Origin of the sequence: Streptomyces sp. NBC_01689 (genome assembly GCF_036250675.1) — a bacterium.
Classification (GTDB): domain Bacteria; phylum Actinomycetota; class Actinomycetes; order Streptomycetales; family Streptomycetaceae; genus Streptomyces.
This window is the reverse complement of sequence record NZ_CP109592.1, coordinates 6,952,018-7,009,688: the sequence shown is the minus strand read 5'-3', so window position 1 is coordinate 7,009,688 and position 57,671 is coordinate 6,952,018. Positions and strand designations below refer to the sequence as shown.

The 57,671-nt window shown below is 71.9% G+C and carries 51 protein-coding genes and 1 riboswitch (1 of these 52 running past the window's edge); of the genes, 19 read left to right on the top strand and 32 right to left on the bottom strand.

Features of this window, described 5'->3' with window-relative positions:
• Positions 1-111: 111 nt before the first annotated feature.
• On the bottom strand, positions 112-774 hold the full coding sequence (lspA, locus tag OG776_RS29915) for a signal peptidase II (protein WP_148013561.1): 663 nt from the start codon (positions 772-774) through the stop codon (positions 112-114).
• Between the two features lie 92 nt (positions 775-866).
• A complete protein-coding gene (locus OG776_RS29910) occupies positions 867-1,811 on the bottom strand; it encodes a TraR/DksA family transcriptional regulator (protein WP_187285987.1) in 945 nt (314 codons plus the stop codon).
• A 629-nt stretch (positions 1,812-2,440) separates the two neighbouring features.
• On the opposite strand from OG776_RS29910, the gene ileS reads away from it, so the two are divergent.
• The gene (gene ileS / locus OG776_RS29905; RefSeq protein ID WP_329322818.1) at positions 2,441-5,578 is read left to right on the top strand and encodes an isoleucine--tRNA ligase; all 3,138 of its coding nucleotides are present in this window, start codon (positions 2,441-2,443) and stop codon (positions 5,576-5,578) included.
• A gap of 324 nt (positions 5,579-5,902) precedes the next feature.
• Here the strand turns inward: ileS and OG776_RS29900 are convergent, their stop codons facing one another.
• From OG776_RS29900 to rsmH, 16 genes are all read right to left on the bottom strand, one after another.
• Positions 5,903-7,132 carry a DivIVA domain-containing protein gene (locus OG776_RS29900; RefSeq protein ID WP_329322817.1) on the bottom strand — a complete coding sequence of 410 codons (1,230 nt, stop codon included), beginning with the start codon at positions 7,130-7,132 and terminating at the stop codon, positions 5,903-5,905.
• Positions 7,133-7,178: 46 nt separating this feature from the next.
• Positions 7,179-7,463 (bottom strand): YggT family protein, encoded by a 285-nt coding sequence (locus OG776_RS29895; protein ID WP_028803186.1) that lies wholly within the window; start codon positions 7,461-7,463, stop codon positions 7,179-7,181.
• Positions 7,464-7,513: 50 nt separating this feature from the next.
• Complete coding sequence (locus OG776_RS29890; protein WP_148014095.1) at positions 7,514-8,155, bottom strand: cell division protein SepF; 642 nt, start codon at positions 8,153-8,155, stop codon at positions 7,514-7,516.
• 129 nt (positions 8,156-8,284) lie between these two features.
• On the bottom strand, positions 8,285-9,004 hold the full coding sequence (locus OG776_RS29885; RefSeq protein WP_148013564.1) for a YggS family pyridoxal phosphate-dependent enzyme: 720 nt from the start codon (positions 9,002-9,004) through the stop codon (positions 8,285-8,287).
• 6 nt (positions 9,005-9,010) lie between these two features.
• Positions 9,011-9,748, bottom strand: a complete 738-nt coding sequence (gene pgeF, locus OG776_RS29880) for a peptidoglycan editing factor PgeF (protein WP_148013565.1) — start codon at positions 9,746-9,748, stop codon at positions 9,011-9,013.
• Positions 9,745-10,938 (bottom strand): cell division protein FtsZ, encoded by a 1,194-nt coding sequence (ftsZ, locus tag OG776_RS29875; RefSeq protein WP_148013566.1) that lies wholly within the window; start codon positions 10,936-10,938, stop codon positions 9,745-9,747. Before ftsZ ends, pgeF begins: the two co-directional genes overlap by 4 nt.
• Before the next feature lie 275 nt (positions 10,939-11,213).
• A complete protein-coding gene (locus OG776_RS29870; RefSeq protein ID WP_329322816.1) occupies positions 11,214-12,017 on the bottom strand; it encodes a cell division protein FtsQ/DivIB in 804 nt (267 codons plus the stop codon).
• Between the two features lie 25 nt (positions 12,018-12,042).
• On the bottom strand, positions 12,043-13,134 hold the full coding sequence (gene murG / locus OG776_RS29865) for an undecaprenyldiphospho-muramoylpentapeptide beta-N-acetylglucosaminyltransferase (RefSeq protein WP_148013568.1): 1,092 nt from the start codon (positions 13,132-13,134) through the stop codon (positions 12,043-12,045).
• A gap of 6 nt (positions 13,135-13,140) precedes the next feature.
• Positions 13,141-14,502 carry a putative lipid II flippase FtsW gene (gene ftsW / locus OG776_RS29860; protein WP_148013569.1) on the bottom strand — a complete coding sequence of 454 codons (1,362 nt, stop codon included), beginning with the start codon at positions 14,500-14,502 and terminating at the stop codon, positions 13,141-13,143.
• Between the two features lie 185 nt (positions 14,503-14,687).
• Positions 14,688-16,148 carry a UDP-N-acetylmuramoyl-L-alanine--D-glutamate ligase gene (murD, locus tag OG776_RS29855; protein ID WP_329322815.1) on the bottom strand — a complete coding sequence of 487 codons (1,461 nt, stop codon included), beginning with the start codon at positions 16,146-16,148 and terminating at the stop codon, positions 14,688-14,690.
• Positions 16,130-17,200, bottom strand: coding sequence for a phospho-N-acetylmuramoyl-pentapeptide-transferase (gene mraY, locus OG776_RS29850; protein ID WP_148014096.1), 1,071 nt, complete (start codon positions 17,198-17,200; stop codon positions 16,130-16,132). Before mraY ends, murD begins: the two co-directional genes overlap by 19 nt.
• A complete protein-coding gene (locus OG776_RS29845) occupies positions 17,200-18,606 on the bottom strand; it encodes a UDP-N-acetylmuramoyl-tripeptide--D-alanyl-D-alanine ligase (RefSeq protein ID WP_148013571.1) in 1,407 nt (468 codons plus the stop codon). Before OG776_RS29845 ends, mraY begins: the two co-directional genes overlap by 1 nt.
• Before the next feature lie 4 nt (positions 18,607-18,610).
• Positions 18,611-20,131 carry a UDP-N-acetylmuramoyl-L-alanyl-D-glutamate--2,6-diaminopimelate ligase gene (locus tag OG776_RS29840; protein WP_148013572.1) on the bottom strand — a complete coding sequence of 507 codons (1,521 nt, stop codon included), beginning with the start codon at positions 20,129-20,131 and terminating at the stop codon, positions 18,611-18,613.
• 211 nt (positions 20,132-20,342) lie between these two features.
• The gene (locus OG776_RS29835) at positions 20,343-22,295 is read right to left on the bottom strand and encodes a peptidoglycan D,D-transpeptidase FtsI family protein (RefSeq protein WP_329322814.1); all 1,953 of its coding nucleotides are present in this window, start codon (positions 22,293-22,295) and stop codon (positions 20,343-20,345) included.
• A gap of 5 nt (positions 22,296-22,300) precedes the next feature.
• Entirely contained in the window at positions 22,301-22,978 is a 678-nt protein-coding gene (locus tag OG776_RS29830) for a septum formation initiator family protein (RefSeq protein ID WP_329322813.1), read from the bottom strand.
• 120 nt (positions 22,979-23,098) lie between these two features.
• Positions 23,099-24,058 (bottom strand): 16S rRNA (cytosine(1402)-N(4))-methyltransferase RsmH, encoded by a 960-nt coding sequence (gene rsmH / locus OG776_RS29825; RefSeq protein ID WP_329322811.1) that lies wholly within the window; start codon positions 24,056-24,058, stop codon positions 23,099-23,101.
• A gap of 433 nt (positions 24,059-24,491) precedes the next feature.
• Here rsmH and OG776_RS29820 point away from each other — a divergent pair, with 433 nt between their 5' ends.
• The 4 genes from OG776_RS29820 (at position 24,492) to OG776_RS29805 (ending at position 30,106) form a co-directional block, all read left to right on the top strand.
• Entirely contained in the window at positions 24,492-25,055 is a 564-nt protein-coding gene (locus OG776_RS29820) for a beta-class carbonic anhydrase (protein ID WP_148013573.1), read from the top strand.
• A gap of 262 nt (positions 25,056-25,317) precedes the next feature.
• Positions 25,318-26,361 carry an AAA family ATPase gene (locus tag OG776_RS29815; protein ID WP_148013574.1) on the top strand — a complete coding sequence of 348 codons (1,044 nt, stop codon included), beginning with the start codon at positions 25,318-25,320 and terminating at the stop codon, positions 26,359-26,361.
• Entirely contained in the window at positions 26,361-27,719 is a 1,359-nt protein-coding gene (locus OG776_RS29810) for a DUF58 domain-containing protein (RefSeq protein ID WP_329322809.1), read from the top strand. Before OG776_RS29815 ends, OG776_RS29810 begins: the two co-directional genes overlap by 1 nt.
• Positions 27,716-30,106: a transglutaminase TgpA family protein gene (locus tag OG776_RS29805; RefSeq protein WP_329322808.1), complete on the top strand. Its 2,391-nt coding sequence runs from the start codon at positions 27,716-27,718 to the stop codon at positions 30,104-30,106. Before OG776_RS29810 ends, OG776_RS29805 begins: the two co-directional genes overlap by 4 nt.
• Positions 30,107-30,586: 480 nt before the next feature.
• On the opposite strand, the gene OG776_RS29800 is transcribed toward OG776_RS29805, so the two are convergent.
• The 3 genes from OG776_RS29800 to OG776_RS29790 all read right to left on the bottom strand — a co-directional run bounded on the left by OG776_RS29800 (position 30,587) and on the right by OG776_RS29790 (position 32,875).
• Positions 30,587-30,982 carry a DUF3040 domain-containing protein gene (locus OG776_RS29800; protein ID WP_329322807.1) on the bottom strand — a complete coding sequence of 132 codons (396 nt, stop codon included), beginning with the start codon at positions 30,980-30,982 and terminating at the stop codon, positions 30,587-30,589.
• Between the two features lie 276 nt (positions 30,983-31,258).
• A complete protein-coding gene (locus tag OG776_RS29795) occupies positions 31,259-32,029 on the bottom strand; it encodes a methyltransferase (protein WP_148013578.1) in 771 nt (256 codons plus the stop codon).
• Positions 32,030-32,335: 306 nt separating this feature from the next.
• A complete protein-coding gene (locus OG776_RS29790; RefSeq protein WP_148013579.1) occupies positions 32,336-32,875 on the bottom strand; it encodes an SAV_6107 family HEPN domain-containing protein in 540 nt (179 codons plus the stop codon).
• Between the two features lie 164 nt (positions 32,876-33,039).
• On the opposite strand from OG776_RS29790, the gene OG776_RS29785 reads away from it, so the two are divergent.
• From OG776_RS29785 to OG776_RS29765, 5 genes are all read left to right on the top strand, one after another.
• Entirely contained in the window at positions 33,040-33,921 is an 882-nt protein-coding gene (locus tag OG776_RS29785; RefSeq protein WP_148013580.1) for an ATP-binding cassette domain-containing protein, read from the top strand.
• A complete protein-coding gene (locus tag OG776_RS29780; RefSeq protein ID WP_329322806.1) occupies positions 33,893-35,977 on the top strand; it encodes a YhgE/Pip domain-containing protein in 2,085 nt (694 codons plus the stop codon). The genes OG776_RS29785 and OG776_RS29780 overlap by 29 nt, the downstream gene beginning before the upstream one ends.
• 11 nt (positions 35,978-35,988) lie before the next feature.
• Entirely contained in the window at positions 35,989-36,612 is a 624-nt protein-coding gene (locus OG776_RS29775) for a TetR/AcrR family transcriptional regulator (RefSeq protein ID WP_329322805.1), read from the top strand.
• Between the two features lie 395 nt (positions 36,613-37,007).
• Positions 37,008-37,622, top strand: coding sequence for a DUF4126 domain-containing protein (locus OG776_RS29770; protein ID WP_187285989.1), 615 nt, complete (start codon positions 37,008-37,010; stop codon positions 37,620-37,622).
• Between the two features lie 54 nt (positions 37,623-37,676).
• Positions 37,677-39,200: a phytoene desaturase family protein gene (locus OG776_RS29765; protein ID WP_329326559.1), complete on the top strand. Its 1,524-nt coding sequence runs from the start codon at positions 37,677-37,679 to the stop codon at positions 39,198-39,200.
• Between the two features lie 91 nt (positions 39,201-39,291).
• Here OG776_RS29765 and OG776_RS29760 read toward each other — a convergent pair whose 3' ends face one another.
• The 6 genes from OG776_RS29760 to OG776_RS29735 form a co-directional block, all read right to left on the bottom strand.
• The gene (locus OG776_RS29760) at positions 39,292-40,305 is read right to left on the bottom strand and encodes an SCO2102 family sporulation regulator (protein ID WP_148013585.1); all 1,014 of its coding nucleotides are present in this window, start codon (positions 40,303-40,305) and stop codon (positions 39,292-39,294) included.
• Between the two features lie 56 nt (positions 40,306-40,361).
• A complete protein-coding gene (metF, locus tag OG776_RS29755) occupies positions 40,362-41,285 on the bottom strand; it encodes a methylenetetrahydrofolate reductase [NAD(P)H] (protein WP_329322803.1) in 924 nt (307 codons plus the stop codon).
• Between the two features lie 97 nt (positions 41,286-41,382).
• Positions 41,383-42,027 (bottom strand): thiamine phosphate synthase, encoded by a 645-nt coding sequence (thiE, locus tag OG776_RS29750; protein WP_148013587.1) that lies wholly within the window; start codon positions 42,025-42,027, stop codon positions 41,383-41,385.
• A 97-nt stretch (positions 42,028-42,124) separates the two neighbouring features.
• The gene (locus OG776_RS29745) at positions 42,125-42,490 is read right to left on the bottom strand and encodes a helix-turn-helix domain-containing protein (RefSeq protein ID WP_148013588.1); all 366 of its coding nucleotides are present in this window, start codon (positions 42,488-42,490) and stop codon (positions 42,125-42,127) included.
• Positions 42,491-42,831: 341 nt separating this feature from the next.
• Positions 42,832-44,064, bottom strand: a complete 1,233-nt coding sequence (locus OG776_RS29740; protein WP_329322802.1) for an NAD(P)/FAD-dependent oxidoreductase — start codon at positions 44,062-44,064, stop codon at positions 42,832-42,834.
• Between the two features lie 76 nt (positions 44,065-44,140).
• Positions 44,141-44,515 (bottom strand): hypothetical protein, encoded by a 375-nt coding sequence (locus tag OG776_RS29735; RefSeq protein WP_148013589.1) that lies wholly within the window; start codon positions 44,513-44,515, stop codon positions 44,141-44,143.
• 52 nt (positions 44,516-44,567) lie between these two features.
• Positions 44,568-44,679: riboswitch (TPP riboswitch) on the top strand.
• Here OG776_RS29735 and thiO point away from each other — a divergent pair.
• From thiO to OG776_RS29705, 6 genes are all read left to right on the top strand, one after another.
• Complete coding sequence (thiO, locus tag OG776_RS29730) at positions 44,677-45,855, top strand: glycine oxidase ThiO (protein ID WP_329322801.1); 1,179 nt, start codon at positions 44,677-44,679, stop codon at positions 45,853-45,855. It overlaps the preceding riboswitch by 3 nt.
• Positions 45,852-46,052, top strand: a complete 201-nt coding sequence (thiS, locus tag OG776_RS29725; RefSeq protein WP_148013591.1) for a sulfur carrier protein ThiS — start codon at positions 45,852-45,854, stop codon at positions 46,050-46,052. The genes thiO and thiS overlap by 4 nt, the downstream gene beginning before the upstream one ends.
• Positions 46,053-46,055: 3 nt before the next feature.
• Entirely contained in the window at positions 46,056-46,850 is a 795-nt protein-coding gene (locus OG776_RS29720; protein WP_148013592.1) for a thiazole synthase, read from the top strand.
• A 218-nt stretch (positions 46,851-47,068) separates the two neighbouring features.
• Positions 47,069-49,030, top strand: coding sequence for a Stk1 family PASTA domain-containing Ser/Thr kinase (gene pknB, locus OG776_RS29715; protein WP_187285990.1), 1,962 nt, complete (start codon positions 47,069-47,071; stop codon positions 49,028-49,030).
• A gap of 185 nt (positions 49,031-49,215) precedes the next feature.
• Positions 49,216-50,085, top strand: coding sequence for a deoxyribonuclease IV (locus OG776_RS29710; RefSeq protein WP_187285991.1), 870 nt, complete (start codon positions 49,216-49,218; stop codon positions 50,083-50,085).
• A 120-nt stretch (positions 50,086-50,205) separates the two neighbouring features.
• On the top strand, positions 50,206-50,718 hold the full coding sequence (locus OG776_RS29705) for a DUF4396 domain-containing protein (RefSeq protein ID WP_329322800.1): 513 nt from the start codon (positions 50,206-50,208) through the stop codon (positions 50,716-50,718).
• A 23-nt stretch (positions 50,719-50,741) separates the two neighbouring features.
• On the opposite strand, the gene OG776_RS29700 is transcribed toward OG776_RS29705, so the two are convergent.
• Positions 50,742-51,374, bottom strand: coding sequence for a sulfite oxidase-like oxidoreductase (locus OG776_RS29700; protein WP_148013595.1), 633 nt, complete (start codon positions 51,372-51,374; stop codon positions 50,742-50,744).
• Positions 51,375-51,530: 156 nt separating this feature from the next.
• Here OG776_RS29700 and bfr point away from each other — a divergent pair, with 156 nt between their 5' ends.
• Positions 51,531-52,010, top strand: a complete 480-nt coding sequence (gene bfr, locus OG776_RS29695; RefSeq protein WP_148013596.1) for a bacterioferritin — start codon at positions 51,531-51,533, stop codon at positions 52,008-52,010.
• Between the two features lie 24 nt (positions 52,011-52,034).
• On the opposite strand, the gene OG776_RS29690 is transcribed toward bfr, so the two are convergent.
• On the bottom strand, positions 52,035-52,328 hold the full coding sequence (locus OG776_RS29690; RefSeq protein ID WP_148013597.1) for a (2Fe-2S)-binding protein: 294 nt from the start codon (positions 52,326-52,328) through the stop codon (positions 52,035-52,037).
• A 146-nt stretch (positions 52,329-52,474) separates the two neighbouring features.
• Positions 52,475-53,827 carry a class II 3-deoxy-7-phosphoheptulonate synthase gene (locus OG776_RS29685; RefSeq protein WP_148013598.1) on the bottom strand — a complete coding sequence of 451 codons (1,353 nt, stop codon included), beginning with the start codon at positions 53,825-53,827 and terminating at the stop codon, positions 52,475-52,477.
• Between the two features lie 291 nt (positions 53,828-54,118).
• Here OG776_RS29685 and OG776_RS42480 point away from each other — a divergent pair, with 291 nt between their 5' ends.
• Together OG776_RS42480 and OG776_RS29680 are read left to right on the top strand one after the other, a co-directional pair.
• Positions 54,119-54,175 (top strand): trp operon leader peptide, encoded by a 57-nt coding sequence (locus tag OG776_RS42480; RefSeq protein ID WP_148014101.1) that lies wholly within the window; start codon positions 54,119-54,121, stop codon positions 54,173-54,175.
• Positions 54,176-54,270: 95 nt separating this feature from the next.
• Complete coding sequence (locus OG776_RS29680; RefSeq protein WP_329322799.1) at positions 54,271-56,175, top strand: anthranilate synthase family protein; 1,905 nt, start codon at positions 54,271-54,273, stop codon at positions 56,173-56,175.
• A 213-nt stretch (positions 56,176-56,388) separates the two neighbouring features.
• Here the strand turns inward: OG776_RS29680 and OG776_RS29675 are convergent, their stop codons facing one another.
• On the bottom strand, positions 56,389-57,417 hold the full coding sequence (locus tag OG776_RS29675; RefSeq protein WP_148013600.1) for a 6-phosphofructokinase: 1,029 nt from the start codon (positions 57,415-57,417) through the stop codon (positions 56,389-56,391).
• A gap of 145 nt (positions 57,418-57,562) precedes the next feature.
• On the bottom strand, positions 57,563-57,671 hold the 3' end of the coding sequence (locus OG776_RS29670) for a response regulator (RefSeq protein WP_148013601.1). Its footprint extends 584 nt past the window's final position; the window shows 109 of its 693 coding nt (coding positions 585-693); the start codon falls outside the window, past its right edge — the gene reads right to left on this strand; it ends in the stop codon at positions 57,563-57,565.

Below are 57,671 nucleotides of genomic sequence, written 5' to 3'. Positions count from 1 at the left end.
AGGACCAGTGACCGAACACCAGTGCCTACGAGCGGGTCCCGGAGGCCGGTCCTGTCCGGCGCCGACCGGTACTGTCCGGCTCTGACCGGCCCTCGTCGGGTGAGGCCCCGGTCAGTCCTTGTGGACGGTCCCGTCGGGGTCGAGTCCGCGGAAGGACAGCAGCACGATGAGGATGCCGCCGCACACGATCGCCGAGTCGGCGAGGTTGAAGACGGCGAAGTGCTTGGGCGCGATGAAGTCGACGACCGCGCCCTCGAAGACGCCGGGCGAGCGGAAGATCCGGTCGGTGAGATTGCCCAGCGCGCCGCCCAGCAGCAGTCCGAGCGCGATCGCCCAGGGCAGGCTGTAGAGCTTGCGCGCGAGCCGGGCGATCACGACGATCACCGCGGCGGCGATCACCGTGAAGATGATCGTGAACGCCTCACCGAAGCCGAAGGCCGCGCCCGCGTTGCGGATGGCCTCGAACTGCAGCCAGTCCCCGACGATCTCGATCGGCGCGTGGTGCTCCAGCTTCGCCACCACGAGCAGCTTGCTGACGAGATCCAGGGCGTACGCCAGCACGGCGACGGTGAACAGGACCGCGATCCTGCGCCTGCCCTTGGGCGGCTGGGCCGGGGCCGCCGCCCCGTCGTCCGTCCCGGGCCCCCCGGCCGCGGACGACTCGCCGGAGCCGGAGCGGTCGCCCGGCGTCGTGTTCGCGTCGGACTGCTCCGGCTCGGACCCCGTCGTTCCTGGGGAATCCGGCGTACCGATGATGCGCTCCGCCTCTGCCACGTGAGTGAGTCCCTCGACCTAGGTGCCTGACTGAGGACGAGGGTACGTCACACCTCCCGGCATTCACGTGCGCAGGAGCCCTCCCACGCCGGTCAGTACCGACGTTCCTGCTTCTGCTTGCATTCGACGCACAGAGTGGCGCGCGGGAAGGCCTGCATCCGGGCCTTGCCGATGGGCTCCCCGCAGTTCTCGCAGAGCCCGTACGTACCCGCGTCGAGCTTCTCCAGAGCGCGCTCGGTCTGGACGAGCATCTCGCGCGCGTTGGCCGCCAGCGCCATCTCCGACTCGCGGGTGATGTTCTTCGTGCCGGTGTCCGCCTGGTCGTCGCCCGCGCCGTCCCCGGAGTCGCGCATCAGGCCCGCGAGCGACTCCTCCGACGACGTGATCTCGGTGCTCAGCCGCAGCGCCTCGGACTGCAGCTCCGCGCGGGCGTCCGCGACCTCCTCCGGGGTCCAGGGGTCTTCGCCCGGGCGGACGGCGAGCTCGCCCGGCTCCACCGCGGAGATCCGCGCCTTGGGGAGCGCGGTGGGCTTCCCGGCCGCCGTGGCCGTGCCTGGGGTCTTCTTCGCAACCACCGTCGGGGCTCCCGTCGTCTTCGCGGCCCGGGCCGCGTCCTCGGCCGCGGAAGCGGCCGTCTTCTTCGCCCTGCTCGCGGGCTTCCTCGCGGTGCCCGTGCTCTTCTTCACCGCGCCGACGGCGGTCCTCCCGGACCTGCCACCGCTCTTCCCGGCCGCGCTCCCGGCGGCCTGTTCCGACGCGGCGGCCTTCGCGGCGGCTCCCGCCTCCGGCCCCGGCTCCGACGCCGTGCCCGCATCCTCCGACACGGACTTCTCGGCCACCGTCCTCTTGGTGGCCGTCTTCTCGGCGACGGTCTTCCTGGCGGCCTTCTTCCCGGCACCGCCGCCCGCCGGCGCCGCGCCGTTCCCGTGCTCCGCCGACGCCCCCCGCGCACTCTTCTTGCCGCTCACGTCCTTGGCCGCCGGACCCGTGGACCTTCCGGACGCCGACTGCTGTACGGCGGTCTTCTTCGCCACCATGGCCGCGGCCCCTTCACATATTGTGATCTTGCGCGCAAATCGCTCTGGGACGATAAATCGACTTCCGGCCCGCGGCAACGGGGCACGCCCACCTTCCGACGCCACGCAGGTCCCGCCTGACGAGCCTGCATGCGTTGTGCCCAGCTCCCCGCCGGGTAATCCGCCGGGACCGGCGTCCCGGAACGCGGGACGCGGCGCCCCGGCATTCGGGTCAGCCCGACCGCCGCCGCGACACCCCGGTCCGCGGCGCCCGAGGACACCGGAAAACCGGTCGGCCGCCGTGCGTGCGGCGCCGTACACTGGGCCCAGCGAGAAGCGTGGATGGGGACGAGTAGCGGCGTACGCGGCCAGGAGCGACCCGGGGACGGTGGAAGCCCGGGGGCCAGCGCGACGCGAAGATCACCCCGGAGCCGCCGGAAGAAAGCCGCAGCCGACAGGCCGCGGCGAGTAGACCCGGCATCGCGACCCCAATGAGGGGGCCCGCCGGCGCACAGCACGTGCCGGCGAGCCAAGGAGGGTGGTACCGCGGGAGCACGCCGCACACGGCGTCCGCAGCAGCTACTGGGCAGCGGCAAGGGCTCTCGTCCCTCCGGACGGAAGGCAGAAAGTCCGCCGGAGGAAGCTCGCTGATGACAACGCCGACGTACCGCCAGGTGCCCGCCCAGGTCGACCTGCCCGCCCTCGAGCACGCCGTGCTCGATTTCTGGCGCGAGCAGAAGATCTTCGCCAAGAGCCTGGAGCAGTCCGAGGGGCGCCCCGAGTGGGTGTTCTACGAGGGCCCGCCCACCGCGAACGGCATGCCGGGAGCGCACCACATCGAGGCGCGCGTCTTCAAGGACGTCTTCCCGCGCTTCCGCACCATGCGCGGCTACCACGTCGCCCGCAAGGCCGGCTGGGACTGCCACGGCCTGCCGGTGGAGCTCGCCGTGGAGAAGGAGCTCGGCTTCACGGGCAAGCAGGACATCGAGGCGTACGGCATCGCCGAGTTCAACGCCAGGTGCCGCGAGTCCGTGACCCGTCACACCGACGCCTTCACCGACCTCACCAACCGCATGGGCTACTGGGTCGACCTGGACGACGCGTACCGCACGATGGACCCCGAGTACGTGGAGTCCGTGTGGTGGTCGCTGAAGGAGATCTTCAACAAGGGCCTGCTGGTCCAGGACTACCGCGTCGCGCCGTGGTGCCCCCGCGACGAGACAGGCCTGTCGGACCACGAGCTGGCACAGGGCTACGAGACCATCGTCGACCCGTCCGTCTACGTCCGTTTCCCCCTCACCTCCGGTCCGCTGGCCGGCGAGGCCGCCCTCCTGGTGTGGACGACGACGCCGTGGACGCTGGTCTCCAACACCGCGGTCGCCGTGCACCCCGCCGTCACCTACGTGGTCGCCACGAACGGCGAGGAGAAGCTCGTCGTCGCCGAGCCGCTCGTCGGGAAGGCGCTCGGCGAGGGCTGGGAGACCACCGGTGAGACCTTCACCGGCGCCGAGATGGAGCGCTGGACCTATCAGCGGCCCTTCGAGCTGGTCGAGTTCCCCGAGCCCGCGCACTACGTGGTGAACGCCGAGTACGTGACGACCGAGGACGGTACGGGCCTCGTCCACCAGTCCCCCGCCTTCGGTGAGGACGACCTGAAGGTCTGCCGCTCGTACGGACTGCCGGTGGTGAACCCGGTCCGCCCGAACGGCACCTTCCAGGAGGACGTCCCGCTCGTCGGCGGCGTCTTCTTCAAGAAGGCGGACGAGAAGCTCACCGAGGACCTCCAGGACCGCGGACTGCTCTTCAAGCACGTCCCGTACGAGCACAGCTACCCGCACTGCTGGCGCTGCCACACCGCGCTCCTCTACTACGCGCAGCCGTCCTGGTACATCCGCACCACCGCCGTCAAGGACCGTCTCCTCCAGGAGAACGAGAAGACCAACTGGTTTCCGGAGTCGGTCAAGCACGGCCGCTTCGGCGACTGGCTGAACAACAACATCGACTGGGCCCTGTCCCGCAGCCGCTACTGGGGCACCCCGCTCCCGCTGTGGCGCTGCGAGAACGACCACCTCACCTGTGTCGGCTCCCGCGCGGAGCTGACCGAGCTGACCGGCACCGACCAGTCGGAGCTGGACCCGCACCGCCCGTACATCGACGCCGTCACCTTCACCTGCCCGCAGTGCGAGGCGACGGCCACCCGCGTCCCGGAGGTCATCGACGCCTGGTACGACTCGGGTTCGATGCCGTTCGCGCAGTGGGGCTACCCGTACAAGAACAAGGAGATCTTCGAGAGCCGTTACCCGGCGCAGTTCATCTCGGAGGCCATCGACCAGACGCGCGGCTGGTTCTACACGATGATGGCGGTCGGCACGCTCGTCTTCGACAAGTCGTCCTACGAGAACGTGGTCTGCCTGGGCCACATCCTCGCCGAGGACGGCCGCAAGATGTCCAAGCACCTGGGCAACATCCTGCAGCCGATCCCGCTGATGGACCAGCACGGCGCGGACGCGGTGCGCTGGTTCATGGCGGCCGGCGGTTCCCCCTGGGCGGCCCGCCGGGTCGGCCACGGCACCATCCAGGAGGTCGTCCGCAAGACGCTCCTGACGTACTGGAACACGGTCGCCTTCCAGGCCCTGTACGCCCGCACCTCCGGCTGGGCGCCCAGCGAGGCGGACCCGGCCCCGGCCGACCGTCCGGTCCTGGACCGCTGGCTCCTGTCCGAACTGCACGCCCTCACCGACCAGGTGACCCAGGCGCTGGAGGCCTACGACACCCAGCGCGCCGGGAAGCTTCTCTCGGCGTTCGTCGACGACCTCTCCAACTGGTACGTGCGCCGCTCTCGCCGTCGCTTCTGGCAGGGGGACAAGGCCGCGCTGCGCACCCTGCACGAGGTCGTCGAGACGGTGACGCGGCTGATGGCCCCGCTCACCCCGTTCATCACCGAGCGGGTCTGGCAGGACCTGATCGCGCCGGTCACGCCGGGCGCCCCGGAGTCCGTGCACCTGTCGTCGTGGCCGGAGCCGGACCTGTCCGCGATCGACCCCGGGCTGTCACGGCAGATGGTGCTGGTCCGCCGGCTCGTCGAGCTCGGCCGCGCCACCCGCGCGGAGTCCGGCGTCAAGACCCGCCAGCCGCTCTCCCGGGCGCTGATCGCGGCGACCGGTTTCGACTCGCTCGACCCCGAACTGCACGCGCAGATCACGGAGGAGCTGAACGTCAGCGGTCTCGCCTCGCTCTCCGAAGTGGGCGGCTCGCTGGTCGACACCACGGCCAAGGCGAACTTCCGCGCGCTCGGCAAGCGCTTCGGCAAGGGCGTCCAGGCCGTCGCCATGGCCATCGCCGAGACGGACGCGGCGGCCCTCTCCCTCGCCCTGCGCGAGGGCACGGCCGCGGTGCTGGTCGAGGGCGAGACGGTCACCCTGGCTCCCGACGAGGTCATCATCACGGAGACCCCGCGCGAGGGCTGGTCGGTGGCCTCCGACTCGGGGGCCACGGTCGCGCTCGACCTGGAGATCACCGAGGAGCTGCGCCGGGCGGGCCTCGCCCGCGACGCGATCCGCCTCATCCAGGAGGCCCGCAAGAACAGCGGCCTCGACGTGGCGGACCGGATCGCCCTGCGCTGGACGTCCACGGACCCGGCCGTCATCTCGGCCCTGTCCGAGCACGCGGACCTCATCGCCGACGAGGTCCTCGCCACGGACTTCGCCCAGGGCCAGGCCGACGACGCCTACGGGGCCCCGTTCACCGACGAGTCCCTGTCGCTGACCTTCCGTCTGCACAAGGCCTGACACCGGGCGGCGGGGCCCATCCCCGCCTCGCCGCCCCCCCCTCCGCGCTTCCGTCCCGGGGACGGAAGCGCGGAGGAAAGCCCGCGACGATCCCCGGGGAGCATGCCTGACCGCGCGCACCCGGCATCCGCCGACGAAGAGGGACCCGGCCGGGGTCCGCCGACGATGTCGGCGGGCCCCGGCCTTCGGCGTCGCGTACCCCGTACGGATGTCCCACGGGAACCGCGGGTCGTCCGCGGCGGCACGGGAAAAGGGCGGGGCCCCCGGAAGATCCGGGGGCCCCGCCCTGAACGCCGGCCGACGCCTAAGGCGTACGGGAGGCCGTCAGTTGTCGTCCTCGTCGATGAGGAACCCGCGCATCGGCGAGGGCGCCTGCTGCATCGGCGACGGGCCCTGGGGCCGCACCGGAGCCATCGGCTGGGTCATCGCGGGAGACATCTGCTGCTGCCCGCCGTACGAGGGCGCCGCCGGTGCCGGAGCACCGCCCATGCCCTGTCCGCCGCCGTAGGACGGAGCGCTCGCGCCGGCCGGAGCCATCGAGGGCGCCGCGGGCGAGGGCAGCGAGGGAGCGGCCGGGGAACGCGGCGGGGCGAGCGAGTCGTCCGCCTGCGTCTCCAGCTGCCGCAGCTGCGACTCCAGGTAGGACTTCAGACGCGTGCGGTACTCGCGCTCGAAGCCGCGCAGGTCCTCGACCTTGCGCTCCAGCGTGGCGCGGGCGGACTCCAGGGAGCCCATCGCGACGCGGTGCTTCTCCTGCGCGTCCCGCTCCAGCGCGTCGGCCTTGGCGCGGGCGTCGCGCTCCAGACCCTCGGCGCGGCTGCGGGCCTCACCGACGATCTTGTTGGCCTCGGAACGGGCCTCGGCGATCGCCTGGTCGGCGGTCTGCTGGGCCAGCGAGAGCACCCGGGCGGCACTGTCGCCACCGGGACCCTGGCCGGGCTGCCCCATCTGCTGGCCGTGACCGCCCATGGGACCACCCATGGGTCCGCCCATCGGGCCGCCCATCTGCTGCATCTGCTGCATCTGGCCGGGCATCTGCTGCTGCATCTGCTGACCGGGACCCTGACCCATCGGACCCTGGCCCATGGGGCCCTGGCCCATCGGACCCTGGCCCATGGGGCCCTGGCCCATCGGACCCTGACCCATGGGGCCCTGGCCCTGCTGGCCACCCTGGGCGCTGGGGCCCGCGGGCAGCTGCGGCGCACCGCTCGGCAGCTGGGGCGGGCCGCCCATGGGGCCGCCCATCTGCTGCTGCGGCGGGCCCGATATGCCGGCGGGTACGGGAGCGCCCGGACCGCGCATGCCCTGCGGCGGCCCCTGCTGCTGGTCCTGCTGCTCGGGCGGCTTGCGCATGCCCTGCTGCTGCTGGTTCTGCGCGGCCGCGCGCGTGGCCGCGGCCAGCTTCGCCCGCAGGTCCTCGTTCTCGCGGAGCAGGCGCGTCAGTTCGGCTTCGACCTCGTCGAGGAAGGCATCGACCTCGTCCTCGTCATAGCCTTCTCGGAGGCGGACGGTCGTGAACTGCTTGTTCCGCACGTCCTCGGGGGTCAACGGCATCTCTTCACCTCAACGTAGTCGTCGGCATTCGGCAAGACCGTATCGTTCACAGCCGGCTCACGACGGAGATCAGGATGTAGACGATGATCATCAGTACGAAGAAGGACAGGTCAAGCGCCACGCCCCCGAGACGCAGCGGCGGAATGAACCGCCGCAGAAGCTTGAGCGGTGGATCGGTGACAGTGTAAGTGGCCTCGAGAACGACCACCATCGCCTTGCCGGGTTGCCATGAGCGGGCGAACTGGAAGACGTAGTCCATGACCAACCGGAAGATCAGCACGATGAGGAAACACATCAGCGCGATGTACAGAACCTGCCCGACCACGCTCATGATCCGTGCTTCCCTCTCCCCTGTTTCCCACGTTGTTCCGGTCCTGCGTCTCAGCTCTGGTTGAAGAACCCGCCCTCTGCGATGCGGGCCTTGTCCTCCGCCGTGACATCGACGTTAGCAGGCGACAACAGGAACACCTTCTGCGTCACCCGCTCGATGCTGCCGTGGAGACCAAACACCAAACCGGCCGCAAAGTCGACAAGTCGCTTCGCGTCCGTGTCATCCATCTCGGTCAGATTCATGATCACCGGGGTGCCTTCACGGAAGTGTTCCCCGATGGTACGGGCCTCGTTGTACGTCCGCGGGTGGAGCGTGGTGATCCGGTACGGCTCTCGTTCCGACACGACCTTGGGCATGATCACCGGTGCGTTCTTCTCCAGGCTCGCGCGTTCTTGTGTGATGGATGCCACGGGCGCGATGCGCGCCGGACGGCCTGATTCCGCAGACAGCGAAGCGGAATGCGGCACCGGCTCGCGCTGCGCGGGAGGCTGCACCACTCGTACCGATTCGTCCCGTTGGGACTGGTGCGCCTGATGTGACTGGTGCGGCGGCTCGTGCCGCCGGCGGTCCCGCTCGGGCTCCGGATCAAGCTCGGGCTCGAACTCGTCGTCGGGGTCGAATCCCCTGCCGTCGTACCCATCGTCCTCCACGAGGCCGAGGTAGACCGCCATCTTGCGCATCGCGCCGGCCATGCTCTGAGTCCTCCGCTCTGTGGTGGATCGGCTGACGAATAGCCAAGTGCCCGCGATCCACGAGGTCGTTATGCCCGCCTGTGGCGGTAATGACCATATTTTCTGCTGTGGTCCGACTTCTTGGCGACGTTACCCGAGCCCGGGTCGGACTCCGAGTACCGCCGTACCGACGCGCACATGTGTCGCTCCGGCCGTCACGGCCTGTTCGAGGTCCGCACTCATCCCTGCGGACACCATGTTCGCAGCCGGATGCGCGCGGCGCATAGCAGTCGACAAATCCATCAGTCGCGCGAACGCGTCCTGGGGGCGCCCCGCGTAGGGCCCGGTGAGGGGTGCGACGGTCATCAGCCCGTCGAGCCGCAGTCCCGGAGACCGCTCGACGAGGTCCGCCAACTCCTCGACCCCGCCCGCCCCCACGCCGCCGCGCTCGCCCCGGCCGCTCTCCTCCGCGTCCAGCGCGACCTGGATGAGACACCCCACCTCGCGCTCCACCCGCACCGCCTCCTTGGACAGGGCCGTGACGAGCCGGGAGCGGTCGACGGACTGCACCACATCCGCGTAACCGACCACCGAACGCACCTTGTTGGTCTGCAACTGACCGACGAAGTGCCAGGCGAGGGACAGATCGGAGCAGGCGGCGGCCTTGGGGGCCGCGTCCTGGTCCCGGTTCTCGGCGACATGGCGCACGCCGAGCTCCGACAGGATCCGCACATCGCTCGCGGGGTAGGTCTTGGTGACCACGATCAGGGTCACCTCTTCGCGCTTGCGCCCGGCGGCCGTGCACGCCGCGGCGATGCGTTCTTCCACTTTCGCCAGGTTCGCGGCGAGTTGAGCCTTACGGTCCGTCATGCCCCATCAGTCCAGCCAGACATAGCCCGCGAGCCGCCCGGTGGTGCGGTCCCGTCGGTACGAGAAGTGGTCCTTCGACTCCAGCGTGCACGCCGCCGACTGCTGCCGGTCGCGCACCCCGAGCCGCTCCAGTTGCGCGTGCACCCCGGCGGTCACGTCGACCGCGGGGGTGCCCCAGCTGGTCTCGGAGTGGGCGGCGGGTTCGACGGCGGCGACCTCGGCGCGCATCGCGTCCGGCACCTCGTAGCACCGGCCGCAGACCGCGGGTCCGGTGCGGGCCACGATCCTGGCCGGCTCGGCGCCGAGTTCCACCATGGCCCGTACGGCGGCGGGGACGACCCCCGCGACCATCCCGGGCCGTCCCGCGTGGGCGGCCGCCGCGATCCCGGCGACGGGATCGGCGAGCAGGACCGGTGTGCAGTCGGCCGTGAGGACGGCGAGGGCGAGCCCCCGGCGCGCGGTGACGACCGCGTCGACGGACGGGATCTCCGAGGAGCCCCAGGGGGCGTCCACGACCGCCACGTCCGGCCCGTGCACCTGGTTCATCCAGACGACCCGGTCCGGGTCCAGGCCGAGGGACCTGGCGGCCAGTTCACGGTTGGTCCGTACGGCGTCGGGGTCGTCGCCGACCGCTCCGCCGAGGTTGAGCTCCTCGTACGGAACGGCGCTCACCCCGCCCCACCGGTCGGTGAAGGCGAAGTGCGCGCCGCTCACGGTGCTCGTCTCGGAGCGCTGTCCTATCACTTGAGGAAGTCCGGCACGTCCAGCTCTTCGGCCGCGCTGTCCGAGTAGGTGCGGGACGGCGGGACCGGCGGGGCCACCTGGATCTCGGGGACCGGCTCCGGAGCGGGCTCCGGCGCCTCCTTCGGCGTGACGGAGCCGAGCGAGCCGAAGGACGGACGGCTCTCGGGGGTCCGTACCGGCGCGGGCTCCTCGCGCTGCTTGGCCGCGGTGGAGCCGAGGACGTTGTCCCGCTTGGCCGGCGGCTGGCCGCCGTCGAAGCCGGCGGCGATGACGGTGACCCGCACCTCGTCGCCCAGCGCGTCGTCGATGACCGCGCCGAAGATGATGTTGGCCTCGGGGTGCGCGGCCTCGCTGACCAGCTGGGCGGCTTCGTTGATCTCGAACAGGCCGAGGTCGGAACCGCCGGAGATGGAGAGCAGGACACCGCGGGCGCCGTCGATGGAGGCCTCCAGGAGCGGCGAGGAGATCGCCATCTCCGCGGCCGCCACCGCACGGTCGTCGCCGCGCGCCGAGCCGATGCCCATCAGCGCGGAACCCGCCTCGGACATCACGGACTTGACGTCGGCGAAGTCCAGGTTGATCAGGCCGGGCGTGGTGATGAGGTCGGTGATGCCCTGGACACCGGAGAGCAGGACCTGGTCCGCCGACTTGAACGCGTCGAGGACCGAGACCTGACGGTCCGAGATGGACAGCAGCCGGTCGTTCGGGATGACGATGAGGGTGTCGACCTCTTCGCGGAGTTCGGCGATGCCGTCCTCCGCCTGGTTGGCGCGGCGCCGTCCCTCGAAGGTGAACGGACGGGTGACCACGCCGATGGTCAGGGCGCCCAGCGAACGGGCGATGTTGGCCACGACGGGGGCGCCGCCGGTGCCGGTGCCGCCGCCTTCGCCGGCCGTCACGAAGACCATGTCGGCCCCCTTGAGGACCTCCTCGATCTCCTCGCGGTGATCCTCGGCCGCCTTCCGGCCGACGGCCGGGTTGGCTCCGGCGCCGAGTCCGCGGGTGAGTTCGCGGCCGACGTCGAGTTTGACGTCGGCGTCGCTCATCAACAGAGCTTGCGCGTCCGTGTTGATGGCGATGAACTCGACGCCCTTGAGACCGACCTCGATCATCCGGTTGATGGCATTGACACCACCGCCGCCGACACCGATGACTTTGATGACTGCGAGGTAGTTCTGCGGTGCTGCCACGTCGAAGGCCTCTCGCCTCGAGTTACGTGTCGTCGCCTCGCACGCTCGCGATCCGACGACTGATGCCGAATGGGACGGTCCGAACGCCGACCCGAACCCTAACGCTGAAGTTTAGGGTTACCAGTGTGTCTGTTCCTTGGACTCTTCCGAACAGGACACTAAGTCGACAAGTGGCGCACGTTCAACGAACACGCCGAACCTCCCGTTTTTCTTTTCACCCTATGTGATCAGCCGTAGCGCTGCCCAACCAGGGTGCTGGCCTGCGCTGATGTGCGTCAACTACCGGCTGACGAGGGGGCGGTGGGGACGCTCACGTCGAAGTGCCGGGCCTTCGGAGCTGCTTTCATGAGAGCGGTGAGTGTCCGCGCCTTCGCGCGACCCTTCTCCCCGCTCCCCCACTCGACGTCGCGCCCGTCGCCCAGTTCCAGCGAGATGGAGTCGTACGAGCGGACCTTGACGGTCCGGGTGGCGCGGGCGACGGAGGCCGGGAGGTCCCCGGCGACCCGCACCGCCTCGCGCACCAGCCGGTCGGCGGGAAAACGGCGCAGGGCCGCCGTACGGGACGGCGTCAGTTCGAGCAGGGCCACGTTCTTCGGGGCCGTCGGAACCGTCGCGAACCGCACACCCTTGGCGTCCACTTCGACGTACTTGCCGCCCTTGCCCCCCTTGCCCGGGGCTCGCACCACCAGGACCGGGGTGCGTTCGGTCACCTTCAGCCCGATTCCGTGCGGCCAGGAACGGACGACGTCGACCGAGTCGATCCGGGGCAGTCTGCGCAGCAGCCGCGCCTCCACGGCGTCGGTGTCGACGGAGACCAGCGGCGTCCCGTCCGGCACGTCGGCCGCCTCGCGCACCTGCCGCGGTGTCAGCACCCGGGTGCCGGAGACGGACAGCCGCTCGACCCGCAGCCACTGCGAGCCGTACAGCAGCCAGACCACCCCGGCGCCGGCCAACACCAGGGCGAGCAGCAGGGCGATGAGCACACGGAGGCGGCGCAGCCGCGTCTGGCGGGGCGGCCGGGGCGGGCCGGACCTCAGCTTCTGCCGTTCACCGCGCTCGGCGGTCGTCGGTCCGGCCACGCTCCCTGCCTTCCCTCACATGTGCCTAGTGATGGCGTGAGGCGATCGCCTCGTACACCATGCCGACGAGCAGGTCGTCGGCGTCGCGGCGCCCGAACTCGCTGGCGGCGCGGGACATCTCGTACAGCCGGTGCGGGTCGGCGAGCACGGGCAGCACGTTCTGCTGCACCCACTGGGGCGTCAGTTCCGCGTCGTCGACCAGCAGTCCGCCACCCGCCTTGACCACCGGCTGGGCGTTGAGCCGCTGTTCGCCGTTGCCGATGGGCAACGGGACGTAGGCGGCCGGGAGCCCGACGGCGGAGAGTTCGGCGACGGTCATCGCGCCCGCGCGGCAGAGCATCATGTCGGCCGCGGCGTACGCGAGGTCCATCCGGTCCACGTACGGTACCGGGATGTACGGGGGCATCCCCGGCATCTGGTGCACCTGCGGCAGTTCGTTCTTCGGTCCGACCGCGTGCAGGATCTGGATGCCGGCCTGCTGGAGGTACGGAGCGGCCTGCTGGACGACCTCGTTGAGGCGCCGTGCGCCCTGCGAGCCGCCGGAGACCAGCAGCGTCGGCAGGTTGGGGTCGAGCCCGAACGCGGCGCGTGCCTCGGGGCGTACGGCGGCCCGGTCGAGGGTGGCGATGGAGCGGCGCAGCGGGATGCCGATGTAGCGGGCGCCCCGCAGCTTGTTGTCGGGGGTCGAGACGGCGACCTGTGCCGCGTACCGCGAGCCGATCTTGTTGGCGAGGCCGGGCCGGGCGTTGGCCTCGTGGATGACGATCGGGACGCCGAGGCGCTTGGCCGCGAGATAGGCGGGCAGCGCGACATAGCCGCCGAACCCGACCACCGCGTCCGCCTTGGTGCGCTCCAGGACCTGCTCGGCCGCCTTGATCGTGCCGCGCAGCCGTCCGGGGACGGTGATCAGCTCGGGGGTGGGTTTGCGCGGCAGCGGAACGGCGGGGATCAGCGCGAGTTCGTATCCGCGCTCGGGCACGAGCCGGGTCTCGAGTCCGCGTTCCGTGCCCAGGGCCGTGATCCCCACGGTCGGGTCCTGCCTGCGCAGGGCGTCCGCGAGGGCGAGCGCGGGCTCGATGTGGCCGGCGGTCCCCCCGCCGGCGAGTACGACATGCACCGAAATTCACCGCTCTCCGGACGAACGCGCCGCGGCGCGCCGTCGCATCGTGTTCCATCTCCGAGGCCCCGCGGCCCCCGCGGAGCCTCGCACGGCAGCACGCTTTCTGCCAAAGCGGGGTTGCCGCATCGCCAGCGCCGCCCGCGCAGCGGGCTCGTCGCGCGCGAAGGCGATCAGAAGTCCGATGGCGAACATGGTCGGCAGCAGGGCGGAACCCCCGTAGGAGAACAGCGGGAGCGGGACTCCGGCGATCGGCAGCAGACCGAGCACCGCACCGATGTTGATCACGGCCTGGGCCGTGATCCAGGTGGTCACGCCTCCCGCGGCATACCTCACGAAGGGGTCCTCCGTGCGTCCGGCCACGCGGATACCCGCATAGCCTAGAGCCGCGAAGAGGGCGAGGACCGACAGTGTCCCCGCGAGGCCGAGTTCCTCCCCGGTGATGGCGAAGATGAAGTCCGTGTGTGCTTCGGGCAGTTGGCCCCATTTTTCCACGCTGGCGCCGAGGCCGGATCCGAACAGGCCGCCGGAGGCGAGGGCGTAGATGCCGTGGACGGCCTGCCAGCAGGTGTCGTTCGGGCCGGGTTCGGTGGCGCCGATGCAGGCGAGCCTGGACATCCGGTTGGGGCTGGTCTTGATGAGGACGAAGCCGATCGTCAGCGCGACGGCCAGGACACCCGCGAACAGCCGGGTGGGCGCTCCGGCCAGCCACAGCAGCCCGAAGAGGATGGCGGTGAGGATGATCGCCGTGCCCATGTCGCCGCCGAGCATGATCAGGCCGAGCAGCAGGAAGGCGACCGGGACGAGCGGCACCAGCATGTGCTTCCACTGCGCCAGCATCGCCTTGTCCTGTTTGCGGGCGAGGAGGTCGGCTCCCCACAGGACGAGCGCGAGCTTGCCGAACTCGCTGGGCTGGATCTGGAACGAGCCGCCCAGGGAGATCCAGTTCTGGTTGCCGTTGACCGACATCCCTATCCCCGGCACCTGGACGAGGACCATCAGGAAGACCGCGCCGGCCAGGATCGGATAGGCCAGCGCCCGGTGGAGTTTCACCGGCACCCGCATCGCCACCACCAGCAGCACGGCGCCGATCGAGGCGGCGAGGAACTGTTTGCGGAAGAAGAACGATCCGGGCAGCGACAGCTGCAGTGCCGTGATCATCGACGCCGAGTAGACCATCACGAGGCCCAGCACGGTGATCAGCAGGCTGCTGCCGAGGATCAGGTAGTAGGCGGTCAGCGGCCGGTCCCATGCCTTGCGCGCGCGGACGACGAGGCGGGCCACGGGGTTGTCGCGCGCGGTGCCCGCGGAGGAGGGGCGCCGGGGGGCGCGCTGGACGGGCGGGCGGCCCGTACGGCTACCGGCCATCGCCGGCTCCCTCCCCAGGAGCGCGGAAGGGCGCCCTCTCGGCGGTCCTCCCGGGCCGTACGGACACGGCGGGCGGGCGGGGGCGGCACAGCGCCGTCCCGCCCGCCGAAAGCCGCCTGCGAAGCCCCGACCGCACTGGCGTCACGCGTCCCTCCCAAGGGTCCCGGGGCGCCTGGGTCCCGCCGTCAGGCGCTCGCGGTGCCGAGTTCGCGAACCGCCTCCGCGAAAGCGTCACCGCGCTTGTTGTAGTTGGCGAACATGTCCATGGACGCACAGGCCGGCGCCAGCAGGACAGTGTCTCCCGGCCCGGCGAGCCGTGCGGCCTCCCGGACCGCCGCGAGCATCGCCCCAGTGTCCGTGCGGTCGAGGTCGACGACGGGTACTTCCGGGGCGTGTCGCGCGAGGGCTTCGCGGATCAGCGCGCGATCGGCGCCGATCAGCACGGCCGCCCGCAGCCGCCCCGCCGACCTGGTGACCAGTTCGTCGAAGGTCGCGCCCTTGGCGAGGCCGCCGGCGATCCACACGATCGACTCGTAGGCCGCCAAGGAGGCTTCCGCCGCGTGGGTGTTGGTCGCCTTGGAGTCGTCGACGTAGGCGACCCCGTCCACGTCGGCCACGTGCGCGATGCGGTGGGCGTCCGGGGTGAAGGCCCGCAGTCCGTCGCGCACGGCGCCGGCCGGGACGCCGAAGGCGCGCGCGAGGGCCGCCGCCGCAAGGGCGTTGGCGATGTTGTGCGGGGCCGCCGGGCGCACGTCGGAGACCTCGGCGAGCTCCTGGGCGTTCTTCTGCCGGTTCTCGACGAAGGCGCGGTCGACCAGGATGCCGTCCACGACGCCGAGTTGGGACGGTCCCGGGGTGCCGAGCGTGAAGCCGACGGCGCGGCAGCCCTCCTCGACGTCCGCCTCGCGCACCAGGTCCTCGGTGGCCTTGTCGGCGACGTTGTAGACGCAGGCGACCCGATTGCCCTCGTAGACACGGCCCTTGTCGGCGGCGTAGGCCTCCATGGAGCCGTGCCAGTCGAGATGGTCGGGCGCGAGGTTGAGCACGACGGCGGAGTCGGCGCGCAGCGAGGGTGCCCAGTGCAGCTGGTAGCTGGACAGCTCCACCGCGAGGACGTCGTAGGTCTCCTCGCCCAGCACGGCGTCCAGCAGGGAGACCCCGATGTTGCCGACGGCGGCCGTGCGCAGGCCCGCCGCCTCCAGGATCGAGGCGAGCATCTGGACGGTCGTGGTCTTGCCGTTGGTGCCCGTGACGGCGAGCCAGGGAGCGGCTTTGCGGCCGTCGAGTTCCCGCAGGCGCCAGGCGAGTTCGACGTCGCCCCAGACCGGGACGCCCGCGGCGGCGGCCGCCGTGAACAGCGGCTTGCCGGGCTTCCAGCCGGGCGCGGTGACGATGAGGTCGGTGCCCCCGGGCAGGGTGTCGCCGTCGCCGAGGCGCACGGTGACGCCGAGCGCCTCCAGCTCCGCGGCCTGCGCGCGGGAGCGCTCGTCGTCGCCGTCGTTGACGACCGTGACGACGGCGCCGAGTCCGTGCAGGACCCGCGCCGCCGGGACGCCGGAGACCCCGAGCCCGGCGACGGTGACGTGCTTGCCCTGGAAGTCGAACGGCCCGGAAGGCACCGGAGAGGTCACTTCTCGGCCGCCCATCCCGCGTAGAAGAGACCCAGTCCGACGATCACACAGATGCCCTGGATGATCCAGAATCGGACCACCACCAACACTTCTGACCAGCCTTTGAGTTCGAAGTGATGTTGGAGTGGTGCCATTCTGAAGACGCGCCTGCCGGTGAGCCGGAACGAGCCGACCTGGATGACCACCGACATCGTGATGAGGACGAACAGGCCGCCGAGGATGGCGATGAGCAGTTCGGTGCGGGAGCAGATCGCGAGGCCGGCGAGCACACCGCCGAGCGCCAGCGAACCGGTGTCACCCATGAAGATCTTGGCGGGCGAGGTGTTCCACCACAGGAAGCCGAGGCAGGCTCCCATCAGGGCGGACGAGACCACCGCGAGGTCGAGCGGGTCGCGCACCTCGTAGCAGGCGTTGGGGTTGGTCAGGGTCTGCGCGTTGGCGCAGGACTCCTGGAACTGCCAGACGCCGATGAAGGTGTAGGCGCCGAAGACGAGGACCGAGGCGCCGGTGGCGAGACCGTCCAGACCGTCGGTCAGGTTCACGCCGTTCGACATCGCGAGGATCATGAACAGCGCCCAGACCACGAAGAGCACCGGGCCGATCGTCCAGCCGAAGTCGGTGATGAACGACAGCTTGGTGGAGGCCGGGGTGTTGCCGCGGGCGTCCGCGAACTGCAGCGAGAGCACGGCGAAGGCGATGCCGCCGAGCAGTTGGCCGGCCATCTTGGCCTTGGCCCGCAGACCGAGCGAGCGCCGCTTGACGATCTTGATGTAGTCGTCGAGGAAGCCGACGAGGCCCATGCCCACCATGAGCCCGAGCACCAGCAGACCCGAGTAGGTCGGGGGGTAGCCGGTGATCGCCTTGCTGAGGAAGTACGCGGCGACCGTCGCCAGGATGAAGGCGATACCGCCCATCGTCGGCGTTCCGCGCTTGCTGGCGTGCTCGCGCGGGCCGTCGTCGCGGATGTACTGCCCGTAACCCTTGCGGGCCAGCAGCTTGATCAGCAACGGCGTGCCGACCAGGGTGAGGAACAGACCAATGACTCCTGCGAACAGGATCTGCTTCATCATCGGGCAGCAACCTCACCCTCGGCACCGTCTGCGAGCAGCGCCTGCGCCACTCGTTCGAGCCCGACCGACCGGGACGCCTTCACGAGCACGACGTCCCCCGGGCGCAACTCGCTGCGCAGCAGGTCGACAGCCGCCTGTGCGTCGGACACGTGCACCGACTCCTCACCCCACGAACCCTCGTTATATGCGCCCAGTTGGAGCCAGGACGCTTCCCTGCCCCCGACCGCGACGAGCTTGCTGACGTTGAGTCGGACGGCGAGCCGCCCGATCGCGTCGTGCTCGGCGAGAGCCTCGTCCCCGAGCTCGGCCATCTGACCGAGCACCGCCCACGTACGACGCCCTCGTCCCATCGCCACGAGCGCGCGCAGGGCGGCTCGCATGGACTCGGGGTTCGCGTTGTAGGCGTCGTTGACGACCGTCACGCCGTCCGGGCGCTCGGTGACCTCCATCCGCCAGCGGGAGAGGGAGTCCGCCTCGGAGAGCGCGCGGGCGATCTCGTCTGCGGACATGCCCAGCTCATGGGCGACGGCGGCCGCGGCGAGCGCGTTCGACACGTGGTGCTCACCGTACAGGCGCATGGTCACATCACTGCACCCGGAGGGTGTGTGAAGGCTGAACACGGGCTGTCCGAGGTCCGTGAGACGCACGTTCTCGGCGCGTACGTCCGCTTCGCCGGACTCTCCGAAAAGCACCACCCGCGCCTTCGTCCGGGACGCCATGGCGCGGACGAGGGGGTCGTCGGCGTTGAGGATCGCCGCACCGTCCTCGGGGAGGCTCTCGACGAGCTCGCCCTTCGCCTGTGCAATCTGTTCGCGGCCGCCGAACTCGCCGATGTGGGCGGTGCCGACGTTGAGGACGAGACCGATTCTCGGCGGGGTGAGATCCGCGAGATAACGGATGTGGCCGATGCCGCGGGCGCCCATCTCCAGCACGAGGTACTTCGTCTCCTCGGTGGCGGTGAGCGCGGTCAGCGGCAGTCCGATCTCGTTGTTGAGCGAACCGGGCGTGAAAACGGTCGGCGCCTTGCTCCGCAGCACCTGGGCGATCAGGTCCTTGGTGCTGGTCTTGCCCGCGGAACCGGTGAGGGCCACGAGGGTCGCGCCGAGCCGTTCGACGACGTGGCGGGCGAGGGCGCCTAGGGCCGTCTGGACGTCCTCGACCACGATCGCGGGCACGCCGACGGGCCGGGAGGCCAGGACGGCGGCCGCGCCCGCGTCGACGACCGCGCGGGCGAAGTCGTGACCGTCCACGCGCTCGCCGGCGAAGGCGACGAAGAGGCTGCCTGGCTCCACTTCACGGGAGTCTCTGACGACCGGTCCGGTGACCTGTAGGTCCGGATCCGGTATGTCGTGCGTCTGCCCGCCGACGACTGCTGCGATCTCGGCGAGAGAGAGGGCGATCACAAGTTCATCCCTGGGTCTTCTGGATAGCTTCGCGAAGCACCTGGCGGTCGTCGAAGGGACGCACCACCCCGGCGATGTCCTGGCCCTGCTCGTGGCCCTTGCCCGCGACCAGCACGGTGTCGCCGGGCCGGGCCCGGGCGACGGCGGCGGCGATGGCGGCGGCCCGGTCCTCGAAGACCTGCACCTCGCCGCGCTCGTGGGCGGGCACCTCGGCGGCCCCCGCGAGCATCGTCGCGAGGATCGCCAGGGGGTCCTCGGAGCGGGGGTTGTCCGATGTCAGTACGGCGGTGTCGGCGAGTCGCGCCACGGCGGCGCCCATCGGCATCCGCTTGGTCGTGTCGCGGTCGCCGCCGCAGCCGAGCACGACGTGCAGCCGGCCCTCGGTGACCTTGCGCAGCGCGCGCAGCACCGACTCGACGGCGTCCGTCTTGTGCGCGTAGTCGACGACCGCGAGGAAGGGCTGTCCGGCGTCCACGCGTTCCAGACGGCCCGGCACGCCCGGTACGGCGGCGATGCCGTCGGCCGCGGTCTGCGCGTCGATCCCGGCGGCGGCGAGGGCGACGATCGCGGCGAGGGTGTTCGCCACGTTGAAGGGGCCCGCGAGCGGCGAGCGCGCGGTGATCCGCTCGCCCTTGGGGCCGACCGCGACGAAGACCGAGTCCATCGGACCGACCTCGACCTCCTCGGCCCGCCAGTCGGCGTCCGGGTGGCCCTCCGCGGAGAAGGTGACGAAGGGGACGCCGCTCTCCTCGGTCAGCCGGCGTCCGTAGGCGTCGTCGTGGTTGATCACGCCGAATTTGCTGCGTTCCGGAGTGAACAGCTGCGCCTTGGCCCGGAAGTAGTCCTCCATGTCGGAGTGGAACTCCATGTGTTCCGGGCTGAGGTTGGTGAAGACGGCGATGTCGAAGACGCAGCCGTCGACCCGGCCGAGCACGAGGGCGTGGCTGGACACCTCCATCGCGACCGCGTCGACGCCGCGTTCGCGCATGACCGCGAACAGCGCCTGGAGGTCGGTCGCTTCGGGGGTGGTGCGCTCCGACTTGATGCGCTCCTCGCCGATGCGCATCTCCACCGTGCCGATCAGGCCGGTGTTGCGGACCGTCTTCAGACCACCCTCGACGAGGTACGCCGTGGTGGTCTTTCCGGACGTCCCGGTGATGCCGATCTGGAGCAGGTCGCGGCCGGGATGGCCGTAGATCGTGGCCGCGAGCTCGCCCATGCGTCCGCGCGGGTCGTCGACCACGAGGACCGGCAGGCCGGTGGCGGCGGCCCGCTCGGCACCGGACGGGTCGGTCAGCACGCCGACCGCGCCGAGGCCGGCGGCCTGGGTGACGTAGTCGGCTCCGTGCAGGCGGGCGCCGGGCAGCGCGGCGTAGAGGTCGCCGGGGCGCACGGCGCGGGAGTCATGGGTGATGCCCGTGATCTCCGCGCTCGACGCCGGGGCGCTCGCACCCAGCTGATCGGCGAGCTCCGCGAGGGGTGTTGCGGAGTTCTGGACCGGTCGCGGCGGCCCCGGATATGTCACAGGAACGCCCTTCTGGGTGGTTTGGGACTGATCAGCGTGTGGCACGGCGGTGAGCGTACCGGGCTCACCCCCGCCGGAGCGAAGCGAGGGGCGGGCGGTGCCCTGGTTGCGGGGATCCGGGGTGATCGTTGTCACGAGGTGGTTCCTGGTCCGTTGTACGTACGGGCTGATCAGGGTGTGCGGTCGGGGGCGGGCTGGGGCTCGGGGCGGGTCACGGAGTGAAGGAGACGGGGAGGTTCGCGGCCCCGGCCCCGGTGGGCGGGATCTGCAGGGTCTTCAGCGCGAACTCCATGACCTGCTTGTAGATGGGGCCGCAGATCTGGCCGCCGAAGTAGCTGCCCTTGGTGGCGTTCTGGATCGCGCAGTAGACGGTGATCCGGGGCTTGTCGGCGGGAGCGAACCCGGCGAACGACGAGGTGTAGCCGTGGTACTTGCCGGTGGCCGGATCCACGCGGTTGGCCGTACCCGTCTTGCCCGCGACCCGGTAGCCGGGGATGCGCGCCTTGGCGCCGGTGCCCTCCTCGTCGTCCACGACGGACTCCAGCATCTGGGCGAGGGTCCTGGCCGTCTTCGCGCTCACGACCCTGGTCTTCTTCGGCGGGGCGACGGGGGTGAAGCGGCCGTCGGGGCCCTTCGCGCCGCGCACCAGCGTCGGCTCCACGCGCACGCCGCCGTTGGCGATCGTCGAGTAGACGGAGGCGGCCTGCATCGCGTTGATGGAGACGCCCTGGCCGAAAGGAATCGTGTACTGCTGCGACGTCGACCACTTGTCGGCGGGCGCGAGGATGCCCCTCGTCTCGCCGGGGAAGTCGAGTCCGGTGTAGCCGCCGATGCCGAACTTGCGCAGATACGAGTAGAGGATCTTGTTGGCCTGCTTCTGCGTCTTGCCGAGCTGTCCGGTGGCCAGGATGGTGCCGATGTTGCTGGACTTGGCGAGCACGCCGTTGAGCGTCAGGTTCCAGGTCGGGTGGTCGACGTCGTCCTGGAAGAGCCGGTCGCCGCGGTGCAGCCGGTTCGGCACGACCACGTGGGTGCCGGGCGTGGCGACGTTCTCCTCCAGCACGGCGGCCATCGACATGACCTTGGCGGTGGAGCCGGGTTCGTAGGCGTCCTGGAGGGCCGCGTTGCCCAGCGCCGCCGCGCTGGCCTGGGAGAGGTCGTTCGGGTCGAAGCCGGGCGAGTCGGCCATCGCCAGCACCTCCCCGGTACGGGCGTCCTGGACGATCACGTACCCGCGGTCCGCCTTGGACTTCCGGACCTGCTCGGTGATGGCGTTCTGCGCGGCCCACTGGATGTCGCGGTCGATGGTCAGTTCGACGTCGGAACCGGCCACCGCGGGGGTCTCGGTGGAGCCCACGGTCGGTACCTGACGGCCACCGGACTGCGCGTAGCGGATCTTGCCGTCCTTGCCGGAGAGCTCCTTGTTCAGCTGCTGCTCGACACCGCCGCCGCCCTTGCCGTCGGCGTTGACCCAGCCCAGTATCCCGGCGGCGAGATCGCCGTTCGGGTACACGCGCTTGCTCGCCGGGACCGCGAGGACGCCGGCGAGGAAGTTGACCGCGCCCGGGTCGGTCTCCGCCTTGGCGGCGAGCGTGGTCTTCAGGTCCTTGATCTGCTTCCAGACCTGGGGGGTCCGGCGGTGCGCGAGCAGCGTGTAGCGGGTGTTCCTGGTCCGCAGCTTCTTCGCGACGGTGTCCGCGCTCTGGTCGAGGATCGGGCCGAGCAGCGCCGCGGCCTGCTCGGGAGCGTCCGGCACCTTCGTCGCCGCCGGGGTGAACATCGTGGGGTCGGCGGTGATGTCGTACGCGTCCACGCTCGTCGCCAGCTCGACTCCGTTGCGGTCCGTGATCCCGCCGCGGGTGGCGGCCAGCGTGCGCCCGACGTAGCGGTTCTGTTCGGCCTTCGCGGTGTACGCGCTCGCGTCCACGGCCTGCACCTGGAGCAGCCGGACGACGAAGGCGGCCATCACCAGCGTCAGGGCGAGGCTGACCATGCGCAGCCGGGGGCGCGGGCTGCCGAGGCGCAGGGGGCGCGAGCCGCCGGGTCTGGGCGCGCCGGGGCGGCGTGCGGGGCGGGCACCGGGGCCCGGACGGCGCTGGGCGCCGGGGCGTGCGGGCCGGGCGGGGCCGGGCACACGGCGGCGTGGCGGTTCCCTGTCGGACACTTCCGTCACCTGCCGGGGGTCGAGGAGCGCTGCGTGGACGGGGTGAGGGTGGGGGTGGCGGCGGGCGTGGGGACGGAGGCGAGGGTCCGTGCGCGGGAGGTGGCGGGGCCGCCGGGGGTGACCACGGCCCGCGGGGTGGCGGCCGGGGTGGTCGCGGCGGGGGTGGCGGCCGGCGGCGCGGTGGGGGCGCCGGTGCTCGCGGCGCCCGTGGCCGGAGCACCGGTGGCCGGAGCGCCGGTGCGCGGGGCCTGGCTCTCGGCCGGCGGGGAGGCGAGGACGAGGGGCGAACGCGGCGCCGGGTTCCGCAGGGAGGAATCCCGGGCGGCGGCTCCGGGCACCCCCTTGACGGTGCCGTCCGGACCGAGGAAGGCGGGGTCGCCGCCCGGCACCATGCCGAGCTCACGGGCGCGGCGCTGGAGGGCGTCGGGCGCGGAGTAGGCGTCGACGTCCCGCTGCAGCGCCTGTTCCTCGTCGGTCAGGGTCTTGGTGCCCCTCTGGAGGTCGTCGAGGTGGAAGGAACCCTCGCTCAGCGCGGAGTTCAGCACGAGCAGGCCGATCAGTCCGCCGCCGAGCAGGAGCACGACGAGCAGGACGAAGGGGGTGCGGGCGGCGTGGGCCGCACCGGCGGGGAGAAGCCGGGCGAGCCGGGCCGCTCGGCCCTTGAGCTCGGGTCTGCTGGTCACAGGCCCTCCCGGCGGGTTCGCCTTCCCGACCCGCGGTCGCGTCGCGGAGGTGCGCCGCCGGTCCTCGGCCGCGCCGTGCGTTCGGGTTTCCCACTCACTCGCTCTCCCCCTCCCGGCGCCTCACTCGGCGTCCTCACGGATGCGCTGTGCCCCGCGCAGGCGCGCGGGAGCCGCTCGCCGGTTCTCGGCGACCTCTTCCTCGGTGGGAAGTTCGGCACCGCGGGTGAGCAGCTTGAGCCGGGGCTGGTAGCGCTCGGGCACCACCGGCAGGCCGGGCGGCGCGGTGGTGGCGGCGCCCGCCGCGAAGACCTGCTTGACCAGCCGGTCCTCCAGCGAGTGGTAGGACAGCACGGCGATCCGGCCGCCGACCGCGAGCGCCTTCACCGCGGCGGGGACCGCCCTCTCCAGGACGCTCAGCTCTCCGTTGACCTCGATGCGCAGTGCCTGGAAGGTGCGCTTGGCCGGGTTGCCGCCGGTGCGCTTGGCGGCCTGCGGCAGGGAGTCGCGGATGAGCTCGACGAGCCGCGCGCTGTTGGTGAACGGCTCCTTCTCGCGTTCGCGCACCACGGCGGAGACGATCCGCTTGGCCTGCTTCTCCTCGCCGTACGCGCGCAGGATGCGTACCAGTTCGCCCGGCGCGTAGGTGTTGAGCACCTCGGCCGCGCTGATCCCGGTCGTCTGGTCCATGCGCATGTCGAGCGGGGCGTCCTGGGCGTACGCGAACCCGCGGTCGGCCTCGTCGAGTTGCATGGAGGAGACGCCGAGGTCGAACAGGACGCCCTGGACGCGCGGGAGGTCCAGGCGGGCGAGCACGTCGGGCAGTTCGTCGTAGACGGCGTGCACGAGGGTGGCGCGCTCACCGAAGGGCGCGAGCCGCTCACCGGAGAGACGCAGCGCTTCCTTGTCGCGGTCCAGGGCCACCAGCCGGGCCTCGGGGAACCGGGTGAGGAGCGCCTCGCTGTGGCCGCCGAGTCCGAGCGTGCAGTCGACGACGACGGCTCCCGGCTCGGCGAGGGCCGGGGCCAGCATGTCCAGGCACCGCTGGAGCATCACCGGGACGTGTCGACTCTCGCTGCTCAAGGGGCCCTCTCAGATCCGGCGCGCACGCACGCACCGCCGGGTCCCCGCCCGCTCGGGAAGGGGAGGTCTGCCGCCGCCGGGTGAGTGGCGTCAGCCGACCGGGAGCGGGAGGAGGCCGAGCCGTACGTACGCGCCGCGCACGCGGGGAAGACGCCGGAAAATCGCCGGGTCTCCGGGGGAAAACAGTCCTGCGGGGAGCCTCGACTCCCGCTTCGCGCCACTTTAGTCCACGCCGTCTCGCGGTCAATCAACCGGCATGCGCGTCGCGGAACCCTCCTCGACCGAGCCCCGGACGAAGCCGTGAATCGGTAAAGATCACCCATAAGGCCGGTACCTGGCGCCCATGTGGGTTACCTCACAACAAGACACGATGACGTTCTTTGTCCACCCTCACAGCAGGACTACTTCATAGGTGACCAGTAACGTCATCACCATGACGACTTCTGCATCCGTACCCACTGAGCCCGAAGACGCCATAGCCGCCCGCGGCGTCTCCCCCGACGGCACCGTGACCGATCGCCTCGTCGACGCGAACCACCGGTACGCCACCGCCTTCACCGACCCGGGGATGGACGCGCGGCCCGTGCTGCAGGTGGCCGTGGTCGCCTGTATGGACGCACGGCTCGACCTGCACGCCGCGCTCGGCCTGGAACTCGGTGACTGCCACACCATCCGCAACGCCGGCGGTGTGGTCACCGACGACGTGATCCGCTCACTCACCATCAGCCAGCGGGCGCTCGGCACCCGGAGCGTCGTGCTCATCCACCACACCGGTTGCGGTCTGGAGTCCCTCACCGAGGAGTTCCGGCACGACCTGGAGATGGAGGTGGGCCAGCGCCCCGCGTGGGCGGTCGAGGCCTTCCGGGACGTCGACCAGGACGTGCGGCAGTCGATGCAGCGGGTGCGCACCTCGCCGTTCCTGCTCCACGCGGACGACGTGCGCGGCTTCGTCTTCGACGTGAAGACGGGTCTGCTGCGCGAGATCGATCCCGCCTGAACGCTTCCACCGGCCCCCTCGTACTGACGCGGGGGCCCGCGTGGGACCCTCGCATCACGAAACGACCCCGACCTTCCGGCGCCCAAAAGCCCGTAAGACCCGACATATCGCGGCCAGTTATCCACAGGCGAGTGACACGAACCGGTAACGGCAACAAGAATGCGGGGGTGGCCTCACGCGCAACTTCACGCGTGGTGTCCGTTTTTCGGGGTGGGCCGGTCCGCACAGGGCGTCGGCCCGGGAAAGGGCCGAGGAGGGCCGGGTGACGACCTATGACGATCGAGCGAGCCTCACGGATCTGACCGCCACTGCGGAGCGAGTCCGCAGTTCGGTGGAAGAAGTGATCGAGGGCAAGCCAGAGGTCGTACGGCTTTCGCTGACCGTGCTGCTCGCCGAGGGGCATCTTCTGATCGAGGATGTGCCCGGCGTCGGCAAGACCATGCTCGCCAAGGCGCTGGCACGGTCCATCGACTGCTCGGTGCGGCGTATCCAGTTCACGCCCGACCTGCTGCCCTCGGACATCACGGGTGTGTCCATCTGGGACCAGCAGCGCCGTGACTTCGAGTTCAAGCCGGGCGCGATCTTCGCGCAGATCGTGATCGGCGACGAGATCAACCGCGCGTCGCCCAAGACGCAGTCCGCGCTCCTGGAGTCGATGGAGGAGCGCCAGGTCACCATCGACGGGCAGACGTACGAACTGCCCAGTCCCTTCATGGTGGTCGCCACGCAGAACCCCGTCGAGATGGAGGGCACCTATCCGCTCCCGGAGGCCCAGCGCGACCGCTTCATGGCCCGTGTCTCCATCGGCTATCCCAGCGCGGAGGCCGAACTGCAGATGCTGGACGTCCACGGCGGTGTGAACCCGCTGGACGACCTCCAGCCCGTGGCGCACGCGCACGAGATCGTGAAGCTGATCGACGCCGTCCGCACGGTCCACGTCGCCGACAGCGTCCGGCGGTACGCGGTGGACCTGGTCGCCGCCACCCGCACCCATCCCGACCTGAGACTCGGCGCCTCACCGCGTGCCACGCTGCACCTGCTGCGCGCGGCGAAGGCGTCCGCCGCCCTGAGCGGCCGGGAGTACGCGCTGCCGGACGACGTCCAGGCCCTCGCCGTGGCGGTCCTGGCGCACCGTCTGCTCCCCACCGCCCAGGCACAGCTGAACCGTCGTACGGCCGAGCAGGTCGTCCAGGAGATCCTGCAGCACACGCCGGTTCCGGCCACGCCCCAGCAGCAGGCCGGCTCCGGCTTCACCATGGGCCGCGGAGCGCCCGCGTTCGGCCAGCAGCCGCCCCGGAGGCTCTGATGTCCTGGGGGACGGGCGGCACCGAGGAGGAGAAGGGCGGTCTGCGCACCGCGCTCGCCGGTCTCACCACACGCGGACGCTCCTTCCTGGCCGCCGGGGTCGCCGCCGTGATCTGCGCGTACGTCCTCGGGCAGAGCGATCTGCTCCGGGTCGGCCTGCTGCTCGCCGCGCTCCCCCTGGTCTGCGCGACCGTGCTGTACCGCACCCGGTACCGCGTCGCGGGCAGCCGCAGGCTCTCCCCCGCCCGCGTGCCCTCCGGCTCCGAGGCCCGGGTCCACCTCCGGATGGACAACGTCTCCCGGCTGCCCACCGGACTGCTGATGCTCCAGGACCGGGTGCCCTACGTCCTCGGCCCGCGCCCCCGGTTCGTCCTGGACCGGGTGGAGGCGGGCGGCCGCCGCGAGGTGTCCTACCGGGTGCGCTCCGACCTGCGGGGCCGCTATCCGCTCGGTCCGCTGCAACTGCGGCTCACGGACCCCTTCGGCATGTGCGAGCTGACCCGCTCCTTCTCCGCGTACGACACCCTGACCGTCATCCCGCGGGTGGAGACGCTGCCGCCGGTCCGGCTGACCGGCGAGGCGAAGGGGTACGGCGAGGGACGGCAGCGCTCGCTGGCGCTGGCCGGCGAGGACGACATCATCCCGCGCGGCTACCGCTACGGCGACGACCTGCGCCGCGTGCACTGGCGCCTGACCGCGCGCTACGGCGAACTGATGGTCCGTCGTGAGGAACAGCCGCAGCGCTCCCGCTGCACGGTGCTGCTCGACACCCGGGGCACGGCCTACGAGGGCGCGGGTCCCGACTCGGCCTTCGAATGGGCGGTTTCGGGCACGGCGTCGGCACTGGTGCACATGCTGGAGCGGGGATTCTCCGTCAGACTGCTGACGGACGACGGCAGTTCGGTGCCCGGGGAGGGCGCCGACGGGTTCGCGGGCGCGAGCCAGCAGTCGGCGGACGCCGCCGGTCTGATGATGGACACGCTCGCGGTCATCGACCACTCGGACGGCACGGGGCTGTCCCGCGCCTACGACGTCCTGCGCAGCGGGAACGAAGGGCTGCTGATCGCCTTCCTCGGCGATCTGGACGAGGAGCAGGCGACGGTGCTCGCCAAGATGCGCCAGCGCAGCGGCGGAGCCGTCGCCTTCCTGCTGGACAGCGAGTCCTGGCTGCGGGAACCCACCGACGTCCCCGGCCCCTCGGGCAGCAGCGTGGACCCGTTGCGGATGCTGCGCGAGGCGGGCTGGACCGCCGTGTCGGTGCCACGCGGCGCGGATCTCGCGGATCTGTGGCGGACGGCGGACCGGCAGCGCACGGACGCCGCGTCCACGGGGAGCACGGCGGGGGGTGGAGTCCGATGAGCGGGCGCGCACGACTGACACTGTGCTCGGCGGCGGCCACGCTGATGGCGGCGTGCGCCCTGCTGCCGCTGGTCGAACCGGTGACCTGGCTGTTCCAGGCGGTGTGCCTGCTGGCGCTGCAGGCCGGTGTCGGCGCGCTGACCCGGCGGGTTCCGCTGGCCCGGCCGCTGACCGTGGCCGCGCAGGCGCTGGTCACGCTGATGCTGCTGACCCTCGTCTTCGCCCGGCAGCAGGCGGTCCTCGGGTTCGTTCCCGGCCCGGAGGCGTTCCGGCACCTGGGCGACCTGCTCCAGTCGGGCACGGACGACGTGGGGCGGTACGCGATCCCGGCGCCGCTGTCCGACGGCATCCGGCTGATGCTGGTCGGCGGTGTCCTGGTGATCGGGCTCGCGGTGGACGCGCTCGCGGTCACCTTCCGCAGCGCGGCCCCGGCCGGACTCCCGCTGCTCGCCCTGTACTCGGTCGCCGCGGGGCTGTCGGGCGGCGGGGCCGCCTGGCTGTGGTTCCTGCTCGCGGCCGGCGGTTATCTGATGCTGCTCCTGGCGGAGGGCCGTGACCGGCTCTCGCAGTGGGGGCGTGTCTTCGGCGGCGCGCCCCGCACCCGGGGGCCCGAGGTCTCCACGGGCGCGACCGCACCGGTTCGCACGGGGCGGCGCATCGGCGCGGTCGCGCTGGGTGTCGCCCTGGTGGTACCGCTCGGCCTGCCCGCGCTCGACGGCGGTCTGCTGGACGCCGCCGGTGCGGGTGTCGGCCCGGGCTCCGGTGGCGGCGGCACGATCTCCGCGGTGAACCCGCTGGTGTCCCTCCGCGACAGCCTGAACGTGGACGAGGACCGGCAGGTCATGTCGTACCGCACCAGCACTCAGGACACCCAGGACATGTATCTGCGGATCGTGTCCCTGGACGACTTCGACGGTACGGCGTGGAAGCCGGCCCAACGGCACATCCAGGACGTGCCCGACACGTTCCCGACGCCGGTCGGCCTCGGGGGCGACGTACGGCGCAGTGAGGTCCGCACCCGTATCGCGGCGGCCGACTGGTACGCGCAGGACTGGCTTCCGATGCCGTACCCCGCGAGCGGGGTGAGCATCAAGGGCAGTTGGCGCTACGAACCGGTGGGCCGCACGCTCGTCGGCGACCACGGCCAGAACACCCGCGGTCTGCAGTACGACGTCACCAGCCTGATCGTGGAGCCGACCGCGGCGCAGTTGTCGGACGCCCCGGAGCCGCCGAAGGCCCTGAAGCGCGAGTTCACCAAGGTTCCCGAGTCGCTGCCCGCGGTGGTGGCCCAGACCGCGCGCAAGGTCACCGGGGGCTCGACGAACCACTATGAGCAGGCGGTCAAGCTCCAGGACTACTTCGCGGTGAGCGGCGGATTCACCTACGACACCCAGGTGCAGGTCGGCAGCGGATCGGCGGCGATCGCCCGGTTCCTGAGGGACAAGCGCGGGTTCTGCGTCCACTTCTCCTTCGCGATGGCCTCGATGGCCCGCACGCTGGGGATACCGGCCCGGGTCGCGGTGGGCTTCACACCCGGCTCCCCGCAGGCCGACGGTTCGATGTCGGTGGGACTCCGGGACGCGCACGCCTGGCCCGAGCTGTACTTCGAGGGCGTGGGCTGGACCCGCTTCGAGCCGACCCCGAGCCGGGGATCGGTGCCCGACTACACCCAGACGGCCACCCCGGGCCTGGACACGCCGACGCTGCCGCAACCGACGACCTCGGCGTCCACGGCGCCGTCCACCGCGCCGTCCGCCGGCACCACCTGCTCGGCCCAGGAGAAGCGGCTGGAGGGGTGCCCGAGCCAGTCCGCGGCCGCCGCGGTGAGCTCCGAGGACGGCGGCACACCGTGGTTCGAGACCCTGGGGCTGGCCCTGTCGGTGCTCCTCGTACTGGCGGTGCCGTCGCTCCCGATGCTCTGGCGGCTGCGGGTCCGGACCCGGCGGCTCGGCGCGCACGGCCGGGGCGAGGCGGACGCGGCGGCGTACACGCTGGCGGCCTGGCTGGAGGTGACCGACACGGCGTGGGACTACGGGATCGTGCCGGACGAGTCCCTGACGCCGCGCAGGGCTGCGGAGCGGATCGTGCGCATGGGGCTTCTCGACTGGGAGGCCGCGGAAGCGGTGCAACGGATCGCGGCGGCGGTGGAGCAGGTTCTCTACGCTCCGCGTCCCCGGCCGGTCGCGGGGCTCGCCGAGGACGCCCGCCGGGTCACGGCGGCGCTGCGCGCCACCGCGAGCCGGACGGCCCGGCTGCGGGCAGTGGTCGCGCCGCGCTCGGCCATCAGGGTGGTCTGGGCGGCGTCGGCCCGGCGGGCTGCTGTGACGGCCCGCCTGGCGGCACGCAAGGAGACCCTGTTGCGACGCCCCTCGGGGCAGAACGGCTGACGCGCCGGTCACCGCGCTCACCATCACGTGTGGCCCGCACCCCGGGACCAGGGGTGCGGGCCACACGTGGTGATGGGCAGGGAGCGCGTGGCGGAGGAGCACCGGTCGGGCGCAACACGGGCACGGGCGGGTGCGGGTGCGGGCAACATGCACGGCACGGGCACGGGCTCGGACGCGGGCACGGACGCGGGCAACAGGACGGACGCCGGCGCGGGGCGCGTGGTGGACCGGTCGTCGCACGAGGGGTCACCTGGGATGCCGCGACGGACCCGCACGGGGGGCAGCAACCACCGCGTGCGAGGGCGGCCTCGCTCGGCGGGTCCCGGTGCGGTGGGGCCGGGCGTGGCGGGGGGGGCTGGGGACGGCACACACCTACGTAGGACATGGCTGAGGGGGTGCCACCCGGTCCGGGTGGCACCCCCTCAGCCATGTCCTACGGACGCGGCCGCTCCGTCGTCACCTCGGCGGCCGCCACTGCTGCTACTGGCCCTGCTCGTCGCGGCGACGCTGCCAGCGTTGTTCGATGCGGTCCATCACGGACCGTCGCTGTCGGGCTTGGCGACGCGCGGCGGGTCCGCCGGGCGTCGCGGGTTGTTCCCCGGGCTTGGGAGCCTTGCGCCAACCGGTGACGGCGAGCACCGCACAGCCCAGCATGACGAGGAATCCCACCACGCTCAGCCAGATCTGTACCGTGACCATTCCGGCCATGAGGAGCGCGATACCCACCAGGAAGCCCGCGACCGCCTGGTAGACCCGTCGCCGGGTGTACGTACGCAGCCCGCTTCCCTCAAGCGCTGTCGCGAACTTGGGATCTTCGGCGTACAGCGCTCGCTCCATCTGCTCGAGCATTCGCTGCTCGTGCTCCGAGAGCGGCACGGCGTCCTCCTCATCGTGCAGTCGCCGGGGCGACCGGGGGTCCCCTTCAGGATAGGCAGGGAATCGCCCCCGTGAAACCCGCCCCTCTGCGCCAATTCGCCAACCGGGACCCGCCATGCCACCCCGATCCGCTGAGGCGTGCATTCCCCAGCGACCGGCCCGTCATGCCGGACGGTCTCCCTCGATCATACGGCGCCGAGGGCTCGATCGGGTGGCCTGTGGCGTACTCCATCTGCCGCCCCGCCGCTGATCAGGGGGCGGACCACGGTGAACGACTCAGGCCTCGTCGGCCACCTGTGTCTCACCGAGCACATGAAGCTGTGTGGCCACGGAGTGGAACGCGGCGAGTTCCGCGGCCGCCGCCTCCAGTTTCAGGAGGGCTTCGAGGGCGCCCGGCTCGGTGTCCACGAGGACGCCGGGCACCAGGTCGGCGAAGACCCGTACGCCGTGCACCGCACCGACCCGCAGGCCCGCGCCCTCGACGAGCGCGGTGAGCTGCTCGGCGGTGAAGCGGTGGGGCACGGGGTCGCCCTCGCCCCAGCGTCCGTCCGGGTCCCCGAGGGCGTGGCGGGCCTCCTTGAAGTGTCCGGCGAGGGCGCGGGCGATCACCGCGCCGCCCAGGCCGGCGGCGAGCAGGCTGAGGACACCCTCGGGGCGCAGCGCGTCCACCACGTTGCGCACGCCCTCGGCCGGGTCGTCCACGTACTCCAGGACGCCGTGGCACAGCACCGCGTCGTAGCCGCCTCGCCCGACGACGTCGAAGAGACCGCCGGCGTCGCCCTGCACGCCCTTGACGCGGTCGGCGACACCGGCCTCGGCGGCCCGGCGCTCCAGCGCGAACAGCGCGTTCGGGCTGGGGTCGACGACGGTGACCCGGTGACCGAGGCGGGCGACGGGCACCGCGAAGTTGCCACTGCCGCCCCCGGTGTCGAGAACGTCCAGGGACTCTCGTCCGGTCGCCTTGACCCTGCGGTCGAGGGCGTCCTTGAGGACCTCCCAGACCACGGCGGTACGGAGAGAAGCGCGGGGGCGCATCGGGTCCGACACGGCAGTTGACTCCTCGGCGCGGCACCGCCTCGGATGGGGCGGAGCGATCGGGGGGCCTCCCGGCGGGAGGCATCAGGCCTGCCCACCCTATTGCCTCCGCCGCCGTACCCGATCCTCCGTCTCACGCGCCGGATCACGGGGTGAATCACGGGGTGAATCACCACGTGGATCACGTGACCGACCCGGGTGGTGGGCACGGGCCGCGTCGGACGCCGGGACCGCCCCGGGGCCGATCGGACACCGGACCGGGACGCACCCGCCGGCCGACCGGATGCCCGGCCGGACATCCGGTCGGCCAGGGGCCGGTCAGCCCGCGTCCGGCACCTCCCGGTCCCCGTCCTGCCGTGGCTGCGGCAGGACGGGCTGCAGGACGAGCATCCGTTCGACGATGCGCAGGAACATCGCCACGTCGCGTATGAGGTCGTCGGCGTCGCGGGTGCCCGCCGCGCCCTGGATGCCGGCCTCGGCCCGGGCGCGGCGGCCCGCTCCGGAGGCGAACAGGGCGCTCCACTCGGTCAGTTCGGGCGCGATCTCGGGAAGTACCTCCCAGGCGCTGCGGATACGGGCCCGGCGCCGGGCGGTGGGTTCGGGGCGTCCCCGTGCCGCGAGGACGGCGGCGGCGGTGCGCAGGGCGGCCAAGTGGGCCGTCGCGTAGCGGTCGTTGGGGGTTTCCAGGACCGCCGCCTCTTCGAGGCCGGCGCGGGCCTGGGCCAGCAGGTCGAGGGCGGCGGGCGGGGCCGTGGTCCGGCGGAGCACGGGGTGCACGTCGGTCGCCGGGCCGGTCAGTGAGGGGGCAGGGCCGGTGGCGCGGCGCCGGTGGGCGGCTGCTGCGGAAGAGGTGGCCATGACGAACCTCCTGTCGTCTGTGTGACGGCACTGTGGCCGTATGTGCCCATCGTGCGGTATGCCACTGACAATCCGTTCTGACCTGCGGCTTTGCTTCGATCGAAGGTTCGCGTTAGTTTTTGCACTGACCAGTCAGTTCAAAATGTTCAGGGGATGGGGACGCTGTGGACGGTCCGCACGGACTCGGTGTCACGGCCAGGGAGCTCGGGGTGCGGGGGCCCCGCGGCTGGGCGTTCCGCGGGGTGGGGGTGACCGCGGAGCCCGGTTCGCTGATCGCGGTGGAGGGTCCGTCCGGCTCCGGCCGGACGTGCCTGCTGCTCACCCTCACGGGCCGGATGCGGCCCACCGAGGGGAGCGCCGTCGTCGGCGGCTCGGCCCTGCCGAAGCAGATGGCGGCGGTGCGGCGGGTGAGCGCCCTCGCCCACGTCCCCGGCGTCACCGACCTGGATCCGGCCCTGACCGTCGGCGAGCACCTGCTCGAACGGGCGCTGCTGCAAAGGCGGTTCGGGGGTCCGCTGCGGGGGCTGTGGCGTCCGGGGGCCGAGCGGGCCGCCGCGGCGGAACGGCGGATCGACGACGCGCTGACCGCCGCCGGGCTGGACCGGGAAGCCCTGCCCAAGGGAGCCCGCACCGCCGTACGTGACCTGGAGCGCCTGGAGCGCCTGCGGCTGTCCGTCGCCCTGGCCCTGGTCGGCCGGCCCGGGGTGCTCGGCGTCGACGACACCGACCTCAAGCTGTCGGACGCGGAACGGGCCGAGGTGTGGGCCCTGTTGGCGTCGATCGCCGCATCCGGCACCACCGTCCTCGCGGTGTGCAGCGAAGCCCCCGAGGGGGCCGTCACCGTGTCCACGGGCCCGGCCGGGACGCCCACCGGAACGGACGCCGGTCCCGGCCGGGCCGATGTCTCCCACCGGACCGACGAACCCGACGCGACCGACGAACCCGACCAGACCGACGAGATCGGCAAGACCGACGCGACCGACGAACCCCACGCGACCGACGAGAAGGAGGCGGCCGATGCGCTCGCCGAGACTGGCCGTCCTTGAGCTCAGGCGGTTCGGCCGCGGGCGGCTCCCGCGCGCCGCGCTCGCGGCGCTGCTTCTGCTGCCCCTGCTCTACGGCGCCCTCTACCTGTGGTCCTTCTGGGACCCGTACGGCCGTCTCGACCGCATCCCCGTGGCGCTCGTCAACGACGACCGGGGAGCGACGGCCGGGGGCGCCAGGATCCGGGCGGGCGACGACATCACCGAGGGGCTGCGCGACAGCGACACCTTCGAGTGGCACGAGGTGAGCGCCGCCGAGGCCCGTAAGGGCGTCGAGAACGGCACGTACTACCTGTCGCTGACCATGCCGTCCGACTTCAGCCGCAGGATCGCCTCCAGCTCGGGGGACACGCCGGAGACCGGCGCGCTCCAGGTGCGGACCAACGACGCGAACAACTACATCGTCGGACAGATCTCGCGCACCGTCTTCAGCGAGGTGCGCACCGCGGCCTCCACGAAGGCGTCGAGATCGTTCCTCGACAAGATCTTCATCTCGTTCTCCGACATCCACGGGGAGACCGAGAAGGCCGCCGAGGGGGCCGACCGGCTCAAGGGCGGTATCGGCAAGGCCAAGACGGGCTCCAAGGACCTCGCGGACGGCCTGGAGGAAGCCGGGAAGGGCAGCGGGAAGCTCTCCGCGGGCCTGAAGCGGCTCGACAAGGGAGCGGGCGACCTGGAGGACGGTTCCCGGCAGGTCGCGGACGGCACCCGGAAACTGGCCACCAGGGTCAACGGCGCCGCGGACGAGGCGGGCCCCTTCCTGAAGGCCAACGAGAAGTCGATCGGCGACACGGCCCGTCTCGTCGCCGACTCGGCCTCGGCGGTCCGCCACAACCTCGCGGGCCTGGTGGAGGCGGCTCCGGCCGCCGCCAAGGGCGCCCGTACCGCCTCCACCGTGCTGAACGGTGTCTACCGGGCACGGTGCGAGACCCTCCCGGTCCCCGACCCCGCCTGCCCCGACCTCAAGAAGGCACGGCAGGCCGCCGCGGACGTGGCCTCGGTCGCCGGCGACCTCGACACGCTCGTCGACGACCAGGGCGGTGACCTCGACACCCTCGACCGGAACCTGGGAACGCTGGAGAAGCAGGCCCGCGCGCTCGCGAAGCGCTCACCGCACCTCTCCGAGGACCTCGACGACGCCGTCTCCAAGATCAACGAGCTGGACTCCGGAGCCGCGAAGGTCGCCGCGGGTGCCGCGAAGCTGCACACCGGACTCGGCACGGCCAGGACCGGAGCGGCGGACCTCGACACGGGCGTCGGCCGGCTGGCGACGGGCGCGAGCGACCTCGACGGAGGGATCCACCGGCTCGTCGGCGGCTCCGGGAAACTGGCGGGCGGGCTGCACGACGGCGCCGGCCGGATCCCCGACTACGACCGGCAGGACCGCGACCGGCGCACCCACGTCATGGCCGACCCGGTCCGGCTCGCCTCCGAGGACCTGCACAAGGCACCCAACTACGGCACCGGTTTCGCCCCGTACTTCATCCCGCTGTCGCTGTGGGTGGGCGCGATGGTCGCCTACATGCTGATCCCGCCGCTCAACCGGCGCGCCCTGGCCGTCGGCGCCTCCGCCTGGCGCATCGCCCTGGCGGGCTGGCTGCCGGTGGCCGTCCTCGGAGTGCTGCAGACGGTGGCCCTGATGTCCGTGCTGCACTGGGCGATCGGCCTGGAGATGGCGCGCGCGGCCGGGACGGTCGGCTTCCTGTGTCTGGTGACGGCGTGCTTCGCGGCCGTCGTCCAGTGGCTGAACGCCCGCTTCGGAGCGGCCGGGCGGATCCTGGTGCTCGCCCTGCTGATGCTCCAGCTGACGTCGGCCGGCGGCACCTACCCCGTCCAGACGAGTCCGCGTTTCTTCAACGCGATCCACCCCTTCCTGCCGATGAGCTACGTGGTCGAGGCCCTGCGCAGACTGATCACCGGGGGCGGCCTGGGACCCGTCTGGCAGGCGTGCGCCGTCCTCGCGGCGTTCACCGCGGGCGCCCTCGCGCTCACCGCCCTGTCGGCGCGCGGCAGGCAGGTGTGGACCCTGGACCGTCTTCACCCGGAGCTGAGCCTGTGACAATCAGGACCATGGAAAGCAGCAGCACCACGGCAGGCGGCGGCCGCCGCGAGGTCACCCGGCAGAAGCTCTACGAAGCGGCCGTCACCCTCATCGCGGAACAGGGCTTCTCCGCCACCACCGTGGACGAGATCGCAGAACGCGCCGGGGTCGCCAAGGGCACCGTCTACTACAACTTCGCCAGCAAGGCCGTCCTCTTCGAGGAACTGCTGCGGCACGGCGTGGGACTCCTCACCGCCTCCCTGCGCGAGGCCGCGGAACGGACCGGCCGCGAGGGCGGCACGAGGGTCGACGCCCTGGACGCGATGATCCGGGCCGGGCTCGTCTTCATGGACCGCTATCCGGCCTTCACCCAGCTGTACGTGGCCGAGGTCTGGCGCACCAACCGGGCCTGGCAGTCCACGCTCATGGTGGTCCGGCGGGAGGCCGTCGCGGTCGTCGAGGACGTGCTGCGCGCGGGGGTCGCGGGCGGTGAGCTCAGCGACGAGATCGACATCCCGCTGACCGCGGCCGCTCTGGTCGGCATGGTCCTGGTGGCCGCCCTGGACTGGCAGGCCTTCCAGCCCGAACGGTCCCTGGACGACGTCCACGCGGCCCTCTCACGGCTGCTCCAGGGACGGGTGAGCGGCAGCTAGGACGTCCTGCGCGCGGGGGTCGCGGGCCGTCGCGGACGGATCCGCGCGAGAGCGCCGGTCCGAGGCGGCCACGTCCCCCGCGGACCCTTCGGACCGGCGCACTCGCCGTACTCCCCCGTGTTCCCCGTCGGGGCCCGTCCGGTCGTCCCCCGGGTCCCCCGTGCCTCACTTCCGCCGACCGGGCCGGCGGAAGGAGCGGCCAAGGGCGCGGGAACCGTTCCGCCGCCCCGTGCCGGCGGTACCGGAGCCGCGCCCCCTTCCGTGCCCCCACTCTCCCGTTCCCGGGGGCCGGGCCCCATCCGCGCGGGTACTCATCCCCGTCACCGGGTACGGATACCTACCCGTGGGCGCTCATGCCCAGGACGGACTGCCGTCGACTGGTTACGATCGCTGCCGTGTCCGTACTCCCCCTGGTCTTCACCAGCGGCTGGGCCAGCGGCATCAACGCGTACGCGGTGGTGCTGCTGCTCGGCGTCTTCGGCGCGACCGGCCTGAGCGACGACGTCCCCGCCGCCCTGCAGCGCCCCGACGTCCTCATCGCGGCGGGCGTCCTCTTCCTGTGCGAGGCGGTCGCCGACAAGATCCCCTACGTGGACACCGTGTGGGACTCGGTGCACACCGTGATCCGGCCGGTGGCGGGGGCCGTGGTCGGTGCGCTGCTCGCGGGGCACAGCGGGTCGCTCCCCGATCTGGCGGCGGGCGCGATCGGCGGGTCCACCGCGCTGGCCAGCCACGCGGTCAAGGCCGGGACCCGGATGGCGATCAACACCTCCCCCGAGCCGTTCACCAACGTCGGGATGAGTCTCGCGGAGGACCTCGGGGTCGCCGGGATCCTGACGTTCGCGATGTTCCACCCCGTGGCCGCGGCGGTCGTCGCCGCCGTACTCCTGCTCGCGGGGCTGCTGACCCTCGTCTTCCTGGTATCCCGGATCCGGCGGTTCCTGCGCCGCAGGGCCCAGCGCCGGGAGGAGCGACGGCTCGCCGCACACGTCGGCCCGCCACCCGGCTGACCTCACGAGAGGCCCCCGGCCGGGCCTGTCGGTGGTGGCCGATAAAGTCGCGGCATGGGACGGATCGCGGTGATCGGCGCCGGGACGGGCGCGATGGCGGCCGCCGCCCGGCTGGCCGTCGCGGGTCACCGGGTGGTGGTGTACGAGCGCGCGTCGACGTACGGCGGAGCGCTGGGCCGCTTCGAGCGCGACGGTTTCGCCTTCGACACGGGCCCCGGTCTGCTGCGGGTGCCCGCCGTCCTGCGCGATCTGTTCGTCAAGACCGGCAGGGAGCCGCTGGAGGCGTGTGTCGACCTGGTCCAGGTCGACCCGTCCGCGCACCACGTCTTCGCGGACGGCACCGAGGTCTCGCTGCCCAACGCCTCCCGCGCGGGTGTCGTCGCCGCCCTCGACCACGCGCTCGGGGCGGACGCGGGCGAGCGCTGGGGCGACTTCCTGGTGCGGGCCCGGGAGGCCTGGGACCGGACGCGGCGCCCCCTCCTGGAGGAGCCGTTGTGGCCGAACTGGCGGGTGCTGGCCGACCGTGAGCCCTATCCCGCCGTGCCGCGGCGAAGACTGCTGGGCACCCGCAGGGCCGGCACCCTCGCCGAGGTCGGCGCGTGGGAGCTGCGCGACCCGCGCCTCGCCGCCCTCCTGGAGAGCCACGCCCTCGCGTACGGGCTCGACCCGCGCGTCGCGCCGGCGAGCGCGGCGGTGCTTCCGTACATGGAGCACGCCTTCGGCACCTGGTACGTGCGCGGAGGAATGCGGGAGCTGGCACGCGCGATGTACGAACGGTGCCTGGCCCGCAAGGTGGAGTTCCGCTTCGGGACGGCGGTCCGGCGGATCGTGGAGAAGGACGGGCGGGCGGTGGGCGTCGAGCTCGGCGAGGACCCCTCGCCGGCGTCCGGCGCGGCGACGACCGCGGTCGAGGACGCGGACTTCGTGGTCGCCGGTGTCGCGCCCGGGATGCTGGAGCGCCTCCTCGCCGGGACGCCGCCGCACGGCGGCGACGAGCCCGCTCCGCAGCGGGGCGCGGCGAGCCGGCTGACCCTGCTGCTGGCGCTGCGCGGCGGGCGCCCGGCGGGGGTGGCGCACCGGACGGTGGTGCACACGGCCGACCGCGCGGAGGAGCTGGAGCGGCTCTTCGGCGGCCGGTCCGGACTCCCCGCCGCGCCCACGGTGACGGTCACGCGTCCGGACGACCCGGGTTCCGTGCCCGGCCCGGAGCACGAGGCGGTCACCGTGACGGTCACGGTGCCCGCGGGTCTGCGGGTGTCGGGGACGGACGTGGAGCGGGTGCTCGACGCCACCCGCCGTGCTGTGCCGGACGTACGCGAACGCCTGCTCTGGCACGAGGTCCGCACCCCGGCCGACATCGCGGAGGCGACGGGCGCCGAGGGGGGCGCGGTGCCCGCACCGGCGCTCGCGGCGGCGTCCGGCCGGCTGCTGCACCCGTCGAACGGCACCCGTGTGCCGGGGCTCTTCTCGGTCGGGGGCTGGACGCATCCCGGCGGCGGCCTTCCGCACGCGGGGATGTCGGGCGCGCTGGTCGCCGGGCTGATCGTGGAGGGGCCGGAGTTCCGGGGCTCGCAGTGACCGCGCGGGCCCCGCTGATCTCGTCCCCCGGGGCCGTCCAGGACGGCCCCTTCACGCTTCCGGAGCGCTCCCGCCACTGAGGAGGGCCGGGTCAGTACCGGTACTGCTCGTCGAACCCGGCGCCGTTCCCGTTGGCGTTCCCGTTGCCCTGGCCGTTGTCCTGGTACGGATACTGCTGCTCGGGCGGGAGCTCGCCGCCGTACTGGCCTTCCGTGCCGCGCTGCTGGGGGACCCAGACGCCGCCCGCCGGGGTCTCGGCACCGTAGCCGCCGGTGCCGTACTGGTCCTGGCCGTAGCCCTGCTGCGTGTACTGCTGGTCACCGCCGCCGTACGTCATGTCGTACGCGGCGCCGCTGTACGTCTGCGTGCCGATGTACGGGTCGGAGTAGGCCGGGTACTGCTGCTGGCCGTTGTCGTAGCCGTACTGCTGCTGGTCGTAGCCGGAGTAGCCGTCGTACGCGTACGCCTGCTGGTCCTGGGAGGGCGCGGCGGCGTAGGCCTGGTCGGGCTGCCCGGCGGCGGCCGCGTAGGCCGCGTCGCTGTAGACGCCGTACGAGCCGGTGTCGTCCGGGAGGGGCTGCGGCTCGTACACGGCGGTGCTGCCGGTCGCCGTGAGGTCGCCGGAGCCGGTCGGCATGAACCGGTCGGAGTGCGCGGGCGTGAAGACGTCGTCGTCGCGGGTGAAGTCGTCCTCGCCCTGCGGATACCGCGCGCCCTCGGTGGCCTCCTGCTCCGCCTCCGGGTCCGAGCCCTCCAGGGCCGGGTCCACGCGGTCCGGCTCGCCCCTGCGGCGCTTGCTCCGGCCCGAGCCCTTGGCCGGTTCCTGGTCCGGGTCCCTGTCGGCCGCCTGGCGGTTGCCCACCGCCCAGCCGGCCGCGAAGCCGCGACGGAACGACAGCGTGACGTACGTCTGGCCGACCGCGAAGGCGGCCGCGCCCAGCCCGACGACGATCACCGACGGGATCAGCACACCGAGGACCACACCGGCGAAGCCGACGAAGGCGAGCAGCCGGTAGCGCAGCCGCGCCTTGTACTGCAGCAGGACCTCACCGAGGAGCCACAGTGCGACGATGCCGAAAGCGATATAGAGGACCGTCAAGCCCATGTACGCCCCTCTCCCAGTGGCCGCTACGCAGTGTGTCGTACGTGGGTGCGACCGGTCTAGGCCTGCTGTGGGTGGTGCAGGCCCAGATTCTCGTAGATTTCCAGCGTCGCCGTGGAGTTGTTCAGCGTAATGAAGTGCAGTCCGGGGACGCCCTCGTCCAGCAGCTTCGCGCAGAACTCCGTCGCGAACTCGATGCCAATGGAGCGTACAGCCGCCGGATCGTCTTTGGCTGTGAGGATCCGCTCTTTCAGGACGTCCGGGAACGAAGCGTTACTGAGCTGGGGAAGCCGTTCCAGCATCTTCACACTTGTCACCGGCATGACCTCCGGGATGACCGGTGTCCCGCAGCCGGCCGCCGCGACCCGGTCGCGCAGGCGCAGGTACGACTCGGGCTGGAAGAACATCTGCGTGATCGCGTAGTCCGCGCCTGCCCGGCACTTGTCGACGAAGTGCGTGACGTCCGAGTCCCAGTCGGCGGAGCGAGGGTGCATCTCGGGGAAGGCGGCGACGCCCACGCAGAAGTCCCCGGACTCCTTGATGAGCCGGACGAGTTCGGCCGCGTAGGTCAGGCCCCGGGGGTGCGCCACCCACTCGCCCATGGGGTCTCCGGGCGGGTCGCCGCGGACCGCGAGCATGTTCCGGATACCCGCGTCCGCGTACTGGCCGATGATGTTGCGCAGCTCGGCCACGGAGTGGTTCACGGCGGTGAGGTGGGCCACCGGCGTGAGCGTGGTGTCGGCGACGATCTGCTCGGTCTCCCTGACCGTGCCGGCCCGGGTGGAACCGCCCGCGCCGTAGGTCACGGAGACGAAGTCGGGGGCCACGGCCTCGACCCTGCGCAGCGCGTTCCACAGGTTCCGCTCGCCCTTGGGGGTCTTCGGCGCGGAGAACTCGAACGAGTACGTCTTCTTGCCGGAGGCGAGCATGTCGCTCACGATGCGTGCGCGGTCAGTCCTGGTGGAGGCAGATCCGAGGGCCATACCCGCAGGTTAGCCAGGGGGCGGCGGTCCCCCAACCGAACCACGAAGAATTGTCCGAATCGTCGACTTCTTGTCCACCCCTCGGACAGAAGGGCGGTCAGGCGTGCCGCAGCCGCTTCGCGAACTCCGACGCCGCCGCCCCGGGGTCGTCCGCCTCGGTGATCGCGCGGACGACGACGACGCGGCGGGCGCCCGCCTCCAGCACCTCGTCGAGGTTGCCCAGGTCGACGCCGCCGATGGCGAACCAGGGCCGGCCGGTGCCCAGCGCGGCGGTGTGCCGGACCAGGTCGAGACCCGGTGCGTGCCGGCCGGGCTTGGTGGGGGTGGGCCAGCAGGGGCCGGTGCAGAAGTAGTCCACGCCCTCCTGGACGGCGGCGGCCGAGGCCTCCCGCGCCGCGTGGGTGGAACGGCCGATCAGGACCTCGTCGCCGAGGAGGGCGCGGGCCGCGGGGACGGGAAGGTCGCCCTGGCCCAGGTGGAGCACGTCGGCGCGGGCCGCGTGGGCGACGTCCGCCCGGTCGTTGACCGCGAGCAGCTTGCCGTGGCGGGCGCAGGCGTCCGCGAAGACCTGGAGGTGCTCCAGCTCCTCGGCCGCCTCCATGCCCTTGTCGCGCAGCTGCACGATGTCGACGCCGTTCGCCAGGACGGCGTCGAGGAACTCGGGGAGGTCCCCCTGGCGCGTGCGCGCGTCCGTGCAGAGGTAGACACGGGCGTCGGCGAGGCGGGCGGTGTTCTCGGGCATGCGTGGGTCCCCCGTGGCGCTGCGGCGCGTACGGACCAGGGCGGCCGCGGGCGTGGCCCCGGCCGGCCGTGGTCCGTACGCCGGACGTGGTGTCGGATCAGACGGCGAGCGCCTGGGCGCGGCGCTTCACCTCCGTGCCGCGATTCTCGCTCAGCGCCTGCGCGGGGGTGCCGGGCAGGGTCGGGTCGGGGGTGAAGAGCCACTCGAGCATCTCTTCGTCGGTGAAGCCGTCGTCCCGCAGGAGCGTCAGGGTGCCGGTGAGGCCCTTGACGACCTTGTCCTCGTCGATGAAAGCGGCGGGGACGTGCAGCGCGCGGTTCTCACCACGGCGTACGGCGATCAGCTGGCCTTCCTTGACCAGCTGCCGGACGCGCGTCACCTCGACGCCGAACTGTTCGGCGATGTCGGGGAGGGTGAGCCAGGCGGGGACGAGAGCATCGATCTTTGCGTCAATCTCGGTCACGGGACAAGCCTGCCATCCCGGACTGACACTCGGTACCCGAGCGCCCCCCGTCCCGCGTCAGAAGCGCGTGAATCCCGCGGATTTCCTCCCGGTCCGGGCACGCCGGAACGCCCGCGGGCCACCTGCCGGGCGGCTCGACGGGACTCCGCACGGCGAGCGCCCCGCCCGGTTCCACCACTCGGCCATCCGGGGCATCCAGGTCATCCGGGGCGTCCCGGGCATCCGGGGAACGGACGGCCGGGGCACCTCCCGCCCGCGCTTCCGCCCGTAGGCCCGTCCGCCCATGCCCGCCCGCCCGACGCCGGCCCGAAGGGATCCGGGGGGCCCGGCCCGGACACGACCTAGGCCAAGGCCTCCTTCAGGGGGCGGGACGGGTCGGAGAGGATCTCCGGGTCCAGTGTCACGCCCGCCTCGATCAGCCGGCGGCCCTGGGCCAGGTCGCGGGGGCGGCCCACCGCCAGGAGGGCGACGAGGCGGGAGTCGCGCAGCCAGCAGACCGTCCAGGCGGCGCCCGAGGAATCGCCTCGCCAGACGGTCGTGTCGGCGGGTACGTGGTGGCCCACGTACTGGACGAAACGGCCGAACTGCTCGGACCAGAAGTACGGGACCGGGTCGTAGGCCACCGGGGACTCGCCGATGATGTTGGCGGCCACCGTGCGCGGCCCCTGCAGCGCGTTGTCCCAGTGGTGGACGAGGAGGCGCTCCTCGTACCGGCCCGACGGGAAGGACGCGCAGTCGCCGACCGCGTAGACGTCCGGCAGGGAGGTGCGCAGGTGGCTGTCGGCCACGACCTCGCGGTGGGCCCCGAGCTCGATGCCCGAGCCCGCCAGCCAGGCGGTGGCCGGCCGGGCGCCGATGCCGACGACCACGGCTCCCGCGGGCACCCGGGACCCGTCGTCGAGCACCACGGCGCCGTGCTCGACGCGCTCCACGCGCGCGTGGGTGCGCAGCGAGGCCCCGCTGTCCGCGTACCAGGCCGCCATCGGCGCGGCCACTTCGGCGGGCAGCGCCCCCGCCAGCGGCCGGTCGGCGGCCTCGACGACCGTCACCGCGCAGCCGGCCTCACGCGCCGCCGTGGCGAACTCCGCGCCGATCCAGCCCGCCCCGACCACCACGATGTCGTGCTGCCGGGCGAGCACGGGACGGAGCCGTTCGGCGTCGTCCAGGGTGCGCAGGAGATGGACCCCGGGCATGTCCTCGGCGCCGGGGAGCTGGATCGGTTCCGCGCCGGTCGCCAGGACCAGGAGGTCGTAGCGCACCGGGCCCGCGGCGGTGTCCAGTTCGTGGTCGTCGGGGCGCAGGCCCAGGGCCTCGCAGCCAAGCCTGAGTTCGATGCCCAGCGCCTCGAAGTCGATGTCGAAGGCGGAGTGCTCGGCCTTGCCGAGCAGCACCGCCTTGGACAACGGCGGCCGGTCGTACGGCTGGTGCGGTTCGGCGCCGATCAGTGTCACGGCGCCGGTGAAGCCCTGTTCGCGCAGGGCGACCGCGGTCTGCACGCCGGCCATGCCCGCGCCCGCGATGACGACCCGGCGTTCCACGGCCCCCTGCGTCTGCCCCTGCGTCTGCTCGTTCACCTGATCACCATAGACAACTGACAATCCGTCAGTCAGCGGACGTGCTCGGTGAGCTGTTCCACGGAACGGGTCGGGTTCAGCCGGTCCGGCCGGTGTCCGGGTCCCGCGCCGGGGGTCCGGCCTGTTCCACCACGCTCGTCCCGCTGCCGGTCCGGGACTCCCATTCCCAGGTCTCCTCCAGCCGCAGCCGGCCGTCCGGGAGCTCCACCACGAGGGACACGCAGTGGCCCCCGGACGTGGTCCCGTCCTGCCCCAGCTGTACGTACCGGAAGTCGAGACGGTCGCCCTCCCGGGTGCCCACCAGACGGCCGTGGACGATGTCCCCGCCCGCGTACTCGGCCCAGATCACGCCGTCCTCCTCGTGGTACGTGAACCGGGTGCCGGTCCCCACCTGGCCCGGCGCCTGGTCGGCGACCGGGGCGAGGACGAGGCCGTCGAGCGAGCGGGCCATGGACGGAGGCTCCCTTACTGAGACATATGGCGGAGAGCTAGGGTGGTCACCGTAGAGCACTCGCGGGAGCCCGGACGCACCGGGCTGAGAGGGAGGCTGGCGGCCTCCGACCGTACGAACCTGATCCGGGTCATGCCGGCGAAGGGAGGGGCTGGACGCCCATGTCGCGTACACCGGCGGAGCGATCCGTCACGTCCGACGTCCTGGTGGTGGGGGGCGGCGTCATCGGCCTGGTCACCGCGTGGCGGGCCGCGCAGCGCGGCTTCAGTACGGCGGTCGTGGACCCGGAGCCGGGCGGCGGGGCCGCGCAGGTCGCCGCCGGGATGCTGGCGGCCGTCACCGAGCTGCACCACGGCGAGCAGACCCTGCTGGGCCTGAACCTCGCCTCCGCCCGCCGCTATCCGGACTTCGTCGCCGAGCTCACCGAGGCGACGGGCCAGGATCTCGGTTACCGCAGGTGCGGCACGCTGGCCGTCGCGCTGGACTCCGACGACCGCGCCCACCTGCGTGAACTGCACGCCCTGCAGAACCGTTCGGGGCTCGACTCGGAGTGGCTCAGCGGCCGCGAGTGCCGTCGGCTGGAGCCGATGCTCGCGCCCGGTGTCCGGGGTGGCCTGCGGGTAGACGGCGACCACCAGATCGACCCGCGCCGTCTGGCGAAGGCCCTGGTCATGGCCTGCGAGCGGGCCGGAGTGGTGTTCCACCGGACCTGGGCGGAGCGGCTGACGGTGGTCCGGGAGCGGGCCACCGGGGTCGTCACCTCGGCCGGCGAGCAGCAGTCGGCGGCACGGGTGGTGCTGGCCGCCGGTAGCCTGAGCGGACGCCTTGAGGGCCTGCCCGACGAGGTGCGGCCGCCCGTGCGGCCGGTGAAGGGGCAGGTGCTGCGGCTGACCGTGCCGAAGCGGTACGCACCGTTCCTGAGCCGCACCGTCCGCGCCGTGGTCCGCGGCAGCCAGGTCTATCTGGTGCCGCGCGAGAGCGGCGAGCTCGTCGTCGGCGCGACCAGCGAGGAGCTGGGCTGGGACACCACGGTGACCGCGGGCGGCGTGTACGAGCTGCTGCGCGACGCCCACGAGCTGGTTCCCGGGATCACCGAACTGCCGCTCACCGAGACCCGGGCGGGACTGCGCCCCGGCTCCCCGGACAACGCCCCGATGCTCGGCCCGACCGGGCTGGACGGACTGCTGCTGGCCACCGGCCACCACCGCAACGGCGTCCTGCTCACCCCGGTCACCGGGGACGTCATGGCGCACGTCCTCGCCTCGGGCGAGCTTCCCGAGGAAGCGCGCCCCTTCACCCCTCACCGGTTCAGCCTCACCCGCACGGAGCAGCCCGTATGAACATCCTCGTCAACGGCGAGCCCCGGCTCGTCGCCGCGGGCACCGCCCTCGACGTGCTCGTCACCACCCTCACCGCGGCGCCCTCCGGCGTCGCCGCCGCGCTGAACGAGACCGTCGTCCCGCGCACCCAGTGGTCGTCCACGTCCCTCTCCGAGGGCGACCGTGTCGAAGTCCTCACCGCCGTCCAAGGAGGCTGAGTCATGGCCGACGACCCGTTCGTCCTAGGGGGTACGTCCTTCTCGTCCCGGCTGATCATGGGGACGGGGGGTGCGCCCAGCCTCGACGTGCTGGAACGGTCGCTCGTGGCGTCCGGCACGGAACTCACGACGGTCGCGATGCGCCGGGTGGACACCGCGTCGCACGGCTCCGTCCTGTCCGTCCTCGACCGGCTCGGCATCCGGGTGCTGCCGAACACGGCGGGGTGCTTCACCGCGGGCGAGGCCGTGCTGACCGCGCGGCTCGCCCGCGAGGCGCTCGGCACCGACCTGGTGAAACTGGAGGTCATCGCCGACGAGCGCACCCTGCTGCCCGACCCCGTCGAGCTGCTCGACGCCGCGGAGACGCTGGTGGACGACGGGTTCACGGTGCTGCCGTACACGAACGACGACCCCGTGCTCGCGCGCAAGCTGGAGGACGTCGGGTGCGCGGCGGTCATGCCGCTGGGCTCGCCGATCGGATCCGGCCTGGGCATCCGCAACCCGCACAACTTCGAGCTCATCGTGGAGCACGCGCGCGTGCCGGTGATCCTGGACGCGGGGGCGGGCACGGCCTCGGACGCGGCGCTGGCGATGGAGCTGGGGTGTGCCGGGGTGATGCTCGCCTCGGCGGTGACCCGGGCGCAGGAGCCGGTGCTGATGGCCGAGGGCATGCGGCACGCCGTGGAGGCGGGCCGTCTCGCGCGGCGCGCGGGGCGGATCCCCAGGCGGTACTTCGCCACGGCGTCCTCGCCCACGGAGGGCCTGGCGCGGCTCGATCCCGAACGGCCCGCCTTCTAGGTCGTGGATCCGCTCCTCACGGGTGCCGCCCCGTCGTGGCCCGTGACAGCCGTTTCCGGCCGCCGCGGTGTACGGGGCGGGGCGCGGGCGCCGGTCGCAGGCCGGGGCGATCCGCCGTCACTCCTTCGGCGCGACATGCGTCACAGGTCGGCTGCAGTCCCGCCCCGGTACGGGCCACGACAGGAGGGCCGGCGGCGACGGCTCGTAGACTCGCCTGCGTGGATACGACCCTTCAGGACCCGCTTGTCGGGCAGATGCTCGACGGCCGCTATCGCGTCGACGCCCGGATCGCGGTCGGCGGGATGGCCACGGTCTACAGGGCCCTGGACACGCGTCTGGACCGCGTGCTCGCGCTCAAGGTGATGCACCCTGCGCTGGCCGCCGACGTCTCCTTCGTCGAACGGTTCATACGCGAGGCCAAGTCGGTGGCCCGGCTCGCCCACCCCAACGTGGTGCAGGTCTTCGACCAGGGGACGGACGAGTCGTACGTCTATCTGGCCATGGAGTACGTCGCGGGGTGCACCCTGCGCGACGTGCTGCGGGAGCGCGGGGCGCTCCAGCCGCGGGCCGCGCTGGACGTCCTGGAGCCGGTCCTCGCCGCGCTCGGCGCCGCGCACCGCGCCGGGTTCGTGCACCGGGACATGAAGCCGGAGAACGTCCTCATAGGGGACGACGGCCGGGTCAAGGTGGCGGATTTCGGCCTCGTCCGGGCGGTGGACACCGTCACGCAGACGACGGGGTCCGTCCTCGGCACGGTGTCGTATCTCGCACCCGAGCAGATCGAGCACGGCACCGCCGACACCCGCGTCGACGTGTACGCCTGCGGGGTCGTCCTCTACGAGATGCTCACCGGCGGCAAGCCGCACTCCGGCGACTCCCCCGCCCAGGTGCTCTACCAGCATCTGCACGCGGACGTGCCGCCGCCGTCCGCCGCCGTGCCGGGCATGCCCTTCGCGCTCGACCGGCTGGTCGCCGCCGCCACCGCCCGCGATCCCGGTCTGCGTCCGCACGACGCGGTGGCGCTGCTCGGCCAGGTGCTGGAGGCCCGGGCCGGACTCAGCGCCGAGCAGCTCGACGCCGTACCGCCGCAGGCCGTCACCGCGGGCCACGACAACGCGGAGGACCGTACGAGCGTGATCCCGCGGTCCCTGTCCGTGCCGCGCCTGCTGCCGGTGAACGACGACGAGGGGGCCGGGGCGGGCGGCGCCGACGAACTCAACCGGACCAGCAGGTTCGAGCAGACCGGTGTGTTCGCCTCGGAACCGCCCGTCCCGGCGCGGCGGCGCGGCTCGCGCTCCCGGCGCGGGACGATCGTGATCGTCACCGCGATCCTGCTGGCGCTCGGTGTCGGCGCGGGCGTCTGGTACATCAACTCGGGCCAGTTCACCAAGGTCCCGCTGCTGCTGGCGAAGACGGAGGCGCAGGCCAGGTCACGGATCGAGTCGGCGGGCCTAGACGTCGGGCCGGTGCGGCACGCGTACAGCGACACCGTGCAGCGGGGCACCGTGATCAGCAGTGATCCGCGGCCCGGCGCGCGCATCCGCGACCACGACTCCGTGTCGCTGACCGTCTCCGACGGGCCGAAGACGGTGCGGGTGCCCGACCTGAACGGCTTCACGCTGTCCAAGGCGAGGGACGCGCTGAAGGACGAGGGTCTCGCCGCGGGCATGATCACCCGGGAGTTCAGCGACGACGTGCTCAAGGGTTCGGTGATCCGTACCGACCCGCCCGCGGACACATCGCGGCACGCCGGTTCGGCCATCGCCCTCGTGGTCAGCAAGGGCAGTCCGGTGGAGATCCCGGACGTCACGGGGACGTCCGTCGAGGACGCCAGGGCCGAGCTCGAACAGGCGGGCCTCAAGGTGAGGACGGCCGCGCAGCGGGTCACCTCGGAGTTCGACCGGGGGCAGGTCGCCCGGCAGTCGCCGGAGGCCGGCGGCGAGGCGGCCACGGGCGACACCGTCACGCTGACGGTGTCCAAGGGTCCCGAGATGGTCCGGGTCCCGGACGTGGTCGGCGACAGCGTGGACGACGCGAAGAAGGCGCTGGAGGACGCCGGGTTCGAGGTCGACGAGGACCGCGGTCTGCTCGGGCTCTTCGGTGACCAGGTCAAGAGCCAGTCGGTGGACGGCGGGAAGACGGCGCCCAAGGGGTCGACGATCACCATCGAGATCCGCTGAGCCGGGCCGCGGTCCGCTGAGCCCGGCCGCGGCCGGCGGACCGGGGCCGGATGCCATGGGACGGGGGCGGATGCCACGGGGCCGGGCCCCGGATGCCACGGGGCGGGGGCCCTGCGGCACGGGGCCCCGCCGGACCACGAGGTCCGCCGACGGTGCGGTCCCGGGTGCGTGACACCCTGGAGGGTGTGACCAGCAAGCAGCTCCGCAACCCCGTCGGCGGCCATGTCCCCGTGGCGGGCGGCCTCAACTCCGTCGGTCTCGCCTACGCGCGCGAGATGGGCGCGGAGGCCGTCCAGGTCTTCGTCGCCAACCCGCGCGGCTGGGCGACGCCCGCCGGGAACCCGCGGCAGGACGAGGAGTTCCGCGCGGCCTGCGCGGCCGGCTCGATCCCCGCCTACGTGCACGCCCCGTACCTGATCAACTTCGGCTCGCACACCGAGGCGACGGCCGAGAGGTCGGTGGAGTCGCTGCGGCACTCGCTGCGCCGGGGCCGGGAGATCGGGGCGCTCGGCGTGGTGGTGCACACGGGCAGCGCCACCGGGGGACGGGACCGTGCGGTGGCCCTCGCGCAGGTGCGCCGGCATCTGCTGCCGCTGCTGGACGAGCTGACCCACGACGACGACCCGTGTCTCCTGCTGGAGTCGACCGCGGGGCAGGGTGCCTCCCTGTGCTCCCGCACCTGGGACTTCGGGCCGTACTTCGAGGCACTGGACGCCCATCCGAAACTGGGGGTCTGTCTGGACACGTGCCACATCTACGCGGCCGGCCACGACCTGACCGGCCCGGACGGGATGCACCGAACCCTGGATCTGCTGGTGGACACCGTCGGCGAGGGCCGGCTCGGGCTGATCCACGCCAACGACTCCAAGGACGTGGTCGGCGCCCACAAGGACCGCCACGAGAACATCGGCTCCGGTCACATCGGCGAGGACCCGTTCCGCGCCCTGATGACGCACCCCGCCACCGAGGGCGTACCGCTGATCATCGAGACGCCCGGCGGCAAGGAGGGCCACGCCGCCGACGTGGAGCGGCTGAAGAAGCTGCGCGACGGCTGAGCCCGCGGGTCCGCGCCCCGGAAGCGCCGCGCATCGGTCAGGAATACCCCTAGGGGGTATGTCGTTGAGGAGGGCGGTTCCGCTCGTACGGGAACCGTCACCTCACCTCGGGGGCTCCTCATGCGACACGACGACGACACCCACACCGGCTCCACGGCACCCGCGCACACCCACCCCCACACCCACGCCACGGGTGGGGTCACCTGGCCGACGGCCGCCCGGGCCACCCTGCACTGCCTCACCGGCTGCGCCCTCGGCGAGGTGCTCGGCATGGTGGCCGGCACCGCGCTCGGCTGGGGCAATGTGCCGACGATGATCCTGGCGATCACTCTCGCCTTCGCCCTCGGCTACTCGCTCACCCTGCGCGGAGTGCTCGGCGCAGGCGTGAACCTCAGGACCGCCCTCCGGGTCGCGCTCGCCGCCGACACCCTGTCCATCGCGGTGATGGAACTGATCGACAACGGCGTGATCGTGCTGTGGCCGGACGCGATGGACGCGCATCTCGACGAGACGCTGTTCTGGGGAGCGCTGGCCGTCTCCCTGACCCTCGCCTTCGTGGCGACCACCCCGGTCAACCGGTGGATGATCGGCCGCGGCAAGGGCCACGCCGTGGTGCACCGCTACCACCACTGAGACACCCGGCGGCGCGGTCCGGGTCAGAGCTCGGGGCCGTCCCCGGGCTCCTCCTGGTAGGAATAGCGCTGCTCACGCCACGGGTCGCCGATGTTGTGATAGCCGCGCTCCTCCCAGAAGCCCCGGCGGTCCGCCGTCATGTACTCGACGCCGCGGACCCACTTGGGGCCCTTCCAGGCATAGAGGTGCGGGACGACCAGACGGAGCGGGAACCCGTGCTCGGCGGTCAGCAGTTCACCGTCCTTGTGGGTGGCGAAGATCGCACGGTCGGAGGCGAAGTCGTCGAGGCGCAGGTTCGAGCTGAATCCGTACTCGGCCCAGACCATCACATGGGTGACGGCGGGCGAGGGCGGGGCGATCTCCAGGATGGTGCGCGCGGGGATGCCGCCCCATTCGGCCCCGAGCATGCTGAACTTCGTGACACAGTGCAGATCACCCGTGACCGAGGTGTACGGAAGGGCCGTGAACTCCTCGTGGGTCCAACAGCGCTTCTCGCCGTCGGCGGTGGCGCCGAAGACCCTGAACTCCCAGCGTTCGGGGCGGAACTTGGGTACGGGACCGTAGTGCGTGACGGGCCAGCCACGCTGCAGTCGCTGTCCCGGCGGAAGCTCCGACTGTGCCGCCGCTCCCGTTCCTCGCTCCACCGGCTGACCCATGACTCCATCCTGACAGACCCGGGACGGTGTCCATGACCAGCACAGCCCCTATTCGGGCAACTCCTACTAAGCATGCACTTACTGGACGGCCCGGGGCGCCGGTGCGAGGATGCGGCGCAACCTGCCCAGTTCCCCAGCTTGGAAGGAGCCTCTGCGATGCAGGGCGACCCCGAGGTCATCGAGTTCCTCAACGAGCAGCTCACCGGCGAGCTGACCGCGATCAACCAGTACTTCCTGCACGCGAAGATGCAGGAGAACTTCGGCTGGACGAAACTCGCGAAGTACACGCGGCACGAGTCCTTCGACGAGATGAAGCACGCGGAGGTACTCACCGACCGCATCCTCTTCCTGGAGGGCCTGCCCAACTACCAGCGGCTGTTCCACGTCCGGGTGGGCCAGACCGTCACGGAGATGTTCCAGGCCGACCGGCAGGTCGAGGTCGAGGCGATCGACCGCCTCAAGCGCGGGATCGAGGTGATGCGCAGCAAGGGCGACATCACCTCCGCGAACATCTTCGAGTCGATCCTCGAGGACGAGGAGCACCACATCGACTATCTGGACACCCAGCTGGAGCTGGTGGAGAAACTCGGTGAGGCGCTCTACATCGCGCAGCTGATCGAGCAGCCGGAGAGCTGACCCGGCGCGGAGCCGGTACGGAGACTAGGCGGCCTCGGCCGTCACCGCGGACACCGGGTGTCCCGCGAGACCGGAGAGCTCCGCGAGAGCCGGCCTGCCCTGCTCAGCGAGTTCGCGGCGCGGACACGCGCCGCGGCCCAGCAGGGACTGGATCTGACGGACGCACGACCCGCAGTCCGTGCCCGCCTTGCTCACCGACGCGATCTGGCGCGGGGTGCAGGCGCCGTCCTCCGCGTGCTTCTTCACCTGCGCCTCGGTGACACCGAAGCAGCTGCAGACGTACACGCGGATCACCTCCCGGACGGGGTCGACGGTCATGCCCTCCCGATGAACGGTGAGGCTAACCTAACCTTACCCGGCGCCCGGAGTCCGCAAAAGCGGGAAGGGGCGCGGATCGCATGTGATCCGCGCCCCACCGCACTCCGCCACGAGGGCGGGACGGACCTCGGTCCGCCACCGGTCCGCTACTGGTCCCGGTACATCTCGGCGACCAGGAAGGCCAGGTCGAGGGACTGGCTGCGGTTCAGCCGCGGGTCGCACGCCGTCTCGTAGCGCTGGTGCAGGTCGTCGACGAAGATCTCGTCACCACCGCCCACGCACTCGGTGACGTCGTCACCGGTGAGCTCGACGTGGATGCCGCCGGGGTGCGTGCCCAGACCCTTGTGGACCTCGAAGAAGCCCTTGACCTCGTCGAGCACGTCGTCGAAGCGGCGGGTCTTGTGGCCCGAGGCCGCCTCGAAGGTGTTGCCGTGCATCGGGTCGGTCACCCAGGCCACGGTGGCACCGGAGGCGCTGACCTTCTCCACCAGCTCGGGCAGCTTGTCGCGGACCTTGTCCGCGCCCATCCGCACGATGAAGGTGAGCCGGCCCGGCTCGCGCTCCGGGTCCAGGCGGTCGATGTACTGCAGCGCGTCCTCGGCCGTCGTCGTCGGACCCAGCTTGATGCCGATCGGGTTGCGGATCTTCGAGGCGAACTCGATGTGCGCGCCGTCCAGCTGCCGGGTGCGCTCACCGATCCACACCATGTGACCCGACACGTCGTACAGCTTGCCGGTGCGCGAGTCGACGCGGGTCAGCGCCGACTCGTAGTCGAGGAGCAGCGCCTCGTGGGACGCGTAGAACTCGACGGTCTTGAACTCCTCCGGGTCGGTGCCGCAGGCCCGCATGAAGTTCATCGCGTTGTCGATCTCGCGCGCCAGCTGCTCGTACCGCTGGCCCGAGGGGGACGAGCGCACGAAGTCCTGGTTCCAGGCGTGGACCTGGCGCAGGTCGGCGTAACCGCCGGTGGCGAAGGCGCGCACCAGGTTGAGGGTGGAGGCGGACGCGTTGTACATCCGCTTCAGCCGCTCGGGGTCCGGGACCCGGGCCTCCTCGTTGAAGTCGAAGCCGTTGACCGAGTCTCCCCGGTACGTCGGCAGGGTCACGCCGTCCCGGGTCTCGGTGCTCTTGGAGCGCGGCTTGGAGTACTGGCCGGCGATCCGGCCGACCTTCACCACCGGCACCGAGGCGGCGTACGTGAGGACCGCGCCCATCTGGAGCAGGGTCTTGAGCTTGTTGCGGATCTGGTCGGCCGACACCGCGTCGAAGGCCTCGGCGCAGTCGCCGCCCTGGAGGAGGAACGCCTCTCCCTTGGCGACGGATGCCATCCGGGCGCGCAGCTGGTCGCACTCGCCCGCGAAGACGAGCGGCGGATACGACTCGAGGTCCGCGATCACATCGCGCAGAGCCTCGGCATCGGGGTACTCGGGCTGCTGCGCCGCGGGCAGGTCTCGCCAGGTGTTGCCAGCGCTCGCGCTGGACTTAGCGTTCACGGTCACCTGCACAACACTACGGGGTCGCGCCCGGCGTCCCCTCCCGGTGCCCAGCGATTGAGACGTGTCACGCACCTGGCGAGACGGTCCGGCAGCCGGTGTGAGCTGCGGGTCGTCGGTCGTGGCGGGCGCGTCGCGGCCGGTGCGGCCCCGCTCGCGCCGTCCACAGTCTAGGGAGATCACTGGACCGGCGCGGGACCCGGACGTGTCGACGTCGAACGGACGTCCGAAGCCGGGGGCGGCGCGCGGACGTGTCGCGCTGTCGCCCGTCGCCCGGCTTCGGGTAGGGTGCGGCGCATGTTCGCGCACTCGCACCAGACCTGGTGGTGGACCGCTCATCCGGCGGCCCACTGACTGCGCGTACGCAAGACTTCGCGAAGGCCGCCCGAGGGGCGGCCTTCGGCGTTCTCCGGGGTCGTTCCTCTCCGATGCGAGAAGGAACAGGACCGATGAATCTGCTCGACCTGCTGGACGATCCCCGCCCGTTCGCCCTGCTGTGCCGCCGTACCCCGGGCCGCGCCACCGAGGACGGCGGCACGGTGGAGGTGCTGCGCGGGCCGGTGGCCGTGTACGGCCGGCTCGCCGATCTGCCCGACGAGTCCCTGGCGCTCGTGCCCTTCCGCCAGATCCGTGAACGCGGCTTCGACGTGCGCGACGACGGCACGCCGCTCGCGGCGCTGAGCCCCGAGGAGAGGCACGAGCTGCCGCTGGAGCAGGCGCTGGCCCAGCTGCCGGCCCACGACGTGCGCGTCGAGGGCGGCGGCTTCGACATCGGTGACGAGGAGTACGCCGGCATCGTCGGCCGCGTGCTGCGGGACGAGATCGGGCGCGGCGAAGGGGCGAACTTCGTCATCAGGCGCACCTACGAGGGGCGGATCCCGGGGTTCGGAAAGGCCGACGCGCTGGCTCTCTTCCGGCGGCTGCTGGTCGGCGAGCGGGGCGCGTACTGGACGTACGTCGTGCACACCGGGGAGCGGACGCTGGTCGGGGCGAGCCCCGAGGTGCACGTGCGGATGTCCGGCGGGACCGTCGTGATGAACCCGATCAGCGGCACCTACCGCTATCCCGCCGGGGGACCCTCCGCCGAGGGGCTGCTCGGCTTCCTCTCCGACGCCAAGGAGACCGAGGAGCTCTCCATGGTCGTGGACGAGGAACTCAAGATGATGTGCACGGTCGGTGACATGGGCGGGGTCGTGATCGGGCCGCGCCTCAAGGAGATGGCCCATCTCGCGCACACCGAGTACGAGTTGCGGGGCCGCTCCTCGCTCGACGCGCGCGAGGTCCTGAAGGAGACCATGTTCGCGGCGACCGTCACGGGGTCGCCGGTGCAGAACGCCTGCCGGGTGATCGAGCGGTACGAGCCGCTCGGGCCGGACGGCACCGGACGCGGCTACTACGCCGGGGCGCTGGCCCTGCTCGGGCGGGACGCGGGCGGCGCGCAGACCCTCGACTCCCCCATCCTGATCCGGACCGCCGACATCGACGCGGACGGACGGCTGCGGGTCCCCGTGGGCGCCACCCTGGTCCGGGGCTCGGACCCGGCGGGCGAGGTCGCCGAGACGCACGCGAAGGCGGCGGGGGTGCTGGCGGCGCTCGGGGTGGTGGAGCGGAGCCCGCGCGCTCCGGGCGCGCGCGGCCGGCTGGCCGACGATCCGCGGGTGCGGGCCGCGCTCGACGGCCGGCGGGCCTCGCTCGCGCCGTTCTGGCTGCGGATGCAGGAGCGGACCGACGCGCTGCGGGGTCATGCCCTCGTGGTGGACGGGGAGGACACCTTCACCGCGATACTCGCGCATGTGCTGCGGTCGTCGGGGCTGGAGGTGACCGTGCGGCGCTACGACGAGCCCGGGCTGCGGGAGTCGGTCCGCGCCCACGGGGGTCCGGTGGTGCTCGGTCCCGGCCCCGGTGACCCCTCCGACACGGACGACCCCAAGATGCGGTTCCTGCGCGGCCTCGCGTCCGAGGTGATCCGGGACCACCGGCACGGGGTCCTCGGCGTGTGCCTGGGCCACGAGCTGATCGCGGCGGAACTGGGCCTGGAGATCGTCCGCAAGGAGGTCCCGTACCAGGGCGCGCAGGCCACGGTCGACCTGTTCGGGCGGCCGGAGACCGTCGGCTTCTACAACAGCTTCGTGGCGCACTGCGACGAGGAGGCGTCGGCGGAGCTGGCGGCGCACGGTGTCGAGGTCGCCCGGAGCGGCACCGGGGAGGTGCACGCGCTGCGCGGGCCCGGGTTCGCGGGCGTCCAGTTCCATCCGGAGTCGGTGCTGACGCTGAACGGGACCGCCGTCGTACGGGAGCTGATCGTTCAGCTGCGCGGCACCAGGACGTTCTCCGAACGGCGGCCCGCGGTGTAGTCGAGGACGTCGCGGACCGTCGCGTCGGAGACCCTCGTCCCAGGAGCCGCTCACGCAAGAGGCCGCTCGTCACGAGAGCTGCTCGCACCGGCATCCGCTCATCCCCTGCACGGCTCCTGTCGGAGAGCGATCGCTGCAGGGGCTGAGCGTGCCGGACGCCGGACGCGCCGCCACGGGTGGGCGTGGCGGCGCGTGGACGGGCGGGCGGGCGGGTCAGCCGAAGAAGACGCCGACCTCCTCGTACAGCTTCGGGTCGACCGTCTTCAGCTTGGCCGTGGCCTCCGCGATCGGGACCCGCACGATGTCCGTCCCGCGCAGGGCGACCATCTTGCCGAAGTCGCCGTCCCGGACCGCCTCGATGGCGTGCAGGCCGAAACGGGTGGCGAGCCAGCGGTCGAAGGCGCTGGGGGTGCCGCCGCGCTGGACGTGGCCGAGGACCGTGGTGCGGGCCTCCTTGCCGGTCCGGCTCTCGATCTCCTTGGCCAGCCACTCGCCGACGCCGGAGAGCCGGACGTGCCCGAAGGAGTCGAGCGAGCCGTCCTTCAGGACCGCGTCGCCGTCCTTGGGCATGGCACCCTCGGCGACGACCACGATCGGGGCGTACGAGGCCTTGAACCGCGACGTGACCCAGGCGCAGACCTGGTCGACGTCGAAGCGCTGTTCGGGGATGAGGATGACGTTCGCGCCGCCCGCGAGCCCGGAGTGGATGGCGATCCATCCCGCGTGACGGCCCATCACCTCGACGACGAGGACGCGCATGTGCGACTCGGCGGTCGTGTGCAGGCGGTCGATCGCCTCCGTCGCGATGCCGACCGCGGTGTCGAAGCCGAAGGTGTAGTCGGTGGCGGACAGGTCGTTGTCGATGGTCTTCGGCACACCGATGACATGGATGCCGTACTCGTCGTGCAGGCGTGCGGCGACCCCGAGGGTGTCCTCGCCGCCGATCGCGACGAGCGCCTCGACCTCCTGCTTGGCGAGGTTCTCCTTGATGCGCCGGATGCCGTTCTCCTGCTTGAGCGGGTTCGTCCGCGAGGAGCCGAGGATGGTGCCGCCGCGGGGCAGGATGCCGCGGACGGCGGGGATGTCGAGCCGGACGGTGTCGTTCTCGAGAGGTCCGCGCCAGCCGTCCCGGAAGCCGACGAAGTCGTAGCCGTACTCCTGCACGCCCTTGCGGACGATGCCCCGGATGACGGCGTTGAGTCCGGGGCAGTCGCCGCCTCCGGTCAGTACTCCGACCCGCATGGAAAAGTCCCTTCGCCGCGATTGCCTGAGGGGACTCACGCTAATAGTGATCCAGGTCACTTCGTCATGGGGCGGAAGGGCAATTCCGTTGAAATGTGCGGGTGTTGATCACTCGTCATTCACTCGATGGTGGACAACACCGGGTTTACGCCTCGTCAAGACCACGTTCTATGGCATAGCGGACCAGCTCCACCCGGTTGTGCAGCTGGAGCTTGCCCAGGGTGTTCTGCACGTGGTTCTGGACCGTGCGGTGG

What these genes read in the sequence shown, in the direction of transcription:
- OG776_RS29705 (WP_329322800.1), top strand. Translation starts at nt 50,206, where the DNA reads ATGCGACACGACGACGACACCCACACCGGCTCCACGGCACCCGCGCAC.
- bfr (WP_148013596.1), top strand. Translation starts at nt 51,531, where the DNA reads ATGCAGGGCGACCCCGAGGTCATCGAGTTCCTCAACGAGCAGCTCACC.
- OG776_RS29720 (WP_148013592.1), top strand. Translation starts at nt 46,056, where the DNA reads ATGGCCGACGACCCGTTCGTCCTAGGGGGTACGTCCTTCTCGTCCCGG.
- OG776_RS29780 (WP_329322806.1), top strand. Translation starts at nt 33,893, where the DNA reads ATGCGCTCGCCGAGACTGGCCGTCCTTGAGCTCAGGCGGTTCGGCCGC.
- ftsW (WP_148013569.1), bottom strand. Translation starts at nt 14,502, where the DNA reads ATGGCCGGTAGCCGTACGGGCCGCCCGCCCGTCCAGCGCGCCCCCCGG.
- OG776_RS29885 (WP_148013564.1), bottom strand. Translation starts at nt 9,004, where the DNA reads ATGACGGACCGTAAGGCTCAACTCGCCGCGAACCTGGCGAAAGTGGAA.
- thiS (WP_148013591.1), top strand. Translation starts at nt 45,852, where the DNA reads ATGAACATCCTCGTCAACGGCGAGCCCCGGCTCGTCGCCGCGGGCACC.
- OG776_RS29675 (WP_148013600.1), bottom strand. Translation starts at nt 57,417, where the DNA reads ATGCGGGTCGGAGTACTGACCGGAGGCGGCGACTGCCCCGGACTCAAC.
- metF (WP_329322803.1), bottom strand. Translation starts at nt 41,285, where the DNA reads ATGGCCCTCGGATCTGCCTCCACCAGGACTGACCGCGCACGCATCGTG.
- OG776_RS29810 (WP_329322809.1), top strand. Translation starts at nt 26,361, where the DNA reads ATGTCCTGGGGGACGGGCGGCACCGAGGAGGAGAAGGGCGGTCTGCGC.
- murD (WP_329322815.1), bottom strand. Translation starts at nt 16,148, where the DNA reads ATGGGCGGCCGAGAAGTGACCTCTCCGGTGCCTTCCGGGCCGTTCGAC.
- mraY (WP_148014096.1), bottom strand. Translation starts at nt 17,200, where the DNA reads ATGAAGCAGATCCTGTTCGCAGGAGTCATTGGTCTGTTCCTCACCCTG.
- OG776_RS29895 (WP_028803186.1), bottom strand. Translation starts at nt 7,463, where the DNA reads ATGAGCGTGGTCGGGCAGGTTCTGTACATCGCGCTGATGTGTTTCCTC.
- OG776_RS29910 (WP_187285987.1), bottom strand. Translation starts at nt 1,811, where the DNA reads ATGGTGGCGAAGAAGACCGCCGTACAGCAGTCGGCGTCCGGAAGGTCC.
- OG776_RS29690 (WP_148013597.1), bottom strand. Translation starts at nt 52,328, where the DNA reads ATGACCGTCGACCCCGTCCGGGAGGTGATCCGCGTGTACGTCTGCAGC.
- OG776_RS29820 (WP_148013573.1), top strand. Translation starts at nt 24,492, where the DNA reads ATGACGACTTCTGCATCCGTACCCACTGAGCCCGAAGACGCCATAGCC.
- OG776_RS29775 (WP_329322805.1), top strand. Translation starts at nt 35,989, where the DNA reads ATGGAAAGCAGCAGCACCACGGCAGGCGGCGGCCGCCGCGAGGTCACC.
- thiO (WP_329322801.1), top strand. Translation starts at nt 44,677, where the DNA reads ATGTCGCGTACACCGGCGGAGCGATCCGTCACGTCCGACGTCCTGGTG.
- OG776_RS29760 (WP_148013585.1), bottom strand. Translation starts at nt 40,305, where the DNA reads ATGGGCTTGACGGTCCTCTATATCGCTTTCGGCATCGTCGCACTGTGG.
- OG776_RS29765 (WP_329326559.1), top strand. Translation starts at nt 37,677, where the DNA reads ATGGGACGGATCGCGGTGATCGGCGCCGGGACGGGCGCGATGGCGGCC.
- OG776_RS29735 (WP_148013589.1), bottom strand. Translation starts at nt 44,515, where the DNA reads ATGGCCCGCTCGCTCGACGGCCTCGTCCTCGCCCCGGTCGCCGACCAG.
- OG776_RS29680 (WP_329322799.1), top strand. Translation starts at nt 54,271, where the DNA reads ATGAATCTGCTCGACCTGCTGGACGATCCCCGCCCGTTCGCCCTGCTG.
- OG776_RS29890 (WP_148014095.1), bottom strand. Translation starts at nt 8,155, where the DNA reads ATGGCCGGCGCGATGCGCAAGATGGCGGTCTACCTCGGCCTCGTGGAG.
- OG776_RS29805 (WP_329322808.1), top strand. Translation starts at nt 27,716, where the DNA reads ATGAGCGGGCGCGCACGACTGACACTGTGCTCGGCGGCGGCCACGCTG.
- ileS (WP_329322818.1), top strand. Translation starts at nt 2,441, where the DNA reads ATGACAACGCCGACGTACCGCCAGGTGCCCGCCCAGGTCGACCTGCCC.
- thiE (WP_148013587.1), bottom strand. Translation starts at nt 42,027, where the DNA reads ATGCCCGAGAACACCGCCCGCCTCGCCGACGCCCGTGTCTACCTCTGC.
- OG776_RS29700 (WP_148013595.1), bottom strand. Translation starts at nt 51,374, where the DNA reads ATGGGTCAGCCGGTGGAGCGAGGAACGGGAGCGGCGGCACAGTCGGAG.
- OG776_RS29790 (WP_148013579.1), bottom strand. Translation starts at nt 32,875, where the DNA reads ATGGCCACCTCTTCCGCAGCAGCCGCCCACCGGCGCCGCGCCACCGGC.
- OG776_RS29900 (WP_329322817.1), bottom strand. Translation starts at nt 7,132, where the DNA reads ATGCCGTTGACCCCCGAGGACGTGCGGAACAAGCAGTTCACGACCGTC.